The sequence below is a fragment of the Amazonocrinis nigriterrae CENA67 genome, assembly GCF_016056305.1.
Lineage (GTDB): Bacteria > Cyanobacteriota > Cyanobacteriia > Cyanobacteriales > Nostocaceae > Amazonocrinis > Amazonocrinis nigriterrae.
In genome coordinates this window covers 63,341-121,011 of the sequence record NZ_JAECZC010000013.1, presented here as the reverse complement: position 1 = coordinate 121,011, position 57,671 = coordinate 63,341, and the positions used below count along the sequence as shown (strand labels likewise).

Below are 57,671 nucleotides of genomic sequence, written 5' to 3'. Positions count from 1 at the left end.
CCATGATGAAAGACGATAATATTGACGCCAAAAATAAGGTCAATAGTGCTTGTGATAACCGTTTCAACACATAAATAAAAGTTTCACTGGTGACTAGTTTAATTAGCCAATCTCGACTTGTCTCCAAAGAAATTCTTGTAGATGTCATTTGTTCTTTGTCCTTTGTCCTTTGTCCTTTGTCAGTTGTCCTTTGTCAGTTGTCAGTTGTCAGTTGTTATTAATTCTTAACTCTTGACTAATGACTAATGACTAATGACCAATGACTAATGACTAATGACTAATACTCTATGAGGGAGATAATGGGCACATCTGGCAGATGTTTACGCCCTTGTAAATCCCGTAGCTCGATAATAAACCCAAAACCCACTAATTCACAGCCAATTTGTTGTACCAATTTTGCCGTTGCACTTGCTGTCCCACCTGTGGCAATCAAATCGTCTACAATCAAGACTCGGCTACCTGGGTGCAAAGCATCCTGATGAACTTCTAAACAGTCAGTACCATACTCTAATTCATATTCAATTGAGTGAACCGCTGCTGGTAACTTACCTTTTTTACGAACAGGAATAAAACCAGATTCTAATTTATAAGCTAGAAGTGAACCGAAAATAAAACCCCGCGACTCCATGCCTATAACGTAATCCGCCTGGAGTTCAGCATCGATGCATTTTTGTGTAAAAAGGTCAATAGTATAGCGCAATCCGTCTGGATCGCGCAGTAGAGTAGTGATATCACGAAATAAAATTCCAGGTTTGGGAAAATCAGGAATGTCACGAATTAAAGACTTCAAATCCATAAAGCTAGGAATTGGGAATTGGGAATGGGGCATTGGGGAATGGGTACTGGGCAATGGATAATGGGACATTGGGACATTGGGAATGGGGAATTGGTTTAGTGATTCTCCCCCTCATCTTCCTCATCTCCCCTGCTCCCCTGCTCCCCTGCTTCCCAAACCCCGATACCTGAAAAATCGTACACTATAATGTCATACGCATGATCTCATACGCTTGGGATCGAAGCTCCTGTTTCACAATCCATTGACGATACTGAGAATCTACACCAAGCTAAAGATGGACTGGTAATTACAAGATAGAGGTAAACTTATGGATTAAAAACCTGAATTTTAAATCTACGGAAACCTTTAAGTAGAACAAGTAAGTAATGTATATATCAAGTAGTTCTGCTACTGCCACAAGTCTAATATTCTTGTTAGGCTACTTAATCTTAAATTAGTTGTACTAGTTTTTCTAGTCTATTGGAAGCGTACAAGGTATTTTAGAGTAATGAATGTCTCCGCGAGCATAAAGCCGTTAAACAGTCCAACCCCTCCATCACAGCCAATGATGCTGGACGCTTTACCAGATCCTGCGATCGCAGGACAGGGATGTCCCCCTAGAACCAGGTTGCAAATTGATCTCATTTTACTGGCAATTGAAGCTTTAGAACTTGGTGGTTCTGAAGCTATCTTGACTTTTGCCGAAGAACTGGAATTAAAAGAAATTATTAAGGATCGGGTGAATTTGTGGCGAATGCGTAGCTCCAATCCCATGCGAAGAGCGCATATCCGCCGCCCTTTAAGCATCATGGAAGCTAAAGCTTTGGTAGTAATTGCTTGCTACATAGCCCGGCGTTTAACAGTTGTTATCCGCCAGATGATTATGATATATCAGCAAATGAATGAAAAGCAGCTGCCACTAGAGCAGAATTTGCGACTATCTAATTATCTAGAGCGGTTTAAAGCGCATTTTAAAAGCCGGATGAATGCCCGACGTTCTGGTCTTTTGGCTTTAGGTACTGATGAAAAATTAGATGAGCTAGCTATCAATTTGTTGGCACAATTATTATTTTGTACTGGCACAGCTGGAATGCAGCGGTTCTGGATTAGTTTGTTTGACGGTGAAGTAGAATGAATATCCAACGTAAGTACAGTCTTCCTAACTGTACACTGCTTTTAGAGGGTTTAAGCGATGCTTCAAGGGCTGCACACTTTCAAGAACTGCGCCCAGAATTGTCAATTTTGGTCAATGCAGAATGCCATTTATCTGGACATAACCAACCCCTGGCAGGAGGGCGGGAATTTTTTGAAAGTTTAGTCAGGGCTGTGAGTGCATATGCTCAAGAATTTTTGAGTAATGTGCCGAACCCACAAGCGCACAACCAAGACTCAGAGTTAGTGGAATTTCAGAAAATTGACAGTAATCGACATAGATTGATTGTGCATTCTGAGAACACACAAGATAATTTAGAGTCCAACCCCAACTATAATAAATCGCCTATTCAAGTTGATTTGAATACAGTGCAATTGTTTGATTTAGTGGAAGCTGTGGATCAGTTTTTCGCTGACACGCAAACATTACCAGAGTTATCACTGGAATTACAACCAGTTGCAAAACGTTATGGCGGTGGTAATCGAGTCTTGCTGAAGCAGGCATTACCTGCGACTATTGGAGTTTCAAGTTTAGCGGTTGCAGCAGTAGCCTTTAGTTTGATTCCACCTCCAGAGGTGCGTCCACCCCAACCGAAACCACAAGATGTGAGTAGTTCTGCAACACCTAGCAGTAATCCTTCTGCACCACCGACAACAACGTCTACAGAGACTCAAACTCCGATCGCTGCTGCAACTCCAATCATAACTCCCACAGCTACTACGACTTCCACAGCAGCCACAAAACCCGCAGTTACAGATTTAGAAGCACTTTTAAAAAATACAGTTACTGAAATTACTGATCCATCTCAACTGCGTGCCTTAAATCGCCAAGTTTATAATCAAATTAATCCAGCTTGGGCTAATCGCTCAGGATTGAAACAAGATTTAATCTATCGTGTGGGTGTAGCAGCGGATGGTGCGATCTTTGGTTATAAGGCGGTAAATAAAGAAGCAAACGAAGGAATAGATTTAACTCCTCTGCCCAATCTCCTTTACAATCCGGCTGTCCGTCCTACTATCGCTAATGAACCAATTGCTCAATTTAAAGTAGTCTTTAATGAACAAGGCGTGTTGCAAGTTAGCCCTTGGCGAGGATATGCCAGGACGCCTGAAGTTATTGGTTCCAAAATCACTGAACCAAAAACAGTTAAAGATTTAAACCAAAAGCTTTATGGTGCGATTCGCCAAAGCTGGAGTGGTACTCCTAGCTTCACCCAAGATTTGCTGTATCGGGTAGCAGTCAACAAAGATAGCGTGATAGCGGACTACGAACCACTCAATCAAGCTGCCTTTGACTATTTTCGAGAAACACCGCTACCGAAAATGTTTCAAGCAGTTTACGGTTCAACTGTAGCTGCTCCCAACAACAAAGAACCTCTAGCTCACTTCCAAGTAGTATTTACGCCTAGCGGTAAATTGGAAGTGACTCCTTGGAAGGGATACCGATAATAATTCATAATTACTAATTCGTAATTCGTAATTACTGAATTATGAATTACGAATTACGAATTACGAATTTATCGTGTGATTCTTCCCATGTAATTCCCCCACAGTTGAGCTGCTTGGGCACTACTACCGGATGTTGGGGAGTTATTGTCATTTCCTAGCCAAATTCCAGTTACAAGTTGCCGACTGGGAATGAAGCCAATGAACCATAGGTCAACGTTGTTATTCGTCGTGCCAGTTTTACCGGCTTCTCCTAGTCCAATGGCAGCACTGCGACCTGTACCTCTGCTTACTACTCCCCGCATCAAACTAGTCATCTCGTCCGCTACACCAGTTGACAAAACTCGCTTGTTAGCGTTTGGATCTTGGTCAAAGGAATAGATGACACGGCAAGTTTTTAAATCGTTGCGATCGCTACAATCACTACTATCTAGAATTCGGCTAATGGCATGGGGAGGGTTCCACACTCCACGATTACCAATGGCACCAAAAGCACCAGTCATTTCCAAAACATTAACTACGCTTTGACCCAGCACCAAACCAGGAACCGGATCGAGGGAAGATTTGATTCCCAAACGTTGTGCCATTGCCACCACTTTATTTAACCCTATTTCCTTAGCAACCCGCAAAGCAATGGGGTTTTCCGAAAGAGCAAGTCCTGTAGCAATATCTAAACTCACACCAGCACCAGCACGACAGGGTTTGTAGGTGAAACCTTGCCAACGAAGAGCATCACAAGAATAACTTTTAGATGCTGGAATTCCCTGCTCAATAGCAGCAGTATAAGCAAAGATTTTGAAGGTAGAACCGGGTTGTCTTTGGGCTTGGACAGCGCGATTGAACTGACTTTTTTTATAATCAGTTCCACCTACCATCGCCAGAATACCGCCTGTTTTGGAGTCAAGGGTAACCATCGCTCCAGTAGAAAAATCAAAACTTGAACCAGCGTTGTTCACAGAATTACGCAATGCTGATTCTGCTTGAGATTGAATTGACGGATCTAGCTGAGTTTCAATGATATAGTTGCCTTCTCTTGCTGCTCCTGCCCCCAAAATTGATTCCAATTCTTGGAATACATAACCATACAAGTAAGGAGCAATTGTCTTAGCTTGTTGTTCGCAAACTTTCGGGTTGATTTGGATAGTTGAACGCCTGGCTCGATTTGCTTCCTCTGGTTTAATTTTACCCATCTCCAGCATTCGCTTAATCACGCGATTGCGGTATTCAGCAGCTTCGAGTTTGTTGGGGCTATCCCCACAAAAATTAAAAGCATTAGGAGCGGGTAAAATTCCCACTAAAGTTGCAGCTTCCGAGAGAGTTAATTCTTTAGCTGACTTGCCAAAATAATACTGTGCAGCATCCTCAAACCCGGAGGTGTCTGCACCTAAAAACACACGATTTAAGTAAGTCAGCAAAATTTCATCTTTGCTGTAAAAAGTTTCTAGCTTCAAAGAAACTATTGCCTCTCGCAATTTCCTTCCTAGGGAGTCTTGAGAACCAACATAATCGCGGAACAAACTCCGGGCTACTTGCTGGGTGACAGTGCTGGCTCCTTGCTGTACATCTCCACTGCGGCTGTTGATCAGCACGGCTCGCAAAATCCCCAATGGATCAACGCCAAAGTGCCAATAGTAGCGACTATCCTCTGAGGCTACCACTGCTGTGGGCAAATAAGGGCCAAAGTCCTGTAAACGTTTCATATCGACGTGAGCAGTAGTTCGAGGTTCACGCAGTGGGGTGCTGCCATCACGGGCATAAACAACTACCGGGGCGCGAGTGGCTGTAGGGAGGGGCGTGACAGAAAATTTTAGCCATTCGACGCCAATTACCAATGCTAAAAGGGCGCTGACACCTCCAACACCGTAACCAGCCCAAGTCGTAGCTTTAACATACCATGGGGGTGGATCTACGTATTGCAGTCGTACTGAAGCGGCAAGTTCTGGTGGCCCCAAGGTGAGAATATCACCATGACGCAGTTCTAAGGAAGTGATCCGTCGCTTGCCACGATAAATTCCATTAGTAGAGTTTTCATCTTTGATGATGAAAACAGGGGTGCGCTGGGTAGAATCTCGCGACAGCGACAGGTGAATTTGACTGACAACTGGGTTGCGAATAACTATATCGCTGGATTTAGAACTGCGACCTAGCACATAGCGATCGCCCAACAGTGGATATACTTCCGCTTTGTCCGCCCCCGCATCCTGCACCCAGATTTCTGGTACTTTGGCATTAGGCTTGAGCGCCAGCTTGGAAAAGTCAACCCTAGCTTGAATTGTATGTACTGCTTGAGTCAGTTGACCAAGTAAAGTTTGTGGCTTGTGAGGGGGTTGGGGAGAACTCATCGGCTATTCACATCACAATTAATTTAGTCAAGAATCGAGTAAATGGCTATCTTAATACAGGTCTTTCATCATTTTACTCATAAGCTAAAGCATAAATTTGTTGTACTGATTTATTGTCGATTCAATCTTAACAACAAAAATATCTAAGATAAGTGAATTTACTCCTTTATACTGGTTACTTTTTTACATAAATTAAAATTCTAATCCTTACAGTGTAATAGTTATTTTATCTACCATTACTTTGTTGAGTAACAACAGCAAGTACTTTGATTTTTGTATTTCTCCAAACTCGAACCTACCGCTTTAACATATCTGCGCCTTTAGAAGCAACACTAAACATCCTCATTTAGGAAGATTTTCTCAGAACTATTGTCTGGTTTAATGAGCGGAGAGTTCCGTTTCCGTTGAGGTTAATTCAGAATGAAGGGAAAATCTCTGACTTTGATTGGTACAGCTCTAACTTTGGCACTCACTACCACTGTTGCTGTTGCTCAGTCCAGTAAATCCCAGATAGCGCAATCTAGTGACTCATCTACGAGTCCAACAACGGGGAATTCAGTCAACAAATACAATCTGTCACCAGATGCATTTAAAATTCTGTGTGAGCGTTTTCCCCTAAATTCGAGTTGTCCGGGTGGTACAGCAGTCACTCCCAGCACCCCTGGCAGTACTACAGTACCAGCAACCTCGCCTTCTAATAGTGGCACTACTCCTGACACTAGCACTACACCAGAAAATATCACAACACCTGGGCCTGGCAGTCCTACTAACACAACCCCAGCACCAGGAAGCTCTACTGAACCTAGCAGTCCTACTAACACAACCCCAGCACCAGGAAGCTCTACTGAACCTACAACTCCTGGCAATATAACCCCAGCACCAGGAAGCTCTACTGAACCTACAACTCCTAGCAATATAACCCCAGCACCAGGAAGCTCTACTGAACCTACAACTCCTACCAATATAACCCCAGCACCAGGAAGCTCAACATCACCTGAGCCTACACCTGGCAGTACTAAAGAACCAGGTACAAGTTCTCCTAGCACTGTCCCAGACTCTGGTTTGCCAAAAACTCCCACTACAGGCAATTAATTAAGGCATCTTCTGATGCTCATTTGCCATAAATAATAATCGGTGCATCTGGGTATCTTCCAGATAAATTGCTAAAACCCTTTCTTTGCCTTATATAGCAAGACAAAGAAAGGGTTTTAAAGTTTAAGGTTAATTTGATAAACCTACTCTCTACTCTCTACTTCCCTAAAATGAGTATTTGAGTAGGTGTAAAACGAGTAAAGCTACCTGTGATTTGTAGTTGGGGTTTTTTGTAAAGAACCAATTAGTAAACAAACAATACCGATACTGATAAAGGAATCTGCAATATTAAACACAGCAAAATTAATCAATCGAAAATCAAGAAAATCAACAACATAGCCTAAAACAAAGCGATCGATGCCATTACCTAACGCTCCGCCTAAAATGAAGCCATAGCCTAATTGATCCCAACGGTTTAAGACTGGGCCAAACGATGCAAGTCCTATTAATACCAAACTTACTCCCAAAGATAGCCAACGCAACCACTCTACTTTTCCACTTAACAGACTAAAAGCTGCGCCAGTGTTAGTTACGTAGGTAATGTGGAATATATCTGGCAAAAGTGGTAGTGTTTGTCCCTTGGTAAAGGTTTGCACCACCCAGTATTTTGTGAGTTGGTCTAAGAAAAAAGCAATGAAAGCAGCAATCCAGAAGAGACGATTTTTTAAGCGCATAGTGAATTAGTCAATAGTCAATGGTCAATAGTCAATAGCAACTGACAACTGATAACTGACAACTGACAACTGACAACTGACAACTTACTAGTAAAACATTAAATGACGTAATACATATGCTATTACAGTAACGGCACAGACTACACTCAGTTGGCCCGGTACTAAAAACCAGGAGTATGTAACGATCGCTTGGATTAATGGTAAATTTTCTGTACCTTTCCACTGAAATAAATAACTAATCATCAGATAAGCAATACCACACAAGTGGATGGTTATTAAACCACAAACACAACTAAAGGCAAGACTTTCCAGTCTGGGTCTAGCTTTAAAGGCAATTAAGCCACAAATCCATGCACCGGGTATAAAGCCTAGCAGATACCCAAATTGAGATAACTTCACATAACCAATACCCCCACCATTCTCAAAAACAGGTAACAAGGTCAACCCCATGACTAAATAGGCAATTTGTGACAATGCGCCTGCATTTTTGCCTCCTAAACAACCCACCAGTAATACTGCACCAACTTGACAGCTGACACCTAAAGAATAAGTCTGAATTCCATGCTGACTCCAACTCCAAGGCAAAGTTACACCATGAGCTTCTAGCAATGTGCCACCCATTGTTAGGAGTAAGCCAATCATAGACCATAGTAATTGATTGGAAGCAGCAAACATTTATTAGGCAAAGATGAAAAGGCAAAAGTGAAAAGCAACAGCAACTTGTAATTTAGTGTGCCCTTGCGTCAGTTTTATTTATAATTCTTTTTCTCTTGACTTAGGAATAGTCTATGTTTGTGGCAAATAAATTAATGTTTAAGTCATATAGTAAAATTTGTAACAACCTCAGTCTCTTGACTGTGTTGGCGGCAAAGCTTTCTGTATGTTATTTGGAATTGTCTTTTAGATGATCGCTCCTGTTAAGTTGAGCCACTCTGGTTTGATGGTTTTATTGATCATTACTAATAGTTTCATCAACTAGTCGTTCTAGCTATTGGCTTTTCGGCTGCTGAGGAAATTGCGATCACTGTATATTTCAAAATCATAATCTATCTAGAGTACCATATTTTGTTACCCATATACATATTTTTTATGGTCAAAACTAGGGTGTAAGGGAGCCAGCTGCACTCCAAGGGTTTCCCCATACCCTCACTTTTTTCCACACACCGTGAAAAGTCAGCGCAGCCAACTGGGTACAGAGTAAACGCCACAATCTTTGATCTGGTGAGCCAGTGCGATCTTGGGGTCTCCCCCTTCGGGTTCGGCAGCGACACAGGAGCGTCACCAGTAGGGCTGTCTTTTATGAGTGGTGGGAACAGAGCAAACACTAATTTTCCCTACACCCGACACCAACCCCCCACACCCTTCTTGTTGACTAGAGTCATCTAGCTACACAAGCAGTCAAGTTTTGTAAATATAAATTATAAGTACTAGTCACTACTTGCTTTTATACAATTAGGTATAAATTTTATCCAAAAAAGAAAAACAAAATTTTTGAGATTTATCTAAAAAAAATATGATTTTTTCGGTTTGTTAACCTTGCGTTTACCTTAATCTCTGTTCTTTAGAGGTATCTTAAAAGCGCTCCCCTGGAAATTTAGTAAAAATTGACAGCGATGCTTTCACATTTAAATGTAACCAAAAATCACCGTTTCACTGCTTCTTTAACAGTGTTTGCACTGACACTCAGTTTAGCTGCTTGTGGTGGACAGCAAGCCACTAATGACACTGGTACTAAAGATGGAGCTTCTGGTACAGCTAAAGATGCTACAGCTTCAAGTCCAGCTAAGTTAGATATTGGTGGAAATTTAACATTAACTGGGGCGGGTGCTTCTTTCCCAGCGCCACTTTATGCAAGTTGGTTCACTGATTTGAACAAAAAATATCCCAACCTGCAAGTTAACTATCAATCAGTTGGAAGCGGTGCTGGAGTTGAGCAATTTATCAAAGGTACTGTAGATTTTGGTGCCAGCGATGTTGCCATGAAGGACGAGGAAATTCAGAAGGTGCCACAAGATAAGGGCGTACTTTTGTTGCCAGTGACAGCTGGTAGTATTGTCCTAGCTTACAACTTGCCAGATGTTCCAGAATTGAAGCTACCACGGGCAGTTTACACTGATATTTTACTGGGCAAAATCAAGACCTGGAACGATCCAAAAATTACTGCTGCTAACCCAGGCGCCAAGTTACCCAATCAGCCTATTACAGTTGTGCATCGTTCTGATGGTAGTGGAACTACAGGTGTGTTTACAAAACATCTTAGTGCTATCAGTCCAGAGTGGAAGACCAAAGTTGGAGAAGGCAAGACTGTCAACTGGCCCGTGGGAGTTGGTGGTAAAGGCAATGAAGGGGTAACCGCGCAAATTCAACAAACCCAAGGTTCTATTGGCTACATTGAGTATAGTTACGCTAAACAAAATAACATCAAGTTTGCTGCTTTGGAAAATAAAGCAGGCAAATTTGTTGTAGATAACGACCAGTCAGCCGCTAAAACATTAGAAGCAGTGGTGCTTCCAGACAATCTCCGCGCTTTTATTGCCGATCCTGAAGGTGCAGAATCCTATCCCATTGTCAGCTACTCATGGATTTTGGCATATAAAAAATATCCTGATGCCGCAAAAGCTAAGGCTATGGAAGCCATAATTGAGTACGCCTTGACTGAAGGTCAAAAAATTGCTCCAGAACTAGGGTATGTTCCTCTACCCCAAAATGTGATTACAAAAGTGGCTGCGGCTGCTGATCAGATTAGCCCAGAGTATAAAATTGCTGTCAGTGGCAGCGGAAACAGCGCCAGCAAATAGTATAAAGGAAGAGTCAATAACTTTGAGTCAAATCATGAGACATCTATAGTCAGCAGTAGATTGAGTTATGCATTATCTAAGTATCAATCCTGATGTACTGATGTCTCAGATTGAAAAAATGATGCAGCGACAACTTCACGAATCTGGTTCCTTCTCACATTTTTTTCTGATTTAATAATCAAAGTCAGTAGTCATGGCTACAAATTCTCAGAATTTGCAATCAGCAATTAAAAATCGCTCAGAAGTAGAAAAGTCGCTAGATCGAAGCTTTATTTGGCTAACTCGGATTTTTGCATTGGCAGTTGCCGCCACTTTATTATGGATAGCCTTACAGGTGACTCGTGATGCCTGGCCTGCTATTCAACAATTTGGTTTGGGCTTTTTAGCTAATAGCACTTGGAATCCGGTCAAGAACGACTACGGAGTGCTACCTCAAGTTTACGGAACTTTAGTCAGTTCTTTCATTGGTTTATTGATAGCTATACCCATCGGTGTTGGCACTGCTGTTTTATTGAGTGAGAATTTTCTTCCTGCCAAGGTGCGGCTAGTACTGGTATTTTTAGTAGAACTTCTCGCTGCTATTCCCAGCGTTGTCTATGGTGTATGGGGACTTTTCGTTTTAGTGCCAATATTATCCAATTTGGGGAAATGGCTCAATACTTATTTTGGCTGGTTACCAATTTTTAGTACAACTCCCCAAGGCCCGGGAATGTTGCCTGCGGGAGTCATTTTGGCGATTATGACTTTGCCAATTATCACAGCCATATCTCGTGATGCCTTGATTTCTGTACCCTCCAGTTTACGTCAAGCAGCTGTAGGATTAGGAGCAACTCGTTGGGAAACAATTTTTCAGGTTCTCATCCCTGCGGCTTTTTCTGGCATCGTTAGTGCTGTCATGCTGGCCCTTGGTCGGGCGATGGGAGAAACAATGGCTGTAACAATGTTGATTGGAAACTCCAACAACATTAGTTTGTCAGTTTTAGCACCAGCCAATACGATTTCTTCTCTCCTAGCAAATCAATTCTCAGAAGCTAGTGGTCTGCAAGTTGCGGCTTTAATGTATGCTGCTTTAGTTTTATTTGTGTTAACGCTTGTTGTCAATATCATGGCAGAGCTGATCGTTCTCCGAGTCAAGCGACTGTAGCATACTTATAAGTTAAATTATGACTTCCCATTTTCCCGAAAGTAGTCTGAATCGCGCTCCCATGTCGCCCAGGACACTGTTTAATACAGTTATGACCGTGGTAGCGTTCATCTGTGGATTATTGGCACTTTTGCCTTTGCTGGCAGTACTTTCTTACGTTTTGATTCAAGGCTTTAGCAGTTTAAGCTTAGACGTGTTTACCCAGCTACCACCCGCACCCCTGAGAAAAGGAGGTGGTTTTGGTAATGCTATCTTAGGAACATTGCTAATGGTGGGAATTGCTTCACTGATTAGTATTCCATTCGGTGTCATAGCAGCGATTTATTTAACAGAGTTTAGCTCTGCTAAGATAGCGAGAACAGTACGTTTTGCTACAAATGTCCTGAGCGGAGTTCCCTCTATTATTGCAGGGGTATTTGCTTATGGGGTTGTAGTTCTAACCTTAGTTAAACTTAACTTAGGCTCTTACTCAGCATTGGGTGGAGGCTTTGCGTTAGCGATTTTGATGTTGCCTATTATAGTCAAAACTACTGACGAGGCTTTACAACTGGTATCGCAAGATTTGCGACAAGCATCTGTAGGCTTAGGAGCAACTAACTTTCAAACGGTAACACAGGTGGTATTGCCAGCTGCTTTACCTGCTATTGTAACTGGGTCAACATTAGCGATCGCACGAGCAGCTGGAGAAACTGCTCCTTTACTATTTACTGCTCTTTTCTCGACATTCTGGCCTGATGGCTTATTTAAACCCACAGCATCTCTTGCTGTCTTGGTTTATAACTTTGCGATTTCTCCATTTGCTAATTGGAAATCACTGGCTTGGGCAGCGTCTTTGATTTTGGTGTTGATGGTTCTCATCACCAGTATTATTGCTCGCTGGGCAACTCGCCAGAAAGCTTCTTAACAATTTGACCAGGGCGCATTTTTCATCCCCGAAATTTACACTAGACCATTTATGGCTACCAACACTAGCACCGCGAATAGCACAGACACTGTTTTACGTACAGAAAACCTGAATATCTACTACGGCAACTTCTTGGCTGTGCGGGATGTTTGGCTAGATATCCCGAAGCACAAAGCTACAGCCTTTATTGGCCCTTCTGGTTGTGGTAAAAGTACGTTACTGCGATGCTATAATCGTTTGAATGACTTAATTGAGTCATTTAGGGCAGAAGGTAAAGTTTATTATTACGAGAAAAACTTGTATGCACCTGAAATCGACCCCGTAGAAGTACGTCGTCGCATTGGTATGGTGTTTCAAAGACCTAATCCTTTCCCCAAATCAATCTATGAAAATATAGCTTTTGGTGCCAGAATCAACGGCTACAAAGGTAACATGGATGAACTGGTAGAGAGGAGTTTGCGCCAAGCAGCTTTGTGGGATGAAGTCAAAGATAAACTAAAGCAAAGTGGTTTGTCTTTGTCTGGTGGACAACAACAAAGATTGTGTATTGCGCGGGCGATCGCAGTGCAACCTGAAATTATACTGATGGATGAACCTTGCTCTGCTTTAGACCCTATTTCTACCCTCAGAGTTGAAGAACTGATTCACGAACTCAAAGAGCAGTATACGATTGTCATCGTCACCCACAACATGCAACAAGCCGCACGCGTTTCTGACATGACTGCCTTTTTCAATGTGCAGACTACAGAAAAAGGAAATCGTAGCGGCTATTTAGTAGAATATGACTCAACAGAAGTAATTTTTAACAATCCGAAACAACAAGACACGAGAGATTACGTCAGCGGTAGATTTGGTTAATAAGTCGCGGCGAAATATCGAAATATAATTACTACACCCCCTCCTTGGGTATGTTAGGTGGGGGTTTTTAACTGATCAATGATGGTGGCATTCCTCTGTTTAGAGACTAGGTAGTAAAAGGTACTGGGGATTAGGGATTGGGAATTGGGAATTGGTAATTGGTAATTGGTAATTGGGAATTGGATTCTACTATTAGTCATCACATCTGGCCCACTACCCATCACCCATTACCCATTACCCAGTCCCCATTGCCTAATCCCCACTCCCTTCGGTCGTGGGGGCCCCGAGTTCCCCAGTCCCCAATTCAAAATCCCGCTACTGGATCTGGCTGAGATTCCAAGTATCTTAAGAAATCTAACAATTCTTCCTCACTGAGTAAAGACCGCCCCAACTTACCATAGGTTTTTTTGAGATATTCTCGTCCCTGCTCTTTCGTCCAGCCTAAGCGTTCAATTTGAACATCGGTTTTAGCAATGACATCAGATAAATTCACTGGTTCAGTTTTCTTCTTTTTCTTCCCTGTGGCAGTGTGAGGACTCACATTTTCTTGAGAACTATAATTGCGGGGTGTAAATGGTGTGACATTACTGGCCAAACCTCCTGAAAAAAGTGGAGTTTCTGGCTGGTTGTCAGAAATGGTTTCTAAATTTTTAACTGGAGTATCGAATTCTATCTCCTGGTTGTTAGTCAGAGGCAAACTTTGGCTTAAATCTTGGTTATGAATCTCGCTTTTAGCAGCGCTACGCGTGTCAGTTGTGACAATATCTGAGTTAAAATTATCTTCTTGAAATGACGGTATTGATATTTCTTGACCACTGCTCAAAGACCAGTGACTACTGCCAACATCTGCATCTTTTGTAGATGGATAAGTAGATTCACGAAATCCAACTGTTGTGTTTGTCGTGTTCAAGGCAGGACTTGGCTGCACTTGAGATGTTGTTTTTGGTGGAATTGCTACCGTCGCCTGTGGCGAATTAGTTATTCCCAAAACCATCAGTGCCCTAGTTCTGGCTTGGTCTTCTGCTGCTTCAATGGTTTCTGCTGCTGCCATACCAGTAGCGCGGGTTACACCTTCAATTTGTACGCTTGCCCGAACAATAAATTTTCCTTGAAAAATTTGTACTAATTCAGAAATCAGATTACCGTTGGGATACAAGCTCTGGAATTGAGCCAACATAATACTGCCACCAATCTAACTCGTTGAATAAAGGGGTTGATGCTATGTGTTTGTTTCGATTAATTATCGCCCCCTGTTGATATTTTCTAGCATCCGAGTTAAAGGACTTCCAAATAAACAAATATCCCAATTTTCTTGGGGCGTTGGACATTCTGGACGCCCTGAACACTGGAACGGGTGAGGACACCCATGCCACAAGATAGATAATTATTTTGTTGGAAATCCCTAGTCAAAAAGTTTTGCTAGATTTGAAATGATCACTGAGGGCAATAATTAGCAAAAGGAACAATGGTGAAAATTAAGGGCGTCCAATAGGTTGCAAGCTGCTACTTGTACCTCTTGCTTGTATCCTAATTGTAGCAGTAGCGATTTTTGGAGTTAATTTTTGACTACTGCTTGGCTACTGCTGATAGACTCTAGGTGATCTGCCCTTCAATGCTATACTATTTACCCAATTCTATATCCGGAACTATTTCCTGGAAGTGCGCTCTAAATCTACAATAATGGAGATAAGGTTCGCCCTCACTGCTTGTTAAGCTGCTTAACCAATTGTTACCGATTCTACATGTGGGAAAATTGGGTTTATTGGCAGTTTCTCCCAGTTAAAAATCAGAGTCTCATGGCGTCAAAGTACCTCTAAACTAGACAACCAAACACCTGTAGTTTCCCCTGATAGCGCTTTTGGGCAGCGTGGAGACTTATAATAACCCAGCCTCTCAAAAACCCGTCGCGTAATTACTTAGTGGGCGAAAATTCAACTCAGGTGTACTTTATAAGTTTGGTTAAGTAAAGAAACTTGAACCCAAGCTACTCTGAAATTGTCGTGCAGTGAGAAGTTTCAGGGTCGGCTTCCCTCTCTGGAACAGCAACCCCTGCCTCAGGGCAATTCGTTTCCAGCTAGTATCTGTAAGCCATGAGGTATACAGGAAAGAACCAGATTCAACGAAAAATGATGTTTTGACCAAAGGTCGGTTCACTGCATGGAATTTTCAATCGCTACACTCCTTGCCAATTTTACAGACGATAAATTGGTAGCTCGCAAAGTTTTAGAAAAAAAACTTGGTTGCGAGGACGAATTTAGTTTACAAAAACTTCACATTGCCTTAGAAGTACTAGAAAAAATTGGCATTTTAGTGAAAGAACGCGGCAAGTATCGGCGCGTTACAGAAGAAGGAATGATCGAAGCAAAATTGCGTTGTTCTAGTAAAGGCTTTTGCTTTGCCATTCAAGATGTGGAAGGTGCTGAGGATATTTATATCCGCGAAAGTCATCTGAGTAATGCTTGGAATGGCGATCGCGTTTTGGTAAGAGTTCTTAAAGAAGGTAGTCGTCGCCGTTCTCCAGAAGGAGAAGTCAAGCTGATTTTAGAACGTTCTAATCACACTTTACTAGCACGAATTAAACAGGTAGAAAACGGTTTTCGGGCAGTACCTTTAGATGATCGATTGCTGTTTGAACTCAAACTGCAAACAAACGGCATGAAATTAGAAGAAGCACTCGACCACCTGGCCCATGTAGAAGTTTTGCGTTACCCCTTAGCACAGTATCCTCCATTGGGGCGAGTAGTGCAAATTCTCGGTAGCGATGCCGAAGCTGCTGCTGATATTGATTTAGTCACATGCAAACACGATTTAGCCCGTAATTTCCCCCCTTCAGTGCTAGATGCAGCAGCAAAATTGCCCAAAAAATTGCTGAAAGCAGACCTGAAAAATAAACTAGATTTACGGAAATTATTTACCTTCACCATCACAGGGGTAAACGGTGATACCAAGGCAATTGAAAATGCTTTGAGCTTGGAAAAAACTGTCACCGGCAATTGGGTTTTAGGTTTTCACATTGCCGATGTTTCTCACTACGTGCAACCAGATGAACCCCTAGATAGAGAAGCACTCAAGCGGGGTAGGTCAGTATATCTAGGAGAATTATTACTGCCGATGTTGCCCGACACCGTGGCAGAACGCTGTGCTTTAGTAGTGGGAAGCGATCGCCTAGCCATCTCTTTCTTGATTACAATCGATCCAGAATCGGGAGATGTATTAGATTGGGAAATCCAACCCAGCGTTATTAACGTTAAAGCCTCAGTTAGCAAAGAACAAGCAGAAGCAATTCTAGACGGTCAATCAGAACATGAATCTGAACAAGTAGTCCAATTGCTACAAGAGTTAGGCAAATTGTATAAAGCAGTCAAACAGCTGCGGTTAGATCGTGGTAGCTTGCAATTGAATCTGCCTTCTAGCCAAAACCCCTACTATGATGAAGGAATTTTAGGGGCTGTAGTCGTAAATGACTTGCCTGTGCGCTCTCTTTTAACAGAGTTGGTACTATTAGTCAATGAACTAATGGCAACTCATTTAAACGCGTTAGGTGTTCCCGCTATTTGGCGAGTCCAAGGCACACCCGACCCTGAAGATGTGCAAGAAATGCTGAAATTGGCAATCAATTTAGGCGTGGAACTGTCACTAGAACCAGAAGTAGATATCCAACCACTTGATTATCAGCAATTAACCAGAGCTTTTGCCGAATCGCCATCAGAGCAAGTTTTGACATATTTATTGCAGGATACACTCAAGCCAGCGGCGTACAGCACAACTAAAGGCCCTCACTTTGGTTTAGCACTACAGCAATATACTCACTGTACTGCCCCATTGCGGCGTTATTCAGATTTGCTCATGCAAAGAGTGTACTATCAACTATTAGAACACGGACGCGATCGCCGCAACACCCGTGTTAAAGAACGAGTTAACCTGCGCCACTCCTCTAGCCACATCGAAATCAACTGGAACGTCTTACCTCCAGAATTGCAACAAGAACTGCAAAGCGATTTAACAAGGGTAATTATCCAAATTAACGACCGAGAAAAAGAAGTCCAAGAAGCCGAAGCCGATTTAGCAGGCTTGCAAAAAGCCCAGCTGATGAAACAGCGCATCGGTCAGGTGTTTCAAGGCGTAATTACTGGTGTACAATCCTATGGCTTTTTTGTGGAAATTGAAGTACCAGCAGCAGAGACAAAAGTAGCCAGCAATCCCAGCATACCTCTACGAGTAGAAGGACTGGTACACGTCAGTTCCCTCAAAGATGACTGGTATGAATATCGCGCCAGACAACAGGCACTATTTGGCCGCAAAAATCGTGCTTCTTATAGACTAGGCGATCGCGTAGCTGTACAAGTAAAAAGCGTAGATTACTATCGCCAGCAAATTGATTTAGTCACAGTCGGTAGCGATGGAGTAGCCAAAGGCTTGGGTATTGGCGGTATCAACGGTGATGTCTCAGATATCTATTTACCAAACGATATTGAGCCTGACGATTTAGAACCCTATGCTGATGATGAATAAAGGGACTGGGGACTGGGGACTAGGGAGATGGGGAGATGGGGGGATGAGGGGAGAATAACTAAACCCATGCCCAATGCCTCATACCCCATGCCCCATGCCCAATCCCCAATCCCCAATCCCCACATGTCACATTCCACCAAGCCTCTTATACTAGGCGTATCAGGTGCATCTGGTTTAATTTACGCTGTTCGCGCTCTGAAATATCTGCTCACAGCGAACTATGAAATTGAACTAGTAGCTTCTAAATCAACATACATGGTTTGGCAAGCGGAACAGGATATCCGAATGCCAGCAGAACCAACAGCGCAAGAACAATTCTGGCGAGAGCAAGCTGGAGTAACTCTTGCAGGTAAATTACGTTGCCATCCTTGGAGTGATGTCGGAGCCAATATCGCTAGTGGTTCGTTTCGTACCTTGGGGATGATTATCATGCCATGCAGTATGAGTACAGTGGCTAAGCTAGCAGTCGGCTTGAGTTCCGACTTACTCGAAAGGGCTGCGGATGTGCAACTCAAGGAAGGGCGGAAGTTGGTTATTGTTCCTCGTGAAACTCCTTTTAGCCTGATTCACCTACGAAACTTAACGACTTTGGCAGAAACTGGAGTCAGAGTTGTGCCTGCAATTCCGGCTTGGTATCATAATCCTCAAACCATCGAAGATTTAGTTGATTTTGTCGTTGCTCGTGCTTTAGATCAACTAGATATTGACTGCATCCCTCTTCAGCGATGGCAAGGTCATCGTTAGAGTATGAAGCGTGTAGACGCCTGAAGGGCGGCTTGCTGTTCGCCGTCAGGCGTTCAAAGAAGGGTAGTAGCCTGTCAAAATCTTTTTGGCAGGCGGGGGAAAGGGTAAGGGAAAAAGGGGCGCATGTTTTTAATTTCTTTCCCTTTCCCCTTTTCCCTTTCCCCAGTCTTCACCTGTCAAAATTTGCGTGGTGAACTAGTAGGCTAGGATGAAGTCTGAAGTAGAAATTATTCAGCCTTCAGCCTTCATCCTTGATCCTTCATTCTTGATCCTTTGTTATGGCTGTAATTCGCTTAATTTTGTTGATGGCTGTTCTGGGAGGACTAACACTGTTGTTAGTTCAAAATTGGTCGCCTGTCTTATCTTTAGTATTTTTGGGGATGCGAACTCAACCATTACCACTGGCAATGTGGATTTTATTTAGTACTACTGCTGGAGCTTTAACTTCTGTATTAATTAGTACCTTGTTTAAATTATCAAGTTATTTTGTTAAACAACGCCAAACTCCGTTCAGGTCAACAGCAGCTTCACCTCGGACAAAAGCTACCCGCCGAGAAGAACCCACACCGCGCCCTAACAGTCCTCCACCGCCAGCTAGTAAAACAGAGTACGCTAACAATGAAGAATTTGATGATTGGGAGACAAACCGCAACAACGATGATTGGGACTTTGACGAAAATCCCACAGATGCGCCCAACTCTGGTACTAAAACTCAACCGTTTCGAGACTCTCAAACTTACGAACGTCAACAAGAACCTAAAAGCAGTTCTCAGTCTGGTTCAGTCTATTCCTATAGCTACCGTGAGCCAAAAAATACTGCGGTGGGAAAAGCAGAATCTGTGTACGATGCCGATTATCGGGTAATCATCCCACCTTATCAACCACCGCCTACCAATCAAGCCGATAACACCGATGATGACGACTGGTCATTTTTCGATGACGATGATTTTGAAGATGAAGACAAGCGATCGCGTAAATGAAGGTCTAGTAGTGCTGCATGTAATTTTTTATTAGCATTTGGTAAGGATTTGAGACATGGAAAATAGGTAGTAGTTGTATGCACTATATTATACCAAAATAAAAAATAATTACGGCAGATGGATTGACGAAACTCAGATACAGAAGCTAATTTCCAATCCCAAATCTCAAATCCTCAATCCCAAATGGTATTATTTAATGCTACACTCCTCACGGGACTGTTGCTTAACCTTACCGTTCATGGCCGCTTCCTGCAAAGTCATGAAAGCATTAAAATCTTCCAGGTCATACCGGGTAGTTAATAGATGCCGTAGCTGATTTTCTGCTTCTACCGTCAAATAGCCACTTGCTAAAGCTTGTTGCACAACGTCACGAATTCGAGTCATGGTGATGCCTCTCACATACCACATTGATTGATTGGTGCTGACTCAGGTGGGATATGCAGTGGTTTTTGCGTCTGAACCTTCAAGTTAACAAAACTTTTTTGTGCAATAATCAAAAATACAGTCATATTTTACACCTTGCACTCCAACAGTTTTTGATTAGAGCTTGCTGCAACTAAATTTTAGAAGTGAGATATTGTGCTGTTGAAAACACAGTATTGTGTACATCTAAAATTTATCCACCAGAGAACGAGTCTTATTGATTTGTATAGACAGATTTTATTCGCTTAAAGTTTCAAACAAGCTTTATAAAATTTCTGTTAAGCCCAAAGATACTTAAGCAACAACTGCCAAGTCACCTAACGACAGTTATTAAATTCGTTAGAAATTCATCTTTTATTTATTCTGCTTTCATAGAAGAATCGTTAAAAACTTACCTAAGAAAGCATAGCTTTAGCGGAGTGGGGTTCTTCGGTTTTATACAAGTAATTAAACGGACATGATATTAAAGTTAGGAGTGAACACAACTGATAACTGATAACTGGAGTGAAGTGACTAGTGAACAGCTTATTGCGAGGAGTTAATCTGTATTTAATTGGGATGATGGGCGTTGGTAAGTCTACGGTAGGAGATTTACTCGCAAAGCGTTTAGGTTATACATATTTAGATACAGATGATTTAATTGTTAAATTAGCAGGAAGATCTATCAATCAGCTATTTGCCGAAGAAGGAGAAGCGGCGTTTCGCCAGTTGGAAAGCGATGTATTAGCACAAGTTTGTGCGCGTAAAGAGTTGACCATAGCAACTGGCGGGGGTATAGTTATGCGGCGAGAAAACTGGAGTTATCTGCACCACGGTTTAATTGTGTGGCTAGATGCACCATTAGAGTTACTTTACAACCGTTTAGCAGAGGATACCACAAGACCACTATTACAAGATCCTGACCCCAAGGGCAAACTGCGATCGCTTCTCGAACAACGTAAACCACTCTACGCCCAAGCCGATTTACACATCATCCTCCGCGAGGGAGAAACACCCGAAGAAATCGCCAATAAAGTTATGGAGGCGATTCCCAGCGTTTTAAAACAGCCTGATTCGCACCATGAGGGCGATCGCAATAATTAAGGCAAGTCTACAAATTATGAAAATAATCAATAAAATGGTGAAGAGGTAAAGGGCAAAGAGTCAATTACCAGTGGAAAAAAGCGCAATATAATCTTAAAAATCGCATATACAAGCTTTTGCACTTGTAATTCCACTTATTGATTTTTTTAGCCAAACTCAAATTCATTGAGAGTAGACAACGCAGCTTTTAGGCTTCGAGTTTACCAGAGCGATCGCTCTGGTAAATTTATAGAAACATCCGGGTAATGTTTAGCCTTTTAGAAGAGGGATTAGAGGAAAGATCATAAAAGTACTCATCAAACTCAAGTTAAATAACATTAGCGTAAAAAAGTCAGTTTTAAGGGCAATAAAGTTGCAATCAAAAGGAAATTTAGTGCAATTATGGATAGTGCGCTGCTTTGCTGCACTACTACTCTTCGGTCAAGTATGGCTGCATTTACTTAAAGGAAAAACTTACTACCACAAGATTCTAGAACATATGGTGACTACTGGCCCCGCTTCTATATCTCCAGTTTTGCTGGTGAATGGTTTTGCAGGGATGATTTTTACCATTCAGACAGGTAGAGAATTAGTGCGATTCGATGCAGTCAGTACTGTGGGAGGTGCTTTTGCTTTAGCCTTTTGCAGAGAATTAGCTCCTATTTTGACCGCTAGTATTATTGCAGGACAAGTAGGTTCTGCTTTTGCAGCAGAAATAGGCGCAATGCAAGTCACAGAGCAAATTGATGCACTTTATATGCTCAAAACAGATCCAATTGATTATTTAGTAATTCCTAGAGTAATTGCTTGCTGTTTGATGATGCCAATCATGATGATTTTTGCTTTACTGATAGGCATTATTGGTGGAGCTTTTGCTGCCAAACACTTTTTCCAAGTTTTCCCAGATACATTTTTAGAGTCAGTTAGAAATTTTTTAGACCCATCAGATTTGTCTATTATTTTGTTGAAAGGAGTGATTTTCGGAGCTGTAGTTGCTGTTATTGGTTGTAGTTGGGGACTAACTACTAAGGGAGGAGCAAAAGAAGTTGGAGAATCAGCAACAAAAGCAGTTGTTACTACTTGGGTATCAATTTTTATTATGGATTTTTTCCTCTCTTTAGTTTTGTTTGGTCAGCCGATTTGATAATAAAAAGTAGCTGTGACATGACTTACGCAACTGGCACACATATTTTCTGCGATGGCAGTTAATAGTCAATAGTCAAAAAACCTTGAATTTTAACTATTGACTATTGACCCAGTAATACCCAAACGAAAAAAATATGACAATGCGTGTAATACCAATTCTCTCAAATGAGGCAACACAATCAAACCCCGAAAGCCATGCCATATCTGAGTACAGACGATTCGGCGAATCGTCTCTACAATTACGAATTACGAATTACAAATTACGAATTGGTATAAGTCCTATGTGAAAAAATTTTTGTGGTTACGCGATCGCACTTTGTTAACAAAGCTTCTAATTAATTAGAAACTACTTCATGCGTTCATATAATTGATGAAAGCGAGAATTGGCGATCGCACGAGAGTCTATCTACAAGTCCACTGCTGAATAAGCACATAACAAGGGACTTTCAGCAAATTATTTACACTTGTTTAAATTCACAACTCATAAGGGTTATAGAAAACTTTGGTATCTACTCATTGTTACAAACTCCAAAGTCTTCTACACTGACTGCATAGGTTTTAAATCTCACAGCTCCTCATGACAGTCAACGATACTGAGTACATTAGGCAAGCTGAAGCCACTCGCGTACAAGTGCTAAGCGAAGCTCTACCTTATATTCAACAATTCGCTGGTCGCACTGTTGTTGTGAAATATGGTGGCGCAGCGATGAAAGATAGCACCCTCAAAGATCAAGTCATCCGCGACATTGTATTTTTATCCTGCGTCGGCTTGCGTCCAATACTAGTACACGGCGGTGGCCCAGAAATTAATAGTTGGTTAGATAAACTGGGAATCGAAGCCCAATTTAAGAATGGTTTGCGAGTCACAGACGCCCCCACAATGGATGTGGTGGAAATGGTTTTAGTTGGTCGAGTTAATAAAGAAATTGTCGCCCTAATTAACCAAGCTGGAGGCTTGGCGGTGGGACTTTGCGGCAAAGATGGTAATTTGATTACAGCTCGTCCTCAAGGTCAAGAAGGTATTGGCTTCGTGGGAGAAGTGAGTAATGTAAATATTAAAATTTTAGAAACCCTCTCCAGCAATGGGTATATCCCCGTAGTCTCCAGCGTAGCTGCAGATGAAACGGGACAAGCTTACAACATTAACGCTGATACTGTAGCTGGGGAAATAGCAGCAGCGCTAGGGGCAGAAAAGTTGATTTTACTGACCGACACCAGAGGGATTTTAACAAATTATAAAGACCCATCAACTTTGATTCCAAAAGTAGATATTCGTGAAGCCCGCGAGTTGATTGCCGATGGTATAGTCAGCGGCGGTATGATTCCTAAAGTCAATTGTTGTGTGCGATCGCTTGCTCAAGGTGTACGTGCAGCACACATCATAGATGGTCGTATACCTCACGCCCTACTATTGGAAATTTTTACTGATGTTGGTATCGGTACAATGATTCTCGGTTCTCAGTTTACTTCATAGAAGATGAAGGGGAGCTTTCGGTGCAGGGGTGCAGGGGAGATAGGGAGCAGGGGAGCAGATAACAACTATTCCCAATTCCCAATCCCCAATTCCCAATCCCCAATTCCCAGTCCCCAGTCCCTCCTACAATGGAATTGGCAAAATTAAAATAGTGCTGATTTATATCTAAAACGTGAGTGCAGAAAGTTTAGAAATAGCCAGAAGTATCTACCAGACTGGGAAACTTGCCTTTGAAAATGGGCAATATCGAGAAGCTGTAGAAAACTTGGAAAAGGCAAGCGCCCTTTTAGCTCGCAATTCTCGCCTTGGGGGTGAAGTAGATATTTGGCTAGCAACAGCCTATGAAGCATCTGGGCGTACTGAAGATGCGATCGCCCTTTGTCAACAACTCAAACGCCATCCCTTTGCAGAAACCAGCAAACAAGCAAAGCGATTGCTTTACATCTTACAAGCACCAAAGCTGAAAAGACCGAGTGAATGGATGACCGAAATCCCAGATTTGGGCAAACTACCGGATAATGATGACAAAATTCGTGTTACTGTCAATCCGCGTAAGTCTTCTGGGCAAAAAAAGGCGGCTCAACCAGAATTTGTAGACCTCAGTCAGGTAAATACTAAAGATAATCGCTTTATCTTAGTGGCACTAATTGCCATTGGTTTAACTGTCTTGTACTTGGTTTGGTTGAATTTTTACTAAAGAAAAGGGCAGAAAAATCCCTTTTCCTTTCACCCTCAGTTCTTACCTCCTTAAGCTTGACTTTTTGGGAGATATATGTAATGAAGTATTCTACTCTTGGAAAGATTTTCATATGGTTAATCAGACCATTTGTTTTTGTGCTGGCAAAAATGCAATTATTCCAGCCACTAACTAATGGAAATCAGATGAATTCCGACTTTCCTAGACAAAATTCCCTCGCGTCTATGCGATTCAAAAAACGTAGAGCCAGCATTCCACAACCTATTTTGTGGCTAGTGTTGTTAACTTCACTACTGCTGTCAGGTTGTGTGCAGTACGACGTGGGAGTGAACTTTGGCAACTCGAACAGTGGTGAACTGGTGCAGCATATTAAATTGGAAGAACGGCTAACTAGTTTCAGTGGTGACTATGTATACGAATGGTTAAACAGTATAGAACGTCGTGCCCGCAAACTGGAAGGCAAAGCAAAGAGAGTTTCTAAAGAAGAACTGATTGTGACAATTCCCTTCAGTAATGGTCAGGAGTTGCAAGCCAAGTTCAACGAATTTTTTAATTCCCGTGCTAACCAACAAGCTGAAGCTGTGCAAAGCGAATCGGAATCAGAATTACCAAAGATTGAATCAAACTTACTTTTGGAGCAGAACAACTTTTTACTGTTAGTACGGAATCGATTAATTTATGATTTAGACTTGCGATCGCTTGCTCTCATCGCTAGCAAAGGTAACGTTCTTGCTGATGCTGGTTCAATTCTCAATTTGAAATTTAGCCTGACAACTCCTTGGGGCGCTAAAAACATTCAAATACCTGAAAATGCAGAAACTGCCATTGAACCAGCAAAAAATGGTAATCAACTGGTGTGGCAACTAAAAACTGGTGAACTCAACCACATAGAAGCCGTTTTCTGGCTTCCCAGTCCGCTTGGTATTGGTTCATTGTTGATTATCTTGTTTATCTGGGGAGGATTGTATCTTAGATACACATTCATGCCAGACCCCAGAATTCAGTTTGCACCTAAAGCAGCAGCGACGGAATAAGGAATTGGGAATTGGGAATTGGGAATTAATAACTCCTAACTCCTAACTCCTAACTTTTAACTCAGCACTCAGCACTCAGCACTTTTTATGGTGACAACCGTTCAATTTTCCAACTGCCATCAACAGAGCGAGTATACAGCAAGCGATCGTGCAGACGGCTGGGGCGTCCTTGCCAAAACTCAATTTCTGCGGGGATCACTCGCAAGCCTCCCCAATGGGGAGGTCGGGGAATCTCCTGATTTTCATACTTGCTCTGAAATTCCTGCATCCGTTGCTCTAGAACTTCTCGGCTTTCTATGACTTCGCTTTGATTAGACACCCACGCTCCCAAGCGACTGTTCGCAGGACGACTTTCAAAATACTGATCTGACTCGATTTCAGAAACTTTTTCTACATGTCCAGAAATCCGGACTTGGCGTTCGAGTTCAGCCCACCAAAAAACTAAAGATGCTTGGGGATTTTCTGCCAGTTCTTGTCCCTTACGACTGTTGTAGTTAGTAAAGAAAACAAAACCCCGTTCATCAAAATCTTTTAGTAATACCATTCTTGCTGAAGGCTTACCATCTGGCATAGCAGTAGCCAGAGTCATGGCATTCGGTTCAGGAAGTTGAGCTGCTAGTGATTGGTCGAACCATTTTTGAAATTGTATGAAGGGATTGGGATTAATCTCAGTTTCGCTCAAACCTTCTAAGGTGTAATCCTTGCGGAGGTCTGCTATGGTCTTATCCATCGTGATTTACTTCCTTATTATCAGATTCGCTGATACACGTCTTTGATAAAAATATCTATGATGATGATTAGCGCCAACACCAGTTTTATTAATTATCTCAAGGAGTCGAGATTCTCGATTGCATCAAATGCGCCGTTCGGCCTCTCTTCAACGTTTATTAATTTATGGTCTGAGCGGCCCGATAATTGCTCTCAATATCTGGCTGCTGTCATTACTGTTTAGCTATTTCCAACATCCGATCACTATTTTGAGCGTTGCAGCGATTTTAGCTTTTTTACTTAACTATCCAGTTAAGTTTTTTGAACGCGCTCACATGACTCGCACACAGGCGGTTGTCATAGTTTTACTCGTCACTTTAACTTTATTGGTGATTCTGGGTGTCACGTTAGTACCGATGGTAATTGACCAAACAATCCAGCTTCTCAATAAGATTCCAGATTGGTTGACAACTAGTCAAGCAAATATAGAGCAATTTGAAGCCTTTGCCAAGCAAAGACGTTTGCCTATTGATCTCAGGGTTGTTAGCAATCAAATCAATGCCAACATTCAGAATTTAGTTCAACAACTTGCTTCTGGTGCAGTGGGATTTGCGGGAATACTGCTGTCTGGCTTACTCAACTTAGTATTAGTGGTTGTCTTAGCATTTTATATGCTTTTATATGGCGATCGCGTATGGTATGGTCTAGTCAATCTCTTACCTGCTAATGTTGGAGTTCCCTTAACCAGATCCTTACAACTTAATTTTCAGAATTTTTTCCTCAGTCAGTTGTTGCTGGGGTTATTCATGATAATAAGTCTTACTCCTATTTTCTTATTTTTGAAAGTGCCATTTGCTCTATTGTTTGCCATACTCATTGGTATGTCTGAACTCATTCCTTTTATCGGAGCGACTTTAGGTATTGGTTTGGTAACAATTTTGGTATTGCTGCAAAATTGGTGGCTAGCAGTTCCAGTTGCTATAGCGGCCATTCTCATGCAACAAATTAAAGATAATCTTTTAGCTCCCAACTTACTCGGCGATTTTATCGGACTTAATCCTATCTGGATTTTTGTTGCTATTTTGATGGGATTTGAGATTGCTGGATTCTTAGGCACACTAGTTGCTGTGCCCATTGCCGGTACTATTAAAGGTACATTCGACGCTCTCAAGAGCGGCAAATCTGATCAATTTGTTTCAACTGTCACTATTAATCATGACTCCCCCGTTGATCGAGACACGAATTGAGCAGGGGGGATGAGGGGGATGTGGTTCGACTTCGCTCACCAACCGGGGGATGAGGGGGATGGGGAGCAGGGGAGCAAGTATATTCCCAATTCCCAATTCCCAATTCCCAATTCCCATAAACAGAGTATATACTTTGCCAATACTCAAAAGGTTTACTGTTAAATTTGCTAATTTTTTACACTTATTACTGAACTTAGAACTGATTAATGGATGCTTCCGAGCTATTGGAAACAATTACGATCCTGATTGACCAAGCTGAACGGGGGGAAATTGATCCTTGGGATGTCCAGGTAATTGAAGTGATTGACCGTTACCTAGAACTAATGACACCACAAGCAACAGTCCGGGGCTATGAAGCCGACTTGTCTCAATCTGGACAGGCTTTTTTATCAGCATCGATGCTGGTGTTATTCAAAGCTAATACCTTGATGCAATTAACAACAGTAGAAGATTTACAGGAGGATTTGGCGGATGATGTGATGTCAGAAAATGAAGACGGTATATTACATCAGGCTCATCGTTTGCAATTAGAACGACATTTGCGTCGTCGCCCGGCTGCTATGCCGCCACCAAAACGCCGCGTGACCTTACAAGAGTTGATCGAGCAATTGCAACTCATGGCGAACCAACTCAAATTGGTACAAAAAACTAGCAAACCTGTCCGCCCTAAGCGTCAGCCCAGTGCCCAAGCGATGCGGGAAGCGCTGGAGTTAGCTCACCAGGAAAATCTGACGGAAGTAGCTGGGGAACTAGAACAAGTGCTGCGTCTAGCGCCAAGAGAACTATTGCTAGAACAAAATTGTTTGAATCTAGAACAACTTGTACATTTGTGGACTCAGACAAAGCAAGCACACCAAAATGGGTCTGCCCATGAGTCAGAACATAGCCACATAGTTAGCGTTTTCTGGGCACTGCTACTACTCTCAGCCCAATCTAAGGTAGAGCTATTTCAAGAGGAGTTTTACCAGGAGATCAAAATTCGGTTACTCACGGATTCAGCTAACGCCTACCAACCTTGGGAACAGCCGCTAAATTAAACAGGTCTAAACTATCACTAAGGATAGCTTATAGACTTTCGCTTCAGCAAAATCCAAAATCCGAGTAAATTGAAGAGATGACTAATTACTTTTTATCTGCCATCCCTATTGATTCAGGACTGACGCAAACAATAGCCGAAAACTCTATTTTGACCTAGCAGCAATTCATGAATTGCCGCAGAGGGCGCTTAGTTTCGCGTCAGTCCAATGGTTGCAACAATCAGCAAATTCCTGTTATCCCTGTTCTTAGGGGTTACTTAGAGCAGAAATAAAAACTGATGATTAAGTCTCACTCAATGAAAGTAAACTGGCTGGTGGTTGAGGAATAAACTTTTATGAAAGCGATGATTCTCGCGGCAGGTAAAGGCACTCGTGTGCGACCGATTACCTATACAACTCCCAAACCGATGATTCCCATCCTGCAAAAGCCAGTGATGGAATTTCTATTAGAACTTCTGCGTCAACACGGTTTTGACCAAATTATGGTCAATGTTAGTCATTTAGCTGAAGAAATTGAAAACTATTTCCGTGATGGTCAGCGCTTTGGCGTACAAATAGCATACTCTTTTGAAGGTAAAATTGATGACGGTAAACTGGTAGGGGAAGCAATTGGTTCTGCCGGAGGTATGCGGCGCATCCAAGACTTCTCACCATTCTTTGATGATACTTTTGTGGTGTTATGTGGTGATGCTTTAATTGACCTGGATTTGTCCGCAGCTGTTAAGTGGCATAGATCTAAAGGAGCGATCGCTACTATCATTACAAAATCTGTTCCACAAGAAGAAGTATCCAGTTACGGTGTGGTTGTCACCGATGAAGATGGACGTGTCCAAGCTTTCCAAGAAAAACCTTCCACAGAAGAAGCTCTCAGTACTAACATCAACACAGGTATTTACATATTTGAGCCAGAGGTGTTTAAGTACATACCTTCTGGAGTTGAATATGACATTGGTAGCCAGCTATTCCCCAAATTAGTAGAAATTGGCGCTCCCTTCTATGCCATTGCTATGGATTTTGAATGGGTAGATATTGGTAAAGTACCAGACTACTGGCGAGCAATCCGTGGTGTGCTGCTAGGCGAAATCAAGAATGTGCAAATCCCTGGTCATGAAGTCGCACCTGGTATTTATACTGGCTTAAATGTGGCCGTGAATTGGGACAAGGTGGATATCACAGGCCCAGTTTATATTGGTGGCATGACGAGGATAGAAGATGGAGCTAAAATCGTTGGCCCAGCTATGATTGGCCCTAATTGCTGGGTATGCAGCGGCGCAACAGTAGAAAACAGCGTCATCTTTGAATGGTCACGATTGGGGCCGGGAGTACGGCTAGTTGATAAGCTGGTGTTTGGGCGTTACTGCGTTGATAAAACAGGGGCTGCGATCGATGTACAAGCTGCTGCTTTAGACTGGCTGATTACCGATGCCCGGCAGACACCACCATCACATACTCCTCTTGAAAGGCAAGCCATTGAGGAACTGCTGGGGACAAACGCAAACTAAAGTTAGGAGTTCAGAGTGAGGAGTTAAGAGTTTAAATTCATAACTCCTAACTCTTAACTTCTAACTCCTAACTATTAAGATATGTGTATCTTCTTAAACTCTGCTCGTAGGTTTGCAGCAGCCGTTGTGACTCTGCTAGGGTGATGCGCTTTTCTTCCAACGCTCGCTCACAACGTTGGCGGATGTTTTCTACCATATCCTCAGAGTCGTATTGCACGTAACTTACTACTTCACTCATAGTATCACCTTTGACTACGTGTTCAATCTGGTAGCCTTTGGGGGTTAACTGGATGTGAACTGCGTTGGTATCGCCAAATAAATTGTGCAAATTACCCATAATTTCTTGGTAAGCTCCATTTAAGAACATCCCCAGATAGTAGGGTTCTCCTGGCTTAAATGAGTGTAGTTCTAAAACCGACTTGACATCGCGTAGGTCAATAAAGCGGTCGATTTTGCCATCACTGTCGCAAGTCAGGTCTGCTAGAATGCCTCGCCGTATGGGTTCTTCATCTAGGCGGTGGATGGGCATAATCGGGAATAGTTGGTCGATCGCCCAACAATCTGGTGCCGATTGAAACACTGACATATTAACGTAATAGATGGAAGCCATAATTTTTTCTAAGTCTTCCAATTCATCGGGTACGTATTCTTGCTGCCTAGTAATGTTAAGAATTTTTTGGCAACAAGCCCAGTAGAGGCGTTCTGCTTTGGCTCGTTCTCTCAGGCGCAAAATTCCCAAGTTGAAGCGGCTGATGGCTTCTTCTTTGAATTGAGCAGCGTCGTGGTAAAACTCCTGATAATTCTCTTTGTTGATGGATTGGTAAGTTTCCCACAGGTAATTGATAATTGGGGATTCTCCCTCTTGCGGAGGTTCTGGGGGATCGAGGGGGACATCGCTGGTGCTGAGAACGTCAAAAATCAGCACTGATTGATGAGAAGCGATCGCTCTGCCACTTTCGCTAATCAGTGTTGGTACGGAAATTTGCCGTTCCGCACAGGTATCTTTTAACTCTGCCACGATGTCGTTGGCATAGTTCTGCATGTTGTAGTTTTTCGAGGCGTAGAAATTAGTTTGCGATCCGTCGTAATCTACACCCAAGCCCCCACCAACATCAAGGTATTTCATGTCTGCCCCTAGCATTGCCAACTCCACGTAGATACGGCTGGCTTCTTGGATGGCATCTTTAATCACATTAATGGCAGAAATTTGTGAGCCAATGTGAAAGTGCATCAGCTGTAAGGAATCGAGCAAGTCAGCTTCGCGTAACTTGTCAACCGCCTCGATGACTTCAGGCATTGTCAAACCAAATTTAGCGCGATCGCCGCTGGAAGTTCCCCAGCGTCCCATACCTTGGGTGCTTAATTTCGCCCGCACTCCCAAAAGTGGTTTAATGCCTAACTGGCGGTTAGCAGCAATTACCAAATCGACTTCTTCAATCTGTTCTAAGACGATAATTGGCGTTTGCCCTAATCTTTGGGCTAACATTGCCGTTTCGATGTATTCTTGGTCTTTGTAGCCGTTGCAAATTAACAATGCACCTGGTGTATCCAATATAGCCAGAGCAATCATTAATTCCGGCTTAGAACCGGCTTCTAAGCCAAATTGATGCGGTTTACCAAACTTGACTAAATCTTCAATCAAATGCCGCTGCTGGTTGCACTTGACAGGAAACACCCCACGATAAACGCCAGGGTAGTTATAACGGGCGATCGCTTTCGCGAAACAAGCATTCAAACGTTCAATTCGGTCTTCCAAAATATCGGAAAAACGAATTAGCATCGGGAGTCCCAAATTGCGCTGCTTCAGGGCGTTGACTAGTTCAAATAAATCTAGAGAACCGCCGCGATCGCCTTTGGGAGAAACAGTGATGTGACCAGCAGCATTAATCGAAAAATAAGGTTGTCCCCAACCTTCAATCCGGTACAGGGCTTCACTATCTTCAATTTTCCAGGAGCGAGGTAATTCTCCTGTGGTAGTACTGGGTGGTAACAGCTTTTTCTGCTTATGATTTTTCACTTCTAATTTATGTCCATTGGACGGTAGTTTGACCACCCCATCAGCTGTAGCACTTGCCTCAAGATCCATTTCTAATCACCTGTGTGTTTCACCCACGAATAAACAATTTAACGCATTCATCTTGTAACTGATATGCAACCAGAGATAATTTCTGAGATAAACTCTGATTGGTCAGTTGTCAGTTGTCATTGGTCATTAGTCAACAGTGGAAATTCCTGCAACTGAGGACAAAGGACAAACAACAAATGACAACCGACACTTGACAACTGACAAAATAAAAACTTTATTAAGTTTTGGGAGATAGCTTTGGAACGCACATTCTTAGCAATTAAGCCTGATGGCGTACAGCGTGGACTGGTAGGTGAAATTATCAGTCGCTTTGAAACTAAAGGTTTTACCTTGGTTGGTTTAAAATTCCTCAAAGCCAGTCGGGAACTGGCTGAACAACACTATGCTGTTCACAAGGAGCGGCCATTTTTTGGCAGTCTAGTCGATTTTATTACTTCTGGGCCAGTGGTGGCAATGGTCTGGGAAGGTGATGGTGTCATTGCTTCTGCCAGAAAACTTATTGGTGCAACAAATCCCTTAACAGCAGAACCAGGAACAATTCGGGGCGATTTAGGCATTAATATTGGTCGCAACATTATTCATGGTTCTGATGCTCCAGAAACCGCACAATATGAAATAGGGTTATGGTTTAGGGAAGAAGAACTAGTAAATTGGCAACCGCACTTAACACCTTGGTTGCACGAATAATGGAAGTTAGGAGTTAGGAGTTAGAAGTTAAGAATTTATAACTTTTAACTCTTCACTCTTAACTGTTAACTTACTTCGGCACTTCGCTTTTTTCCACTTCTACTTGGGGGGTTTCTGTGAGATTACGCTTAGAAAATCCCCAAGTTAAAATGATGGCGATCGCAGTAATCATCACCCATTCTGGTGGGACTAAGTTGTCGTTCACCACTTTCAGCAATAGACGCAAGCCCACCAACGCCACAGTCATGTAGCCTGCATCTTCTAGATTTTCAAATTCATCTAACCAGCGGATAAACAATCCTGCCATGAATCGCAGGGTAACAATACCAATTGTTGCGCCCGTTAGAACCAACCATTTTTCTTGAGAAACAGCGATCGCAGTTGTCACACTATCCAAAGAAAATGCCAAATCTGTAAATGCAATCACAGGTATAGCTTGCCACAGAGAGTTAAAACGTGGCCCGTGATGATGATCGTCTTCAGTTTCTTCAGAGGTAAAGTGTTGGAATACCAGCCACAGCAAATAAGCAGCACCTAAGAGTTCAAATTGCCACAATTGCTGCACCCAAGTGGCAGTTAAAATCAGAGTAATTCGCAGCACGTAAGCAACGACTAAACCAAAGTTAAGGGCGCGACGCTCAAGTTCTTTGTCTTCCAATCCTTGGGCGATCGCAGCCAGGGCGATCGCATTGTCAGCAGATAATACTGCCTCTAAAAACACTAAAATCAGTAGGACTATCGGGGCTTCAACGCTGATGTGAAAGTGCAGATAATCAAAAATTTGGTCTAGCATTCCGGGTTACTCAAGCAGGGAAAATTAAAAATTAACAGTAACAGCGATTTTCATATAAAGAGCGTAATAATTTGCTACTTTCATTTAGCTTAACTTGGTTGCACCACATTCTGAAGTCTATGGTTCAGCACCATTACTCTAGTTTGCCTTTGGTGTCTGACTTTGGGAGAAGACTGCCATCTTCGCTCTTGAGAATACAATTGCCAAGGAGGGAAACTCTAACAAGAGTGAGGGTTCACCACTCGATGTCTAGGCGTGTATGCAATTTCAGATATTTTAATCATTGTACTTTTTTATACGAAAAATTCAAGCTCTTCACATCAGCGTACTAGCTTCAATAGGTGGCTAGTGGTAGGAAACAGAACAGCAAGCTAGACAAGAATTAAAATGCTAGGGTAACTTCAACAAATAAATTATCCCGGTTGAAGTTGGTGACTGATGATTGATGACTGATGACTGTTGACTGTGAACAGTGGGATATTTTTTTATTTGGAAGTCCCTAACTTATCTGTCCATTTCCTACTCCCCATTCCCAATTCCCCTTTGGGTGACGCTCGCCCTTCTCGCGCTTCGCTCTTGAGATCGCCAGTCGCTCATGGGGAGCCACTCCGTTGCGGTGAGGGGGTCGCAGTCTTGGCGATTTCCGCCGATTGCGTTAGCGAAGCGTTAGCGACGCAGGAGCGTCACCCCCGAACCCGAAGGGGGGTTCCCCCCGTTGAAGGAAGTGGCGTGGAGACCCCCAAGACCGTCGCTGGCTCACCAATTCCCAATTGCCCCTAATCCCCAACGCCACATGCTTCAAGTCGGCAGAGCCGCCCAACGCAGTGGCTCCTCCCTTTGGTCGTGGGGGCCCCGAATTCCCCATTCTCAATTCCCTACTCAACACTTTCAAGTTGTGGTATCTCTGTAAAGTACCAGTGCGACTTCTACCAAAATACTGGCAAAATTCTTTAGGGATGCATCACCACTAATATGACTGACAGCCATGAGCATAACTTTGCTGGCTCTGTAAAGCCTAAAAATTTTTCCCTCAGCTTAGTTTTGGGATTTGTTGTATTTTTTTCTATTCTCAATTTACAATACACTGCCCCTATAATTCCTATTTTCGGTTTTCACGGCATTATAGAAATTAAAAATAATGCTCCTGATTCATATTCAGGAGAAATGCATTATTCCAAATATGAAATAGAAAAGTTTTTGGAAAAACTAATTATTAATAAATATTGGTTTTTAACATCTCAAGAATTATATGATTTTTTCTTAACTAAATCTAGGAAAATCCCTGATGCTCAATATAAAAAAAAGCCTATAATGATTTCTTTTGATGATGGATATAAAACAGTATATACGAATTTACTACCAATTTTATCTAAGCTCGAAAATAAATATGGAACTAAAGTAAAAGTTGTTTTATTTATCAATCCAGGTAGCTTAGCTACACCAGGAAGTTCAGATACCACTCATTTAGGATGCAAAGAATTGAGAGAAGGCTTGAAAAAAGGATTTTATGATATTCAATCTCATGGCTTGAATCATAAAGATTTAACCAAGCTTAATCGTCGAGATTTAGTCAAGGAACTAGTACAAGCTAGGACTGAATTAAGAATATGTACACAAGATTTAGACCCAGATCAACAAGTAGCATCTCATTTTGCTTATCCCTATGGCGCTTATAATCAAGAAGTAGAATCTTTTGTATCTAAATATTATTTATCAAGTTATTTGTATAATAATGAAATATTAAATTATGGTTGCTTTAAAGACCATTATCAAATTCCTCGCTTAATGATTAATCGCCACAATACAGCTAAAGAACTAATAGATATTGCTGAAACATTTTATCCAATAGATAACAGAAATTTGCATCAAGGAAAATGCTAAGAGCCTATTTATAAAGTCAATATTAAGTAGGGGAGGCAAAAAGCGGTGTGATGTTCCTCCCCACCGAACTTCAGATCGGCGGAAGCCGCAGCTCTGAGTTCTCGCTATATTGCCGTTGTGTTACGGCTATGCGAGGATTTCAGAGTTTCAGAGAGTGAGGATTAGCCGCAGGGCATCATCTTTCTCAGTGCGTTATAGCAACGCTTAACGCACCCTACAATTTTCGGTTTACTTTATAAATCATATCTAAACAATAAATAAGGTAGTGCTAATTAGGCTAAGTTAAAAATTTTAAATGTAGGGTGTGTTGTCGCCAAGCGCCGCACCGCTAATAATTAAACTGCGATAGCCACGGCATAATATAACACCACTGACAACAATGTCGGAAACTCGCAAAATATCTGATATGAAGCACTTTGATGAAATTGTACTTTACACTTTTATCACATCAAAAAAGATGACTTTCTTAAATTTGTCAAGAATTAGCATTAATGGTATAATTCACCACAAAATATAAAAATTAGCAGTAGTGTATAAGGTAGAGTTTGTGGCAAAGTACATCAAGTTAAATTTCTGGAATAAAATTCCCTATTGGTTATTAGCATCTCGAATCGCTGTCACCATGTTGGGTGTTGTATCACCTTTGGTAGTGGCTAATACAGGCTGGGCACAAACTACAAACCAATTGAACGTTGATCAGTTAATAGAAAACTTTAAAAATGATGATTTATTAGAACGGCTCAACACAGTTACAACATTAGGAAATCTCAGAGACGAAGTATTTATTAGGGAAGCATTAGCTAAACTCAACCAAGCTTTGAAAGATCCTGATTGGCGAGTGCGTAGTGGTGCGGCGTTAGCTTTATCTCAAAAAGGTGGTGGAGCAATTAAAGACACATTACCTAATTTAGTTGAAAATCTCAATGATCCATATATATTCGTACGTAGTAGCGCAGCTAGAGCCATTGGTAGCATTGCAGGTGAAGATAATAGTGATGGCACTGGAAATATATCAGTTGAAGCTGCAAGGTTTGCTCCTTACTTAGTTAACGCTCTTCAAGACCCAGATTTTTCAGTACGTATCAATGCCAGTGTCGCTTTAGTTAAGTTAAATTCTAAATCTTATCTGACTGTATCTCGTCTGATCACAAACCTCAACAACACCGACGAACCCACCCGTATCACTACTGCTCAAACGTTAAATACAATTAGTAAAGCAGCTGCTAATGTTGCTCCGAATATTGCTAAAGCGCTGCAATATCCAGAACCATCAGTGCGGGGACTTGCTGTTGAGACCATTGGTAGTATTGGTACTGATACTAAAGTTGCAATGCCTTATTTGATTAAAGGTCTTGAAGATCCTGATTCGTCAGTGCGTAACGTTTCTGCTAGAACTATAGCGACAATAGCAGGGAATCTTCAAGAAAAAGCAAGGGCTAATGTTTTAACCCAATCTGATATAGATGCAATCCCAGAGATGGAAGTTGTTTTGAAAATTTTGCAAAACCCTCAAAAAGGTTTTTATAACAATGAGAGAGAAACTGTACGGCTTTCTCTTAATGCGTTAAAAGCAGCAAGAGGGAGATAAAAGTAGGGTAAGCAAAACATATCTTTAGTGAAGCCAAGTATTGGACAATCCCGCCCGTTAATCCCCTCCCCGTCAACGGGGAGGGGAAACAAAGTTTTGTAGGATGTGTTACGAATATATAAGGATTTGAAAGTTTGAGAAAGTGAAAATTAGCCGTAACCTACCATATTTATCGGTGCGTTAAGCGTTGCTATAAAGCACCCTACAATTTAAGGTTTACTTTATAAATCATCTCTTAACCTTGCAGCAATTTTTGAAACCTTTTATCATCGCAGGCAGACTACCAGAAATTAAGTTGTTAATAAAATTTTTGTGGTCTTAGTAGAATTTCAGGATTATCTATATATTCACCACCAGGTTGATGGCTAGAAGTTTTTAATATGCCGCAGGCTTGGATGGATTATACCAATTGCTAGATGAAGAAGGCAGGAGAAAGAAGGAATGCAAGCCACCAAATTAAAGATGATAGCTACTAGCGTGACCGGGCTAACATAGTGCATAAATATACTCTTATGGGATGGGCGTCTCTGATAATTGGCAGGCAAGATGCCTGCCCCACAAGAAAATCTATTGCAACATTTTAGTCCTAACGCATCAAAAATATCGGATGGTGCAGCGCTTGGCGACAACACACCCTATGCTGATACTTTTTCAAATCAAAAGTCTAATTTGCTAACCACAATGCGACATTCCGCACATAAGTTTTGATATCTTCTAAAGCCTGTGGCTCTTTTTTCATTCCGTCTCCTGGTGTTTCCTCTACAAAACTGGGACAGCCTTTTTCAACATCCCAGTTATAATCGACTAAATGATGAAAACTAGAGTTAGCCACTGCACGTCCTAAAGTATTACCTTGTGCGTCTTTGTGATGTTCTATGGCAACTACAAGATTGAAATTACGACCTGTAATTAAACTTTTTCCTAAAGCAATTACCCGCACATTTGGATTACCTAAAGGCGCTCCAATACCTCCTTCATGGGGATGAGAAGGAAAAAATTCGATAACTCCCGAAGGTGAATTAGGATTTTTCAAAAGTTCGTGAACAGGTTCAACAATAGTAATTTTTTGATAGTCACCATTCGCTCCAGAATGATAGTTAGGCCAAGAGATATAAGTTGTATAAGGGTCATCTCGATTCCAGCGAGATTCATCAGGATCGGGATTTTTGGTATTAAAGTAATGGACATCACCAATATCAATTAAGCCGCACATTGAACAACCCATATCTTGATGATCGCGTGTTGTCAAAATACCACCGCCACGTTGCCGAAAAGCATTAATGCCAGCAATATCTTTTTGGGTTAAACCTTTATCGACTTCTAAGGCAAATAGCCAAAGTTCATCAAACTCTGACTTGTCAAGGTTGCTTAATACTGGATCATTACCTTCTGCATCTGATTCATAATCGCGTGCTGTGACTGCAAATAAAGGATTTCCCGCTTCGTCTTTAATAGATACGAGATAATCTTGTAACAAAGAGAAACGCCCAACACTCCAATCATCCTCTGTAGTGGGAATCGTAGTTTGCAATAGAATCTTAATTGGTTTTGCCATAACTTGTGCTAAACGAACACCACAATTGAGTATAGCGATCGCATCACATCAATATTTCAATTCTTCAAATCCCTAAATATCTTTCTTGGGTGTGAAACCAAGTTATAACTCCAGATAGTCGTTCAATAATTTGAGGTTAGCTACTGTAGATAAAGTGTTTGTTGCCAGAGTTATCCTCAGTTGCGCGTACTGAGGACTTTTTACCTGTTTGTCTAGCTGGAATTACCTTCATAACTTACGCAAAACTACACAGTCTGTTCGGCAGTTCATGAATTGCCGCTACATGGAAATTAACGTTTGACTATTGTTTGCCTAACTCCTGACCTTAAATCAACGTTCCTTAACACAGCGACGATATGAAAGCAGATGAACTCTTGAAAAAGTATGCCGCAGGCGCGAGAAACTTTACTGCTGTCAACCTGAGCGAAGCCAACTTGAGGGAAGCTAATCTCAGTGGTGCAATTTTGGATAGAGCTATCTTAGATGGTGCTAATCTTAACCATGCTAATTTAGCGCAAACTAGCCTGGTTGGGGCAGACTTGAACGGAGCTAATTTAAGCGATGCCAACCTCACTGGTAGTAATTTAGCTGGAGCCATCCTAGATGGAGCTATTTTAGACGGTGCAGTTTTAGACGGAGCTAATTTGAGTCAAGCGGATTTGACTGTCGCCAACTTGATTGAAGCTCATTTGAGCGAGGCAGAATTACATGAGGCCAAATTGAACGCAGCAAATTTAGATAAAGCTGATTTGAGTGGCGCAGACTTAACTGTAGCCGACCTAACTCAAGCAAATCTCACCGATGCAGATTTAAACAAAGCTAATTTGAACGGGGCAAATTTAGAAGGAGCGAATATAGAAGGAACAATTTTAGATGGGAATGAGTAAGGGGAATGGGGAACTCGGGGCCCCCTCTGGGGATAAGGGGCAATGGGGAATTGGGAATGGGGAACTCGGGGCTCCCTCTGGGGATAAGGGGAATGGGGAATTGGTTTAGTTATTCTCTCCCTCATCCCCCCTGCTCCCGCGCTCCCTTGCCCCTCTTTGTTGATTACCTTCTGATATACTGACTAGCCAACTGGATAGCGTCAGCGATATCGACATCACCATCTCTGTCCGCATCTAGGAAGGAATTCAAGACAGGATTCCCGCCAGTTTGAGGATTTTGAGCATTTGCGCCAGATTGAAGGAAATTCAGGACTACGGGCACTGCTAGAGGCAGCAATTGTTGGATAATACCGGCATCTAAGCCTGTGCGTTGGGCAGCAACTTCAGCCACCTGTTGCTGTATCGCCGGAGAAAAGAGGGAATCAACAGCTTCAGGGTTGGGAGAAGTGCCACTATATTGATTGACCAAAGCTTGGGCTTGTTCATTGCCATCTGTGGCTTGCTTCTCTTGTAAAGAAGAACGCACATAGTTACCTACAATACCCAATAAAGATTGTATCGTTGAAGGATCTGCCCCAGTGCGATCGCTCAGCTGATCCACGGCGTTAACAATACTTCCGATTTGACCCAAGCTACCTTGCTGATTAGGATTAGTGACTGCACCAATAATTTGATCGAAAAGTCCCATAGGTTTGATTTGTTTCTGGGTTATTTTCATTCCTAAGACTGACCTGATAACTGCTCAGACTTTACTCAGATTTGAAGTTTGAGACAATACAAACCAAGTCTGCCTTCGGGTATACATTACTTTATTGCAGGAAATTGCACTAGGAACAACTTCCCAAAGTCTAGGTAGTTTGGGAATTGGAAATGGGGCATTGGGCATTGGAAATTATTTTTTCTTAATCTTTTTCATTCTCCCCATCGCCCCTAATCCCCAACGCCACTTGCAAAGGCTGCCGGGGAACCATGCGCGGCAGTCGCTCATGGGGAGCCACTCCGTTGCGGTGAGGGGGTCGCAGTCTTGGCGGTTTCCGCCGATTGCGTTAGCGAAGCGTTAGCGACGCAGGAGCGTCACCCCCGAACCCGAAAGGGGGTTCCCCCCGTTGAAGGAAGTGGCGTGGAGACCACGCCAGATGCTCCACTTGGTGAGGGAGTTGCCGTCTTGGTGAGTCCAGTCCCTGTCTTGGTTCGCCAGTTGCTCCACTTGGGCAAAGCCCAAGTGGAGCAACTGCCGTTAGCGAAGCGGTAGCGAGCTTGCGAGCGTCACCCGTAAGGGCTTGTTGCCAGATGGGGAACTGGCGATCTCAAGAGCGTTAGCGACGCAGTGGCTCCTCCCTTTCGGTCGTGGGGCCCCGAGTTCCCCTGCTCCCTACTCACAACTTCTTTCTTACTATTCTGATAAAAAAAACTGAAACTATTAATATAAAAAGCATGTGCGTGCTGAATATATCCATTCATTGTTGCCACCCATGCCTCTGTCCCGCATAGTCACACTCATTGTTGGTCTGATCGTCATTTTGGGGCTAGCCCTGTGGCTGATTGATTCTCTCTCACGCCTCTATTGGCAGTTGTCTTACTCTCCCCTGCTAGGCAATTTGCTGCTATTGCTGCTGGTTGTGCTGATCGGAGGCTTGGTTGCAGCTTTTGTTTATTATGTGCTGGTACTCCAGGCTGGAGAGAAACGTTCCCGCCGCAATCGTCCCCGTGTGACTCCAGCGCAAATTCCGGTTGCCAAATCTGATGCTGCTTCTTCCACACTCAAAGCTGTGCGACAACAAGTAGCCCAAATTCAAGATGAAGTCGCCAGGCAGGCTTTACTCAGCCGATCGCGCGAAATTGAAGTCAATTTAGCACGCGGTGAAATTCAAGTGGTAGTATTTGGCACTGGAAGTGCTGGCAAAACTTCTTTAGTAAATGCAGTCATGGGACGCATGGTCGGTCAAGTAGATGCACCTATGGGTACAACCCAGGTCGGTGAAACCTATTGCCTGCGGCTAAAGGGATTAGAACGCAAGATTTTAATTACAGATACACCAGGAATTTTAGAAGCAGGGGTAGAAGGTACGGAACGAGAGCAGTTAGCAAGAGAACTAGCAACTTCAGCAGATTTACTATTATTTGTAGTAGATAATGACTTGCGGCGTTCAGAATATGAACCACTACGGGGGTTAGCGGAAATTGGCAAGCGATCGCTGCTGGTTTTGAACAAAACTGATTTATACACAGACGAAGATAAGGAAGCTATTCTTGCACGCTTGCGTCAACGGGTGCGGGGATTTATTACAACTAATGATGTAGTTGCGATCGCCGCTAATCCCCAATCTGCACAACTGGAAACTGGCGAAATTTTCCAGCCAGAACCTGATATTGTCCCATTGCTGCGGCGCATGGCAGCTATTCTAAGGGCTGAGGGCGAAGATTTGGTTGCAGATAATATTCTTTTGCAATCGCTGCGATTGGGAGAGGAGGCGCGAAAACTCATTGATAGCCAACGTCGCCGCCAAGCTGACAAAATCGTAGAAAGGTTTCAATGGATTGGTGCGGGTGTAGTTTCAGTCACGCCGTTACCAGTTGTCGATTTATTGGCAACTGCCGCGGTCAATGCTCAAATGGTTGTGGAAATTGGCAAAGTCTACGGCTGTGAACTGAACATGGAACGGGGACGAGAGTTAGCCCTTTCTTTAGCAAAAACCATCGCCAGTTTAGGTATCGTCAAGGGAGCAATTCAATTACTTTCTACTGCTTTGCAAACTAATCCTGCGACTTTCATTGTGGGTCGTGCAGTTCAAGGTGTCACCGCAGCATATTTAACACGAATTGCTGGAAAAAGTTTTATTGAGTATTTTCGCCATGACCAAGATTGGGGCGATGGTGGCATGACCGAGGTTGTACAGCGACAGTTTCAAATTAATCGCAGAGATGAATTTATTAAAGCTTTTGTACAAGAAGCGATCGCACGAGTAGTAAAACCGTTAACAGATAAATCTGAGGTGGTTGAACACGATGAAGAAGCCCAAACTTAACATGTGATGTAAATAGGTAATGCCATTTTACATTTTGGGTAAATTAGATCGGAGCGTTATTATGTCTAATCTTTCTGTTTATGAATTCATCATTAATAAAATTAAACCATATATAGGACTCATATTTGATTTTTGAACAAAACTCAGTACACCTTTATTCCTTCTTCCCAGTCCCCAGTCCCCAGTCCCCAGTCTCTTACCTCTACGAGTGATTCAGAAATCAAATCGAATTACTATATAAGTATTATTGCTTATTTTTGAAAGTTGAATCAGCCATTGATTAATTTCAATGGTAAACTATCTGACAACCAGAGATTTTGTAATGCGATTAGCCACCAACTGCCTCACTTCAATGTTGTTTTGGGAATAAGTTTAAGTTGTGCATTGGGGGCAATGGGAACATAGGATGAATGAAAATTTGTGGAGAGCGATCGCTACCAACCTCATTTTCACACCAATTTTGCCAAGTGTATTATTTACTTGGTCTCCCCTATCTTACTTTCCGCAGTTACATAACTACACTTAATCACCCTATAGAGTGATAAAAGCGCTTTAAATTCGCCTTGTTGGTAGAAATTTATTTACGTATAAAAAATTTTTATTCATTTAGTAATAATACTTAAGAAATTTCGTATTATCAATCAAATACAGGTATTTTTCTGATTAACTAGATATAATAGATTTAAATAAATTCACGTAAAAGAAAAGTCAATTTTTTGTTTTTTTATACTTTTTTACTACATAAAGGCGAGTGTGTCTACCACAATCAATTGGCAATATTTTACGTGTTTAGCAAACGAGTGAGATGCAATGACTACTTCTGAATTAAGTAATATTGATCTGAAAAATCAAAGGGGAAATTTGGATACAATTGAAGATTTATCCTCTAAATCACCTCAAAAAAAGTTGTTTACCTTGAAGGTAGTTGAGTATTTATTAGTTGCAGCTTTTGTTTCAGCCTTGATTTTGGTTATCATTTTCTCAACTGATAAACAATTGGTAATTGTTAGTGCAGTAACTTTAGTTTTTTCGCTTTTTTTGTTTCTTTTGAATAGACAAGCAATTCAAGAATCTAAAAATGCAGCTGATGAGTATAATCTTAGCAAAAAAGCCGAACTTTATTCTTATCTGTTGAGTAATAGTAATTCTGTGGATAAAAATACGTTCACTCCGGTCAGAGGCAAGGCTTTACAGTACTGCCAAGAGTTGATTAACGATTACAAAAAAACTCGCAATTGGGCAAGAACTCTTTACTATACTTTGCAAATCGCAACTGTAATTTTGTCAGGTGTAACACCAATTTTAGTTTTGGTAGACAAATTAGAAGCAGGACAAGCTTGGCTCAAGTGGCTGCCAGTAATTTGTCCAGCTGTTGCCTCTATAGTCGCCAGTATTGTGACTTCTTTTCCTTTTCAAAAGAATTGGATTGCTGCTAACACAGCCGTTGAATTGTTAGAAGCTGAACAAGAGAAATTTGTATTAGGAGTAACTCCGCCTTATCGCTGCTATGATCTTTCTGACGAAGTTGAACAGCAACAAAAAGCAAGCCAAGCATTAGAATACTTTATTACCCAAGTGAATAATATTCATCTCAACCAAGTGCAACAAGCGGGTGAGACGCAATCAGATAAAACAGAGAAAAAAGACAAGACAGAAGCAACTCCATCTAGCGAGTCAAAGCAGGAGCAGAGTTAGCAAAAATAGATGAGGGTTTAGGGGTGCATTCAAGACAGGACTGCATCCCAGTGATGCTACCCCTCCTCCCTCAAACAGATAACTTTCTTAACAGAAATGTTTGGAGTTCCCTATAAATGAGTGTTGCGAGATTCTAAAGTATTTGTCAGCCTATTCAATGCGCCAGTCAGCTTTTCTTGAGCTGCTAAATTAGGGTCTGTTAGTGGGGATTCAATAGTGGTATTCTCTTGCCTCTTGAATTTTTGTAGGGCTTTAATTGCCACAAATAAGATGAAGGCAATGATTAAAAAGTCAACAATTGAGCCGAAAAACTGACCAATAGCAATTCCTGGGCCGACTGTGATTGTTCTCCAGTCTTTGCCACTCAGACTAACCAAGGGATTAATCAATGGCATAATCACATCCTCAACAAAAGAAGTGATAATCTTGCCAAAAGCAGCACCAATGATCACAGCGATCGCCAAGTCAACTACATTACCTTTAAGGGCAAATTCCTGAAAATCTCTGAGAAAGCCGCTGGCTCTTCTTCTTGCTCTAGCCATACTTGACTCTGGAGAAATTTAGTATAGTTTTTTGATGCCACTCAGCTTTTTGCCAACTCAGTCGAGCTAGATTTCGCTAAGTACCGAAATCTTACTAATCTTGGATCAAAAGAGCATCATACTTTGGCGAGAGGAAAAAACACGGTTGATACTTATCACTCGTTAACTTTAGAGAGTTCCCTAATTGATTTGAAAATCCCTATGTGTCATAAGTAAAAAAGATGGTTCAACGCAAACTTATGACCGCTGCTGTACAAACTTCTCCCAACTTAGCCACTCGCTTAGTAAACGGCATACTGGCAATTAAGCCTTTAGCCAACCTAGCCAAGCACCAAGCCAGACAAATGATGATTAAACGCGCCGAGGATATGGGCGTACCTTGGACGAAAGAAGTACAGAAATTACAGGCGCGTGATTGGAAAACCGAATTAGCTCAAGTCCAAAACCCTGAGCTTTCTTACCCAGATTACTATCTCACCTCATTCCACGCCTACGAAACCGGAAATCTTAGCTGGCAGGCCGCTTTTGAAGTAGAACCTGCTGCTTATGCCGTCCACGCGAAGATTTGGCAAGGTGCTAAAGCTCAAGGTGATGCCAAACTACGCCAAAGCTACCACGATATTCTCAAACCTTCTCTTGCTCATGAACCGCAAGACATCCTCGACTTAGGGTGTAGTGTGGGACTCAGCACCTTTGCCCTACAAGAAGTTTATCCCCACGCCCAAATCACAGGCTTAGACTTATCTGCCTACTTCTTAGCTGTTGCTAACTACCGCGCACAACAACGTCAGGCAAAAATTAACTGGGTTCATGCCGCAGCGGAAGCTACTGGGCTACCAGATGCTTCATTTGATTTAGTCTCCATTTTCTTGGTGTGCCATGAATTACCGCAATTGCCAACCCAACAAATTTTAGCTGAGGCTCGGCGTGTGCTGCGTCCTGGTGGCTACTTGGCAATTATGGACATGAATCCCAAGTCTGAAGTTTTCCAGAAAATGCCGCCTTACATTTTAACGTTGCTCAAAAGTACTGAACCTTATTTAGACGAATATTTTGCTTTAGACATTGAACAAGCCATTATTGAAGCAGGTTTCCAAGCTCGCGCTATCACCAGCAATAGCCCCCGTCATCGCACCATAATTGCTCAGGTGAGTGGCTGATTTCTCTTTGCTGCTGTGGGCTGCAATTCCACCACTGCTGCTTCTGGGCTGTTACTATTGCCGTGTCCAGTTTGCTCCATCTTTGCTACGCTTGCTATTGCCATTTGTCTTGGGGGCAATGTCTGGTTTCGTTGCCCTCAACCTAGAATTGGTTTTTGAAAATGTAGCTAACTCGGTTGTTAACTGGCAAAAAATTCAGTATTCGCTGCTTGGTGTAGCCCTACGGCAGCTTGTAGAAGTAGGCCCAATTGAGGAAGGTTGTAAGCTGGTGGCGGTTGTTGCCTCAAGCTGTTATTTTCAACGCAGGTATCAACTACGCCCTAGTAGTGTTTTTCTTTTCACCATAGCCATTGCCCTCGGATTTACTGCCCAAGAGAACTGGATCTATTTTTACCACGGCACAGCATCAATTTTTGAACGCAGTATTGGTACACCAGTCCACGCCATGTTCTCTGCCCCTTGGGGATATGCCTTGGGAATATATTTTTCCTCCACGATGGTTTCACATCAATTGATGAAATTAATTCCCAAGGCTTGGATAAATTCTGTAATTTGTCATGCTTTAGTAAATGTTCTATCTGCTGCTTGGCGTTATTCAACACCTTTGAATTTCCTCAGCTATGGTTTATTTCCATTTCTGTTGTGGATGTTTTGGCGACTGGAACAACTACTGAGAAAAGTGCAAGGTAAACCTTCTATTATCTTGATTTCTGGACATACATCACAGTATCGTTATTGGCAGCGGGGTTTAGTGCTATTTGCTCTCATGCTGGGTGGAAATGCTATTTTTGGGCTATTTCTTTTAACAAAAACTCTTAGCCCTCTGAGTCTGTCGCAAATTTTTGAGCTTGGTGTTTTATATTTTATATTTAGCCGCTTCCTGCTCAATTTTATTTTTGGATTTTTAGCTTGGGTTATCTATCGTTATCTGCGACATTTTGCTGAGCATCGATATTTGATTCGTAATTTATAAAGTAGGGGCGTACAGCTGTACGCCCCTACTGTTGATTCATGTGTTGTAAAGATTTTTGAAAATGGTATTAAGCTGCGGCTTTTTCTTCAAATGGTTGGAAGGTTTTTTTAGTAGCACCGCAAATTGGACATTTCCAATCATCGGGAATTTCTTCAAAAGGTGTACCAGGAGCAATTCCTGAATCAGGATCGCCAACTACAGGATCATAAATCATGCTGCATTGTCTGCAAATCCATTTACGAGTTTGGGGATCGTTACCTGCAACTCTGGTTGCTGCTTGTCCTCCATTTAATACTTCTAATGCTTCAGAATAGCGATCGGCGTGGTAATTTTCGATGAATTTTAACAAACCAAAACGGTGTGCAGCTTCACGAAATGTGTCCGCATGATCGGTAGATTCTTTAACTTGTTTGAGAAATTCTTCAGCAGCGGAATTATCGCGATCGCGTTGAGCATCTGCGGCAAACTCTGGATACATTGTGGTATACTCATACGTTTCTCCTTCAATTGCCAAAGATAAGCAACGAGAGACGATTTCTTTTTTTTGTTCGTCACTTAAAGCAGATGGATCTTCTACAACAAGTTCTGGGTGCAGCAACCTAAAATGAGCAAAGGCATGTTCAGTTTCTTGTTCTGCTGTTTCTCTAAAAAGTTTCGCCAGATCTGTAAATCCAAGTTTACGTGCTACATCAGCAAAAAATAGATACTTACGATTTGCCATCGATTCACCGCCAAAGGCAGCTTCTAAGTTTTGCAGTGTAGTAAAGTTTGATAAATCCATACTCTTTGAGTGTGTCTAAGGTTTTTATTTTGAGAAACACAGACTTTAAAACTAGGTAAATGAGCAGATACTCTCATGGTTAAAAACGTCTACTCTTTTCCCAATCAAAAAATACCTAAATTTTTTCTCACGTAGATGTGTTGGCGAACCTTCTAGTAGAGTAGCGGATTTATCATAGGATACCGCAAAGAAGGCAAAATCTACAAAGAAAAAATAGGTAATCTGATGGTGGTAAGGGAGTAATACAAGTTTTTTTCCACATGGATTTACCAGTTTTTTAGCTGCTCCAAAACAATTATAAAACTGAAAATGAATCGTGCAAGGTCTTATGCCAATTATGGCAAATCTCACAACAGATTCAAACCTAAAAACTGAGATTATATTTGATTAGGGTTACAATCAATAGCACATTTTATTAAAAATAACCAGTTAAGAATTAGTAATTAAGCCAATACTTATTGATATAGCAGTCGAAGCAGAGTTGAGGACAGTGCTGATTGCTCAAAACTTTGAAATAACTAGTTTATCCTCAGCAATCAGCACGAACACACTCAGCACTTTGCTATAGTTAATCAAATGATTTGTGATTTAAGTAGTTTGCAATTCTCAGAATGGGTAGTCAGTGTATCCTGCGGCATTAAGGTCATATGTTTTCGGATTTGGTTAGGACTTACGCATTGACAGAAAAACCCAAATTTGTAAGATGAATTTCAGAGATTAAAACTAAGCAATACCACCATTGACACGAATGTTTTGACCAGTGATCCATCGTGCTTCATCGCTAGCAAGAAATGCTACAACATCAGCAATTTCTTCCACATCTCCGAGTTTTCCAAAGGCTGCCATTTGGGCTAAACGGTTAATTTGCTCTTCTGTTTTGCCCTCTCGAAATAGTTCTGTATCAGTAGGGCCTGGAGAAACCACATTCACAGCGATACCTTTTGCACCTAATTCTTTAGCCAGTACCCGTGTGATTTGTTCAACAGCGCCTTTAGTTGCCACATAAGCACTATAAGTGGGTAACATCATCGCTGTGGTTGAAGAGGAAAAGTTGATAATGCGTCCCCCTTCTGCCATGTGTAGCGCGGCTTGTTGACAAGCAAAATAAGTCCCTTTGACATTAATAGCAAAAATTTTGTCGAAATCTGCTTCTGTAACCTCAGTAATTAGCTTATATATGTTGATTCCGGCATTATTTACCAGAATATCAACTTTACCAAAACGTTCTATTGTTTGCTCAAACAGCCGTTGGATTTCAGCTACTTTACTCACATCAGCTTGTACAGCCAAGGCCTGTACTCCCAACTTGTCAATTTCTGCAACAACTTCTTGTGCTTTGGCTGTATTACCTGCATAGTTAACGACAACAGAGGCACCACTTTCTGCTAGTTTAAGAGCGATCGCTCGTCCAATACCACGCGATGCACCAGTAACAATTGCAACCTTTCCTGCTAAAGCTGCCATATATTCACCTGTTTAGTTTTGGTTAACTGAATATCTAGGAGATCACAGTCAGGAACTAGAGTATTTACCTTCTAACTCTACCTTTATTAAGGCGTATAATTTTCTGAAATACATGGCAACTGAGGCACACTTTACAAATTCTCAGTGTTCTCTTTTTTGGCGTTCTCTGCGCCTTGGCGGTTCGTAAAAAAATCCCCATCCAAGCACTTACCTGGATGGGTAATCTGAATTAGGGATAATTATCTTATCCCTAAATAATCAGTAAAATTATTTTGACTCAGTGAAATCTGCATCAATTACATCATCACCGCCACCAGAAGAAGCAGAACCACTATCTTGAGGGCCGGGGCCAGCAGAACCATCAGCACCAGCTTGTTGATAGATGTTGCTACCAACAGCAAACAATGCTTGTTGTAGTTCTGGAGTCAGCTTCTTGATTTGCTCATCATCTTCTTTAGCAACTGCTTCCCGCAGTTCTTTCACCAAACCTTCGACCTTAGTCTTGTCGGCTTCTGGAACTTTATCGCCCAAGTCTTGCAGTTGTTTCTCGGCTTGGTATGCCAAAGAGTCAGCTTGGTTCTTACGTTCAATTTTCTCACGCCGCTCTTTATCAGCAGAAGCGTTTTGTTCGGCTTCTCTAACCATGCGGTCAACGTCAGACTTATCTAAGGTGGAAGCACCAGTAATGCTGATGGACTGTTCTTTACCAGTACCTTTGTCCTTAGCGGTAACGTTAAGGATACCGTTAGCGTCAATATCGAAAGTAACTTCAATTTGGGGAACGCCGCGTGGTGCTGGCGGAATGCCATCTAAGCGGAAAGTTCCCAAACTCTTGTTATCGTTAGCGAATTCCCGTTCACCTTGGAGGACGTGAATTTCCACGTTGGTTTGTCCATCCACGGCGGTAGAGAAGACTTCTGATTTCTTGGTAGGAATTGTGGTGTTGCGGGGGATAATTTTGGTCATTACACCGCCCAAGGTTTCTACACCCAAAGACAGCGGTGATACGTCTAACAGTAAGATACCTGTAACATCACCAGCCAATACACCCGCTTGAATTGCTGCACCAACTGCCACAACTTCATCTGGGTTAACGCTTTGGTTTGGTTCTTTACCCAATAAATTCTTGACTACTTGTTGTACGGCAGGAATACGGGTAGAACCACCAACTAATACAACTTCATCAATATCACCTTTGCTTAACTTGGCATCCCGCAGCGCGTTTTCAACGGGGATACGGCAACGGTCGATTAAATCAGAACAAAGTTCTTCAAATTTAGCGCGAGTCAGTGTTGTATCGAGGTGCTTGGGCCCATCCTGGGTAGCAGTGATAAATGGTAGGTTGATTTCTGCTTGGGTAACGCTAGAAAGCTCAATTTTAGCTTTTTCTGCGGCTTCAGTCAGACGTTGCAAGGCTTGTCTATCTTTCCGTAAATCAATGCCTTCGTCTTTCTTGAACTGTTCGGCTAAGTAGTCAACTATCTTCTTATCAAAGTCGTCACCACCAAGGTGGGTATCACCAGAAGTTGCTAACACTTCAAATACGCCATCACCTACTTCCAACACTGATACGTCGAAAGTACCGCCACCCAAGTCAAATACGAGGATGGTTTCGTTACTCTTCTTGTCAAAACCGTATGCCAGAGAAGCCGCGGTAGGTTCGTTGATAATCCGCAGAACTTCAATACCTGCGATTTTACCAGCGTCTTTTGTAGCTTGCCGCTGGGAGTCGTTGAAGTATGCGGGAACGGTAATTACAGCTTGGGTTACGGTTTCACCAAGGTATTTACTAGCGTCTTCAACTAGTTTGCGGAGAACTTGGGCAGAAATTTCTTCAGGGGCAAATTGCTTACCTGCGCCTGGAGAGTCCAGTTTGACATTACCGCCGCTGCTTACCACTTTGTAAGAAACTTCGGTAGTTTCCTTGGTTACTTCATCAAAGCGCCGTCCGATAAAGCGTTTGACTGAGTAAAAGGTATTTTCCGGGTTCATCACTGCTTGACGCTTGGCGATTTGGCCTACTAGGCGATCGCCATTTTTTGCAAATGCTACCACTGATGGTGTTGTGCGAAAACCTTCCGCATTAGCAATAACCGTGGGTTTACCACCTTCCATCACTGCCACGCAGGAGTTAGTCGTACCTAGGTCAATTCCAACTACTTTTGCCATTTTAGCTGCTGGCTCCGTATAACTACAAATGAACGAATGGGAATATAAAGGACTAAATTTTGAACCAACTGGTTGAAGAAGGCAGTCATTTCAGCATCAATAACCTTTGGTTCGGCTTTGCTGGGGTTTAAACTCCAGGTTATGCTGATATATATACTGAAGCTCGATATAGCCAGTCCATGAAGGGGGGTTTACCGAACCTTACATGTGACGGTTGATTTTAAAGATTGTGTTTAGTTGGTTCATAGATTAATTTACTTTCACTTCGTCTAATGTATGAGAATTAATACCTTGAGGAATTGGGGTGAACCGTAACGTCAAAGTGGTGTTTGCCGTCTTTAGCCGTCACAAACTATAGAGTTACTGAGGTATCCCTGGTGCTAAGACCTGCGATCGCTCAAATAATTCGGTTAAATCGCCAACATTTATTAACAGAGCTTTTGTGTTATATTTGTATTATTTTTGTTTACAGCTAATGCCAGTCCTACTGGGAAACATGGTTGATGCTGCACGTAGTTGGATTTGCATAAATTCACTAGCCTAAGTGTTGGCTGTGATTAAATTAGCTAAATTTTTAATTAATAATTATTAATTTTTTAATTATTTATGCGTCGTGCTTCTGGATGTTTATTCGGGCTTGCTTTTGGTGATGCTTTAGGCGCTGTCACTGAATTTTTATCAGTTGACGAAATTCGCCGTCGTTTTCCGCCAAATGGCCCCCAAGAACTGATAGGAAATCCAGTACTTGTAACTGACGACACGCAAATGACTTTAGCGGTGGGGCAAGCACTGGTGGAAACTTTATCATCAAAGCTGTCTACAGCTAATTTAGAGGCAGCACTACGACGTACTTTTATTGAGTGGTTACGTAGCCCAGACAACAATCGTGCGCCTGGTATGACTTGCTTACGGGCTTGCGAAAATCTAGAAACTGGTATGCCTTGGCAGCAAGCAACTAGGCCCAACTCCAAGGGTTGTGGCGCTAATATGCGTGTTGCGCCTGTGGGTTTGTTGCCATTAGATGAAACAAACCGTGCAGCAATTGCCCAATTCCAAGCTGCACTAACTCACGGCCATCCCACAGCCCTTGCTGCGTCAGATTTAACCGCGATCGCTATTGCTGACCTTGCTAAGGGAGGCGATCCCCAAGGATTACCTTCTCGACTCCGCACCTATGCTTTGAGCCAGCGCTCAGTCTATCACAAAGATTGGCTAGGTTCCCTGTGGAAACGTCCTTACATCAATACACCAGAGGAATTTATTAGCCGTGGGTGGGACGAATGTCTAGCAGTGCTTGACCGGCTTGACGCCGCATTAGTCAACCCCAATCGTGACGCTGACCCCTGTTTAGCTACGGGTGAAGGTTGGGTAGCAGAAGAAGCCCTAGCAACAGGTCTTTTATGCTTTTTGCTGTTTCCAGAAGAACCACTGGCAGCACTGCGTCGGGCGGCACTCACAGCTGGCGATTCTGACTCAATTGCTTGTTTAACTGGTGCTTTTGCTGGGGCTTATCTAGGGATGGCTGCATGGCCAGAAGATTGGGTGGTTCGCATTGAATACCGCGACCAACTGGCAGCATTAGGTCAACTTTGGGATTCATATCAAGTCTAAATAATCACTTGTTATTAATATCAGGCGATCGCTTCAAATTGAAGGCGGCATAAGTCCGAAGTTTAGATCAGGAAAAAATAAAGTAAGAAACAACTAATAAATGGGATTCTTTGACTCGCTCAAAATCTATATTGAATAAAGCTTTTAAAAGCCATTACTGTTCACCTTTCTTGCGAGGTCGCGGCTAGAATTTGCGATCGCAGCTTTTACTTCTCAACCCAGTTGAGGTAGTGTGCAGTGTTTGGAACTAAGGCATCTGTGCCATCTTAGCTGCTATGCGAGATTTTATAGCTTCTATGATTTCTGGAGTTTGGGTTTTTTGCCAGGCGGGACGTACTGTTAAGCGATCACACCAAGCATTCAATTTAGGATATTCACTCAGAGAAACGCCGCCCCTGGGCAACCAGGGTACTATACTACCAGCTACGGATTCAGCAAGAGTTATACTGTCACTGCCAAAGAAAGGACGATGATCAAGTAGACCTTCAAAAAACTTTAACACTGCTGAGATTTTCCGTTTTGACTGCTCAATTTTTTCTGGTTCAGCTCCAGGTAAGCCGAACATTACGGGGGATAATGGTACTGTAGCAGGCATTAATTCATTTACCGTTGCCAGTTGCACCATCCGTACAATTGCCAAATCTTTGGCATCAGTAGGTAACATAGCAGGTATGGGGTACTTTGCCTCTAAATAATCCAATATTGCTAAAGATTCCACTATATTAAAGTCATTATCTACTAAGGCAGGGATATGGTGGAAAGGGTTAATCGCTAAAAACTCTGGTTTAAATTGTTCACTATCCAAATAATTGACTTCTACCAGATCAAACAAGAGTTCTTTTTCTAAAAGAGTAATCCAGACCCGACGGGAATTTGGTGAAATTGGGTTGTGATAAAACTTAAGCATCGGAAAATGTCAAAGTTTTTATTGAGAATTAAACTCTAACATCAATTATTCGAGCTAAATTATTTTAGAAACCACGCCTAAATTTTGAGCTGCGACTACGCAAGGAAGTTGAGCAGCACTGGCAGCTAAAACGCTTATAAACACTGCTTTTGGGTGAGGCAATCAATTCTGTTTATTACTATGCTTCTTAAAACCGCTCAATTCCATAGTTAATTACATCATTATTACTTGATAGGCATTGATTAACACTTATCTAAGATCATCGCCTTCTAGTTGCGATCGCGGCTTAATTTCAATGTGTCCTCAAGCTGGTAAACTTTTAGTAAAAATACTCAATATCTCAGTGAACTATTGCTGAACGAATTGAAGACGTGAAGCATCATTAAAAATCCCCTCAGAGGAATTGGCATAACCAAAACTAATCTGAGGGGATGCTTTTATCAAGAAAATATCACCAAAATTTTACACCACTGCACTATTGATCAAAGCACATGATATGCTATAATCATCTGCGTTCAGCTATGGTTACTAAGAATGCCTGCTTGAAGCTATTAGTAGTAATCTGGTTGTGGTTGTGGTTGTGTCATTGCAAAATTTGATGCATCGTACAAGTAGCGGCTGGCTTCCTCTTCTAGGCGATGAATCAGATAAGGTTCAATAGCGTTTCCATGTCGCAGCGCGGCTAGGTATCCATCCAAATACATCCGCATATCATCCGTACGATAACCGCGATTCCATAACTCGACGAAGGCGTCGGTAATTCTTTGGTAATAGCGGATGGTTTGTGTGTCTTGGAGCATAACTGCTGTATTAATCTCTTTGGAATGAGAATTGTAAATGATTCACGCTCAAATGTGAAGTATCACTTCTAGTCTTTTGCCATCAACTAAAGACAAATATATCTAGATTTCCTTTGGGCTACATCCTCCAGCAGCTACAACTTAACTTCATCCTATTCTAGAAAATGGCGAATATGATGATTTAGTAAGCTATTCTTAGGATTTCCTTAACCTACTGCTCAAGTGTATTGGCAGTTGAGGTTTTATTGTGCCATGATGGAATCCCCGGACGCCATCAAGTTGAAAGATGGTTATGGTAGGGATTCTCTAGTCTAATGATAGTTCCTTGAAACATCACATCCTCTTAGGGCTGGATGTTTAACCAAAAGAACTTTTGATTTAGTCTAACAAAAATTTAAGAATAAATTAAAGAATATTACTAACTCCGCTTTGCACAAGGCATAAGTTAAACTTTTTTTCACTGTTTGTTTGCGGAAAGTAAAGCTAATTGCTATTGAAGTAACAAAGACTACAAAACCTTGAGCATGGGCTTGTTACCTTGAAATTCATCGACGCTAAGGGGTCTTACCACCGTGGGTTCGGTTTGTATTGAAATCGTTGAGGGGAATCCCCATTTGAGGTCGTTGCTAGGTTGGCACTTGCAACAGCTGGAATACAGAGTCCATCAAGCAGCCAGCATTTATCAAGCTAGAGAAGAATTTCTAGCCCATCAACCTACTCTAGTGATTCTAGATGCGGATCTGCCTGATGGTGATGGCATTGAGTTTTGCCGTTGGTTGCATCGTCAGCAGCAACCCTTAATCTTAATGCTATCAGCCCGTACCAATGAAGCCGATATAGTCGCAGGCTTAAAGGCGGGCGCAGATGATTACCTGAGTAAACCTTTTGGGATGCAGGAGTTTTTGGCAAGGGTAGAGGCATTGATTCGCCGCAAGCGGACACCTACTGCACCAGCATATTTAGATTATGGCACTTTACAAATCGATTTAGTACAGCGCCGTGTGCGATTCCAAGGGGAATTTATCGATTTAACGCCCCAGGAGTTTAGTTTACTGTACGTTTTGGCGCAAGCTGGAGGAGTGCCTCTTTCAAGGTCGGAATTGCTGCGTCGTGCTTGGCCTGACGCTATCGACAACCCGCGCACCATTGATACTCATGTTTTATCGCTAAGAAAAAAAGTTGAACTCGATCCCCGCCAACCTAGTTTGATTCAAACTATCCGTAACGTGGGATACCGATTTAACATGGAAATTTTGAATGCGAACATTCCGCAGTCACAAACCAAGTTAGCTAAAGAAAGATTCAGCAATCAACGTGCCACACTTAGTACTCAAAGGTTGTAGATTTGAGAGTTAGGAGTTATGAGTTAGGAGTTATCAATTTTTAACTCAGTAATTTGTAACCACATTCTTCAGCAACTTGAGCTTCTGTGGGTAGAAGTTAGGAGTTAGGAGTTATGAGTTATGAATTTTCAACTCAGCACCTAGACTTTTTAACCCCATTCTTCAGCAGCTTGAGCTTCTGCGCGTATCAGAATATCTTTAAGCTTAGCCCAGTCTATCTTAGAAGCTGTTTGATCTGCTAAAAGGCGACCTTGTTGTAAGTGTAGCAGCCTAGTGCAAAACATTTGGGCTAGGTCTAGCTGGTGATTTGCCATCAAAATTGTAGTTTGATGAGTTTGGCTGACTTGGGTTAAGACTTGCATCACATGAGAAGCTGTACCAATATCAAGGGCAGAGGTTGGCTCGTCTAATAGTAACATTTTCGGTTGGATGACCAAGGCACGGGCGATCGCTACTAATTGTCGCTGTCCAGCCGAAAGTTGTACATCAGTGCGTCCCAACCAATCACTAGGAATGTGCAGTTGTTCTATCCAATAGTTGACTCTTTGCTGAATTGTCTGTTTAGGCAAACCACGCAAGACTAAAGGATAGGCCAAAGCTTGCTGTACTGTCATCCCCAGGAGCTTAGAATCTTGTAATACCAGTGTCACTAATTGGCGTAACTGTATTACAGGAATTTGGCGATACTCCTGATTTTCCAGATAGATTTTGCCATTGGTGGGTTCACTCAGGCGGTTGATAAGACGTAATAGCGAAGTTTTACCAGCGCCGGAAGGGCCCACAATGGCAATACATTCACCTGAGAAAACCTCAAAAGAAATATCCTGCAATATAGGATATCCCTGTTGATTGCCCTTCAGCTTTGTAAATAGATTAACTTGCTCAAGCCTGAGTTGGGCTTTAGAAGTAAAATTATCCAAGTTTAATTGGGAATGGGGAATTGGGAATTGGGAATGGGGAATTGGGAATGGGGAATTGGGAGAATAACTAATGACAACTAATATATTAAGTTAATTGTCCAGTTGCTAGAGCTGTGGTAATTGTCCAGGCATCCACTAGAAACAGCAGCAAGGTGAATAATAGCAAAATCGCATACATCCACGGCTGTGCCAAAGGACGAACATCTGTGGTATCAATGCCCGTTTTCGCTTCTACAATTTGCACTAGACGGGCAAAGCCTGCTACACGCATTGGTAGTAAATAAGCTTTTCCATCTTGACTCAGAAAATAATAAACTAGCCCTCCTTGACCAGTCGAGCGGGGCTTTAACTGTTTTATGTCCGACCAAGGCAAAAACCAACCTTTACGAAAGAAACGAGGAACCCAAACAGGATATGTTACCTGAATTCCTTGGTCATCTAAAATTACTCGTTCAGTCAACACCGCATACAAGCCAATTAGACCCATTGTAATTCCTATCCACAACAACACTGGCGGGACGGGTGCAGCCGTTACTTGAGATAAAAAAGGTAATGGTACTGTGAGTGCCACATATAGACTCAATAAAGTGATCCGAATTAACGGAGACAGGCGAAAAACAGAAGTTGAGGTATTGGCTGAGTTTGCTGTCACGGCTTCATCGTAATGCTTTTCTTTATTTATTGTAAGATAGCCGTTTGTTCTACCCGTGATATTTGAAAACTAGGCTTTACCTTTGTGTCTTTGTGCCTTGGTGGTTAATAAAGTCAATTTTTCTACCACAAAGACACAAAGGCACCAAGAAAAATACATGATTTTAAATTAAGGTAAATACTTTTGTACTACACTCCAACCAGTTAAGGACACCCAAGCAAATCCTACAAACAAAATAATGTTTACACTAATGTGTAAAGGTCTAGCCCAAGTTCGCCTGGGAGAAATTTGTGTAGCACTAAAAGCTGACAGCAAAACCAATACTACTACTGTCAAGCCAGCAACTAAGTGTGACGAGTGCCCCAAAGAGCCAAAGTGTCCCAATGTGCCAATAATGCCA

At 42.1% G+C, this 57,671-nt stretch carries 50 protein-coding genes (1 of these 50 cut by a window edge); 28 read left to right on the top strand and 22 right to left on the bottom strand.

Annotation, left to right across the window (positions count from 1 at the left end; all coding sequences use genetic code 11):
- Positions 1–148 carry the 5' portion of an ABC transporter permease gene (locus I8748_RS10020; protein ID WP_198124430.1) on the bottom strand. The gene continues 893 nt to the left of window position 1, outside the view, so only the first 148 of its 1,041 coding nucleotides appear in the window; its start codon is at positions 146–148; the stop codon falls past the left edge of the window.
- Between the two features lie 129 nt (positions 149–277).
- Complete coding sequence (locus I8748_RS10015; RefSeq protein WP_198124460.1) at positions 278–796, bottom strand: adenine phosphoribosyltransferase; 519 nt, start codon at positions 794–796, stop codon at positions 278–280.
- A gap of 487 nt (positions 797–1,283) precedes the next feature.
- On the opposite strand from I8748_RS10015, the gene I8748_RS10010 reads away from it, so the two are divergent.
- Together I8748_RS10010 and I8748_RS10005 are read left to right on the top strand one after the other, a co-directional pair.
- Positions 1,284–1,910: a DUF3038 domain-containing protein gene (locus I8748_RS10010; RefSeq protein ID WP_198124429.1), complete on the top strand. Its 627-nt coding sequence runs from the start codon at positions 1,284–1,286 to the stop codon at positions 1,908–1,910.
- Positions 1,907–3,376 carry a DUF4335 domain-containing protein gene (locus I8748_RS10005; RefSeq protein WP_198124428.1) on the top strand — a complete coding sequence of 490 codons (1,470 nt, stop codon included), beginning with the start codon at positions 1,907–1,909 and terminating at the stop codon, positions 3,374–3,376. The genes I8748_RS10010 and I8748_RS10005 overlap by 4 nt, the downstream gene beginning before the upstream one ends.
- Positions 3,377–3,444: 68 nt before the next feature.
- On the opposite strand, the gene I8748_RS10000 is transcribed toward I8748_RS10005, so the two are convergent.
- The 4 genes from I8748_RS10000 to I8748_RS09985 form a co-directional block, all read right to left on the bottom strand.
- Positions 3,445–5,715 (bottom strand): transglycosylase domain-containing protein, encoded by a 2,271-nt coding sequence (locus I8748_RS10000; RefSeq protein WP_198124427.1) that lies wholly within the window; start codon positions 5,713–5,715, stop codon positions 3,445–3,447.
- 491 nt (positions 5,716–6,206) lie between these two features.
- Complete coding sequence (locus tag I8748_RS36440; protein WP_449658021.1) at positions 6,207–6,794, bottom strand: hypothetical protein; 588 nt, start codon at positions 6,792–6,794, stop codon at positions 6,207–6,209.
- A 216-nt stretch (positions 6,795–7,010) separates the two neighbouring features.
- Positions 7,011–7,481 carry a signal peptidase II gene (gene lspA / locus I8748_RS09990; RefSeq protein WP_198124425.1) on the bottom strand — a complete coding sequence of 157 codons (471 nt, stop codon included), beginning with the start codon at positions 7,479–7,481 and terminating at the stop codon, positions 7,011–7,013.
- 87 nt (positions 7,482–7,568) lie between these two features.
- Positions 7,569–8,156, bottom strand: coding sequence for a biotin transporter BioY (locus I8748_RS09985; protein WP_198124424.1), 588 nt, complete (start codon positions 8,154–8,156; stop codon positions 7,569–7,571).
- 938 nt (positions 8,157–9,094) lie between these two features.
- On the opposite strand from I8748_RS09985, the gene pstS reads away from it, so the two are divergent.
- The 4 genes from pstS to pstB all read left to right on the top strand — a co-directional run bounded on the left by pstS (position 9,095) and on the right by pstB (position 13,185).
- Complete coding sequence (gene pstS / locus I8748_RS09980) at positions 9,095–10,279, top strand: phosphate ABC transporter substrate-binding protein PstS (RefSeq protein ID WP_198124423.1); 1,185 nt, start codon at positions 9,095–9,097, stop codon at positions 10,277–10,279.
- A gap of 193 nt (positions 10,280–10,472) precedes the next feature.
- A complete protein-coding gene (pstC, locus tag I8748_RS09975; protein WP_198124422.1) occupies positions 10,473–11,423 on the top strand; it encodes a phosphate ABC transporter permease subunit PstC in 951 nt (316 codons plus the stop codon).
- Positions 11,424–11,442: 19 nt separating this feature from the next.
- Positions 11,443–12,327 (top strand): phosphate ABC transporter permease PstA, encoded by an 885-nt coding sequence (gene pstA, locus I8748_RS09970; RefSeq protein ID WP_198124421.1) that lies wholly within the window; start codon positions 11,443–11,445, stop codon positions 12,325–12,327.
- 51 nt (positions 12,328–12,378) lie between these two features.
- Positions 12,379–13,185 (top strand): phosphate ABC transporter ATP-binding protein PstB, encoded by an 807-nt coding sequence (pstB, locus tag I8748_RS09965; protein ID WP_198124420.1) that lies wholly within the window; start codon positions 12,379–12,381, stop codon positions 13,183–13,185.
- Between the two features lie 304 nt (positions 13,186–13,489).
- On the opposite strand, the gene I8748_RS09960 is transcribed toward pstB, so the two are convergent.
- The gene (locus I8748_RS09960) at positions 13,490–14,362 is read right to left on the bottom strand and encodes a hypothetical protein (RefSeq protein ID WP_198124419.1); all 873 of its coding nucleotides are present in this window, start codon (positions 14,360–14,362) and stop codon (positions 13,490–13,492) included.
- A gap of 980 nt (positions 14,363–15,342) precedes the next feature.
- Here I8748_RS09960 and I8748_RS09955 point away from each other — a divergent pair.
- From I8748_RS09955 to I8748_RS09945, 3 genes are all read left to right on the top strand, one after another.
- Positions 15,343–17,697: a ribonuclease R family protein gene (locus tag I8748_RS09955; protein ID WP_198124418.1), complete on the top strand. Its 2,355-nt coding sequence runs from the start codon at positions 15,343–15,345 to the stop codon at positions 17,695–17,697.
- Positions 17,698–17,820: 123 nt separating this feature from the next.
- Complete coding sequence (locus I8748_RS09950; RefSeq protein WP_198124459.1) at positions 17,821–18,441, top strand: flavin prenyltransferase UbiX; 621 nt, start codon at positions 17,821–17,823, stop codon at positions 18,439–18,441.
- 278 nt (positions 18,442–18,719) lie between these two features.
- Complete coding sequence (locus I8748_RS09945) at positions 18,720–19,421, top strand: LapA family protein (protein ID WP_198124417.1); 702 nt, start codon at positions 18,720–18,722, stop codon at positions 19,419–19,421.
- A gap of 189 nt (positions 19,422–19,610) precedes the next feature.
- Here I8748_RS09945 and I8748_RS09940 read toward each other — a convergent pair whose 3' ends face one another.
- Positions 19,611–19,805 carry a hypothetical protein gene (locus I8748_RS09940; protein ID WP_198124416.1) on the bottom strand — a complete coding sequence of 65 codons (195 nt, stop codon included), beginning with the start codon at positions 19,803–19,805 and terminating at the stop codon, positions 19,611–19,613.
- 555 nt (positions 19,806–20,360) lie between these two features.
- On the opposite strand from I8748_RS09940, the gene I8748_RS09935 reads away from it, so the two are divergent.
- The 5 genes from I8748_RS09935 (at position 20,361) to I8748_RS09915 (ending at position 25,257) form a co-directional block, all read left to right on the top strand.
- The gene (locus I8748_RS09935; RefSeq protein WP_198124415.1) at positions 20,361–20,927 is read left to right on the top strand and encodes a shikimate kinase; all 567 of its coding nucleotides are present in this window, start codon (positions 20,361–20,363) and stop codon (positions 20,925–20,927) included.
- Between the two features lie 352 nt (positions 20,928–21,279).
- Complete coding sequence (locus I8748_RS09930) at positions 21,280–22,050, top strand: MlaE family lipid ABC transporter permease subunit (RefSeq protein ID WP_198124414.1); 771 nt, start codon at positions 21,280–21,282, stop codon at positions 22,048–22,050.
- A 579-nt stretch (positions 22,051–22,629) separates the two neighbouring features.
- Entirely contained in the window at positions 22,630–23,526 is an 897-nt protein-coding gene (gene argB, locus I8748_RS09925; protein WP_198124413.1) for an acetylglutamate kinase, read from the top strand.
- Between the two features lie 172 nt (positions 23,527–23,698).
- Positions 23,699–24,223 (top strand): tetratricopeptide repeat protein, encoded by a 525-nt coding sequence (locus I8748_RS09920; RefSeq protein WP_198124412.1) that lies wholly within the window; start codon positions 23,699–23,701, stop codon positions 24,221–24,223.
- A 224-nt stretch (positions 24,224–24,447) separates the two neighbouring features.
- A complete protein-coding gene (locus tag I8748_RS09915; RefSeq protein ID WP_225896370.1) occupies positions 24,448–25,257 on the top strand; it encodes a DUF3153 domain-containing protein in 810 nt (269 codons plus the stop codon).
- An 85-nt stretch (positions 25,258–25,342) separates the two neighbouring features.
- Here I8748_RS09915 and pdxH read toward each other — a convergent pair whose 3' ends face one another.
- On the bottom strand, positions 25,343–25,987 hold the full coding sequence (gene pdxH, locus I8748_RS09910; protein ID WP_198124410.1) for a pyridoxamine 5'-phosphate oxidase: 645 nt from the start codon (positions 25,985–25,987) through the stop codon (positions 25,343–25,345).
- Between the two features lie 127 nt (positions 25,988–26,114).
- Here pdxH and I8748_RS09905 point away from each other — a divergent pair, with 127 nt between their 5' ends.
- From I8748_RS09905 to I8748_RS09895, 3 genes are all read left to right on the top strand, one after another.
- Positions 26,115–27,212 (top strand): AI-2E family transporter, encoded by a 1,098-nt coding sequence (locus I8748_RS09905; RefSeq protein WP_198124409.1) that lies wholly within the window; start codon positions 26,115–26,117, stop codon positions 27,210–27,212.
- 206 nt (positions 27,213–27,418) lie between these two features.
- Positions 27,419–28,249 carry a segregation/condensation protein A gene (locus I8748_RS09900; protein ID WP_198124408.1) on the top strand — a complete coding sequence of 277 codons (831 nt, stop codon included), beginning with the start codon at positions 27,419–27,421 and terminating at the stop codon, positions 28,247–28,249.
- A gap of 335 nt (positions 28,250–28,584) precedes the next feature.
- A complete protein-coding gene (locus tag I8748_RS09895; protein ID WP_198124407.1) occupies positions 28,585–29,751 on the top strand; it encodes a sugar phosphate nucleotidyltransferase in 1,167 nt (388 codons plus the stop codon).
- Between the two features lie 67 nt (positions 29,752–29,818).
- Here I8748_RS09895 and speA read toward each other — a convergent pair whose 3' ends face one another.
- Entirely contained in the window at positions 29,819–31,837 is a 2,019-nt protein-coding gene (gene speA, locus I8748_RS09890) for a biosynthetic arginine decarboxylase (RefSeq protein ID WP_198124406.1), read from the bottom strand.
- Between the two features lie 237 nt (positions 31,838–32,074).
- Here speA and ndk point away from each other — a divergent pair, with 237 nt between their 5' ends.
- Complete coding sequence (ndk, locus tag I8748_RS09885) at positions 32,075–32,524, top strand: nucleoside-diphosphate kinase (protein ID WP_198124405.1); 450 nt, start codon at positions 32,075–32,077, stop codon at positions 32,522–32,524.
- 70 nt (positions 32,525–32,594) lie between these two features.
- On the opposite strand, the gene I8748_RS09880 is transcribed toward ndk, so the two are convergent.
- Positions 32,595–33,317, bottom strand: a complete 723-nt coding sequence (locus I8748_RS09880) for a TerC family protein (protein ID WP_198124404.1) — start codon at positions 33,315–33,317, stop codon at positions 32,595–32,597.
- A gap of 972 nt (positions 33,318–34,289) precedes the next feature.
- Here I8748_RS09880 and I8748_RS09875 point away from each other — a divergent pair.
- Together I8748_RS09875 and I8748_RS09870 are read left to right on the top strand one after the other, a co-directional pair.
- Positions 34,290–35,198 carry a polysaccharide deacetylase family protein gene (locus I8748_RS09875; protein WP_198124403.1) on the top strand — a complete coding sequence of 303 codons (909 nt, stop codon included), beginning with the start codon at positions 34,290–34,292 and terminating at the stop codon, positions 35,196–35,198.
- 547 nt (positions 35,199–35,745) lie between these two features.
- Positions 35,746–36,786 (top strand): HEAT repeat domain-containing protein, encoded by a 1,041-nt coding sequence (locus I8748_RS09870; protein WP_198124402.1) that lies wholly within the window; start codon positions 35,746–35,748, stop codon positions 36,784–36,786.
- Positions 36,787–37,450: 664 nt separating this feature from the next.
- On the opposite strand, the gene I8748_RS09865 is transcribed toward I8748_RS09870, so the two are convergent.
- A complete protein-coding gene (locus tag I8748_RS09865; protein ID WP_198124401.1) occupies positions 37,451–38,341 on the bottom strand; it encodes a hypothetical protein in 891 nt (296 codons plus the stop codon).
- A 356-nt stretch (positions 38,342–38,697) separates the two neighbouring features.
- On the opposite strand from I8748_RS09865, the gene I8748_RS09860 reads away from it, so the two are divergent.
- Positions 38,698–39,228, top strand: a complete 531-nt coding sequence (locus I8748_RS09860; RefSeq protein WP_198124400.1) for a pentapeptide repeat-containing protein — start codon at positions 38,698–38,700, stop codon at positions 39,226–39,228.
- 163 nt (positions 39,229–39,391) lie between these two features.
- Here the strand turns inward: I8748_RS09860 and I8748_RS09855 are convergent, their stop codons facing one another.
- Complete coding sequence (locus I8748_RS09855) at positions 39,392–39,916, bottom strand: DUF937 domain-containing protein (protein ID WP_198124458.1); 525 nt, start codon at positions 39,914–39,916, stop codon at positions 39,392–39,394.
- A 432-nt stretch (positions 39,917–40,348) separates the two neighbouring features.
- Here I8748_RS09855 and I8748_RS35645 point away from each other — a divergent pair, with 432 nt between their 5' ends.
- The 3 genes from I8748_RS35645 to I8748_RS09845 all read left to right on the top strand — a co-directional run bounded on the left by I8748_RS35645 (position 40,349) and on the right by I8748_RS09845 (position 43,949).
- Positions 40,349–40,480: a hypothetical protein gene (locus I8748_RS35645; protein WP_263975726.1), complete on the top strand. Its 132-nt coding sequence runs from the start codon at positions 40,349–40,351 to the stop codon at positions 40,478–40,480.
- A gap of 220 nt (positions 40,481–40,700) precedes the next feature.
- Positions 40,701–42,254, top strand: a complete 1,554-nt coding sequence (locus I8748_RS09850; RefSeq protein WP_198124457.1) for a YcjF family protein — start codon at positions 40,701–40,703, stop codon at positions 42,252–42,254.
- 810 nt (positions 42,255–43,064) lie between these two features.
- Entirely contained in the window at positions 43,065–43,949 is an 885-nt protein-coding gene (locus tag I8748_RS09845; protein WP_198124399.1) for a DUF4231 domain-containing protein, read from the top strand.
- A gap of 110 nt (positions 43,950–44,059) precedes the next feature.
- On the opposite strand, the gene mscL is transcribed toward I8748_RS09845, so the two are convergent.
- Complete coding sequence (gene mscL, locus I8748_RS09840; RefSeq protein ID WP_198124398.1) at positions 44,060–44,491, bottom strand: large conductance mechanosensitive channel protein MscL; 432 nt, start codon at positions 44,489–44,491, stop codon at positions 44,060–44,062.
- Positions 44,492–44,730: 239 nt separating this feature from the next.
- On the opposite strand from mscL, the gene I8748_RS09835 reads away from it, so the two are divergent.
- Together I8748_RS09835 and I8748_RS09830 are read left to right on the top strand one after the other, a co-directional pair.
- A complete protein-coding gene (locus tag I8748_RS09835; protein ID WP_198124456.1) occupies positions 44,731–45,651 on the top strand; it encodes a class I SAM-dependent methyltransferase in 921 nt (306 codons plus the stop codon).
- A 118-nt stretch (positions 45,652–45,769) separates the two neighbouring features.
- Positions 45,770–46,624, top strand: coding sequence for a PrsW family intramembrane metalloprotease (locus I8748_RS09830; protein WP_263975725.1), 855 nt, complete (start codon positions 45,770–45,772; stop codon positions 46,622–46,624).
- A 67-nt stretch (positions 46,625–46,691) separates the two neighbouring features.
- On the opposite strand, the gene I8748_RS36030 is transcribed toward I8748_RS09830, so the two are convergent.
- The 3 genes from I8748_RS36030 to dnaK form a co-directional block, all read right to left on the bottom strand.
- The gene (locus I8748_RS36030; protein ID WP_198124396.1) at positions 46,692–47,405 is read right to left on the bottom strand and encodes a rubrerythrin family protein; all 714 of its coding nucleotides are present in this window, start codon (positions 47,403–47,405) and stop codon (positions 46,692–46,694) included.
- Positions 47,406–48,128: 723 nt separating this feature from the next.
- Positions 48,129–48,869: an SDR family oxidoreductase gene (locus I8748_RS09820; RefSeq protein WP_198124395.1), complete on the bottom strand. Its 741-nt coding sequence runs from the start codon at positions 48,867–48,869 to the stop codon at positions 48,129–48,131.
- A gap of 267 nt (positions 48,870–49,136) precedes the next feature.
- Positions 49,137–51,038 (bottom strand): molecular chaperone DnaK, encoded by a 1,902-nt coding sequence (gene dnaK, locus I8748_RS09815; protein WP_198124394.1) that lies wholly within the window; start codon positions 51,036–51,038, stop codon positions 49,137–49,139.
- 606 nt (positions 51,039–51,644) lie between these two features.
- Here dnaK and I8748_RS09810 point away from each other — a divergent pair.
- On the top strand, positions 51,645–52,649 hold the full coding sequence (locus I8748_RS09810) for an ADP-ribosylglycohydrolase family protein (RefSeq protein ID WP_198124393.1): 1,005 nt from the start codon (positions 51,645–51,647) through the stop codon (positions 52,647–52,649).
- 247 nt (positions 52,650–52,896) lie between these two features.
- Here the strand turns inward: I8748_RS09810 and I8748_RS09805 are convergent, their stop codons facing one another.
- Both I8748_RS09805 and I8748_RS09800 read right to left on the bottom strand, forming a co-directional pair.
- Entirely contained in the window at positions 52,897–53,556 is a 660-nt protein-coding gene (locus I8748_RS09805; protein ID WP_198124392.1) for a glutathione S-transferase family protein, read from the bottom strand.
- Between the two features lie 551 nt (positions 53,557–54,107).
- A complete protein-coding gene (locus tag I8748_RS09800; protein ID WP_096558187.1) occupies positions 54,108–54,356 on the bottom strand; it encodes a DUF6761 family protein in 249 nt (82 codons plus the stop codon).
- A gap of 572 nt (positions 54,357–54,928) precedes the next feature.
- Here I8748_RS09800 and I8748_RS09795 point away from each other — a divergent pair.
- The gene (locus I8748_RS09795) at positions 54,929–55,699 is read left to right on the top strand and encodes a response regulator transcription factor (RefSeq protein ID WP_096558188.1); all 771 of its coding nucleotides are present in this window, start codon (positions 54,929–54,931) and stop codon (positions 55,697–55,699) included.
- 149 nt (positions 55,700–55,848) lie between these two features.
- Here I8748_RS09795 and I8748_RS09790 read toward each other — a convergent pair whose 3' ends face one another.
- From I8748_RS09790 to I8748_RS09780, 3 genes are all read right to left on the bottom strand, one after another.
- Positions 55,849–56,619: an ABC transporter ATP-binding protein gene (locus I8748_RS09790; protein WP_198124391.1), complete on the bottom strand. Its 771-nt coding sequence runs from the start codon at positions 56,617–56,619 to the stop codon at positions 55,849–55,851.
- An 85-nt stretch (positions 56,620–56,704) separates the two neighbouring features.
- Positions 56,705–57,271 (bottom strand): hypothetical protein, encoded by a 567-nt coding sequence (locus tag I8748_RS09785; RefSeq protein WP_198124390.1) that lies wholly within the window; start codon positions 57,269–57,271, stop codon positions 56,705–56,707.
- Positions 57,272–57,439: 168 nt separating this feature from the next.
- On the bottom strand, positions 57,440–57,671 hold a 232-nt coding region (locus tag I8748_RS09780), incomplete at its 5' end, for a DUF4079 domain-containing protein (RefSeq protein ID WP_198124389.1).

What these genes read in the sequence shown, in the direction of transcription:
- I8748_RS10015 (WP_198124460.1), bottom strand. Translation starts at nt 796, where the DNA reads ATGGATTTGAAGTCTTTAATTCGTGACATTCCTGATTTTCCCAAACCT.
- I8748_RS10010 (WP_198124429.1), top strand. Translation starts at nt 1,284, where the DNA reads ATGAATGTCTCCGCGAGCATAAAGCCGTTAAACAGTCCAACCCCTCCA.
- I8748_RS10005 (WP_198124428.1), top strand. Translation starts at nt 1,907, where the DNA reads ATGAATATCCAACGTAAGTACAGTCTTCCTAACTGTACACTGCTTTTA.
- I8748_RS10000 (WP_198124427.1), bottom strand. Translation starts at nt 5,715, where the DNA reads ATGAGTTCTCCCCAACCCCCTCACAAGCCACAAACTTTACTTGGTCAA.
- lspA (WP_198124425.1), bottom strand. Translation starts at nt 7,481, where the DNA reads ATGCGCTTAAAAAATCGTCTCTTCTGGATTGCTGCTTTCATTGCTTTT.
- I8748_RS09985 (WP_198124424.1), bottom strand. Translation starts at nt 8,156, where the DNA reads ATGTTTGCTGCTTCCAATCAATTACTATGGTCTATGATTGGCTTACTC.
- pstS (WP_198124423.1), top strand. Translation starts at nt 9,095, where the DNA reads ATGCTTTCACATTTAAATGTAACCAAAAATCACCGTTTCACTGCTTCT.
- pstC (WP_198124422.1), top strand. Translation starts at nt 10,473, where the DNA reads ATGGCTACAAATTCTCAGAATTTGCAATCAGCAATTAAAAATCGCTCA.
- pstA (WP_198124421.1), top strand. Translation starts at nt 11,443, where the DNA reads ATGACTTCCCATTTTCCCGAAAGTAGTCTGAATCGCGCTCCCATGTCG.
- pstB (WP_198124420.1), top strand. Translation starts at nt 12,379, where the DNA reads ATGGCTACCAACACTAGCACCGCGAATAGCACAGACACTGTTTTACGT.
- I8748_RS09960 (WP_198124419.1), bottom strand. Translation starts at nt 14,362, where the DNA reads ATGTTGGCTCAATTCCAGAGCTTGTATCCCAACGGTAATCTGATTTCT.
- I8748_RS09955 (WP_198124418.1), top strand. Translation starts at nt 15,343, where the DNA reads ATGGAATTTTCAATCGCTACACTCCTTGCCAATTTTACAGACGATAAA.
- I8748_RS09950 (WP_198124459.1), top strand. Translation starts at nt 17,821, where the DNA reads ATGTCACATTCCACCAAGCCTCTTATACTAGGCGTATCAGGTGCATCT.
- I8748_RS09945 (WP_198124417.1), top strand. Translation starts at nt 18,720, where the DNA reads ATGGCTGTAATTCGCTTAATTTTGTTGATGGCTGTTCTGGGAGGACTA.
- I8748_RS09940 (WP_198124416.1), bottom strand. Translation starts at nt 19,805, where the DNA reads ATGACTCGAATTCGTGACGTTGTGCAACAAGCTTTAGCAAGTGGCTAT.
- argB (WP_198124413.1), top strand. Translation starts at nt 22,630, where the DNA reads ATGACAGTCAACGATACTGAGTACATTAGGCAAGCTGAAGCCACTCGC.
- I8748_RS09915 (WP_225896370.1), top strand. Translation starts at nt 24,448, where the DNA reads ATGCGATTCAAAAAACGTAGAGCCAGCATTCCACAACCTATTTTGTGG.
- pdxH (WP_198124410.1), bottom strand. Translation starts at nt 25,987, where the DNA reads ATGGATAAGACCATAGCAGACCTCCGCAAGGATTACACCTTAGAAGGT.
- I8748_RS09905 (WP_198124409.1), top strand. Translation starts at nt 26,115, where the DNA reads ATGCGCCGTTCGGCCTCTCTTCAACGTTTATTAATTTATGGTCTGAGC.
- I8748_RS09900 (WP_198124408.1), top strand. Translation starts at nt 27,419, where the DNA reads ATGGATGCTTCCGAGCTATTGGAAACAATTACGATCCTGATTGACCAA.
- I8748_RS09895 (WP_198124407.1), top strand. Translation starts at nt 28,585, where the DNA reads ATGAAAGCGATGATTCTCGCGGCAGGTAAAGGCACTCGTGTGCGACCG.
- speA (WP_198124406.1), bottom strand. Translation starts at nt 31,837, where the DNA reads ATGGATCTTGAGGCAAGTGCTACAGCTGATGGGGTGGTCAAACTACCG.
- I8748_RS09880 (WP_198124404.1), bottom strand. Translation starts at nt 33,317, where the DNA reads ATGCTAGACCAAATTTTTGATTATCTGCACTTTCACATCAGCGTTGAA.
- I8748_RS09875 (WP_198124403.1), top strand. Translation starts at nt 34,290, where the DNA reads ATGACTGACAGCCATGAGCATAACTTTGCTGGCTCTGTAAAGCCTAAA.
- I8748_RS09865 (WP_198124401.1), bottom strand. Translation starts at nt 38,341, where the DNA reads ATGGCAAAACCAATTAAGATTCTATTGCAAACTACGATTCCCACTACA.
- I8748_RS09860 (WP_198124400.1), top strand. Translation starts at nt 38,698, where the DNA reads ATGAAAGCAGATGAACTCTTGAAAAAGTATGCCGCAGGCGCGAGAAAC.
- I8748_RS09855 (WP_198124458.1), bottom strand. Translation starts at nt 39,916, where the DNA reads ATGGGACTTTTCGATCAAATTATTGGTGCAGTCACTAATCCTAATCAG.
- I8748_RS09850 (WP_198124457.1), top strand. Translation starts at nt 40,701, where the DNA reads ATGCCTCTGTCCCGCATAGTCACACTCATTGTTGGTCTGATCGTCATT.
- I8748_RS09845 (WP_198124399.1), top strand. Translation starts at nt 43,065, where the DNA reads ATGACTACTTCTGAATTAAGTAATATTGATCTGAAAAATCAAAGGGGA.
- mscL (WP_198124398.1), bottom strand. Translation starts at nt 44,491, where the DNA reads ATGGCTAGAGCAAGAAGAAGAGCCAGCGGCTTTCTCAGAGATTTTCAG.
- I8748_RS09835 (WP_198124456.1), top strand. Translation starts at nt 44,731, where the DNA reads ATGACCGCTGCTGTACAAACTTCTCCCAACTTAGCCACTCGCTTAGTA.
- I8748_RS09830 (WP_263975725.1), top strand. Translation starts at nt 45,770, where the DNA reads ATGTCTGGTTTCGTTGCCCTCAACCTAGAATTGGTTTTTGAAAATGTA.
- I8748_RS36030 (WP_198124396.1), bottom strand. Translation starts at nt 47,405, where the DNA reads ATGGATTTATCAAACTTTACTACACTGCAAAACTTAGAAGCTGCCTTT.
- I8748_RS09820 (WP_198124395.1), bottom strand. Translation starts at nt 48,869, where the DNA reads ATGGCAGCTTTAGCAGGAAAGGTTGCAATTGTTACTGGTGCATCGCGT.
- dnaK (WP_198124394.1), bottom strand. Translation starts at nt 51,038, where the DNA reads ATGGCAAAAGTAGTTGGAATTGACCTAGGTACGACTAACTCCTGCGTG.
- I8748_RS09810 (WP_198124393.1), top strand. Translation starts at nt 51,645, where the DNA reads ATGCGTCGTGCTTCTGGATGTTTATTCGGGCTTGCTTTTGGTGATGCT.
- I8748_RS09805 (WP_198124392.1), bottom strand. Translation starts at nt 53,556, where the DNA reads ATGCTTAAGTTTTATCACAACCCAATTTCACCAAATTCCCGTCGGGTC.
- I8748_RS09800 (WP_096558187.1), bottom strand. Translation starts at nt 54,356, where the DNA reads ATGCTCCAAGACACACAAACCATCCGCTATTACCAAAGAATTACCGAC.